At 36.7% G+C, this 57,671-nt stretch carries 52 protein-coding genes and 1 riboswitch (2 of these 53 cut by a window edge); of the genes, 39 read left to right on the top strand and 13 right to left on the bottom strand.

What is annotated here, in order from left to right; all coding sequences use genetic code 11:
* On the bottom strand, positions 1-1,187 hold the 5' portion of the coding sequence (locus A6J74_RS12530) for an ABC transporter permease (RefSeq protein ID WP_000021402.1). Its footprint begins 13 nt before the window's first position; only the first 1,187 of its 1,200 coding nucleotides appear in the window; it begins with the start codon at positions 1,185-1,187; its stop codon lies off the left edge, out of view.
* A 60-nt stretch (positions 1,188-1,247) separates the two neighbouring features.
* A complete protein-coding gene (locus tag A6J74_RS12525; protein WP_001186296.1) occupies positions 1,248-2,672 on the bottom strand; it encodes an amino acid permease in 1,425 nt (474 codons plus the stop codon).
* 146 nt (positions 2,673-2,818) lie between these two features.
* Positions 2,819-3,000, bottom strand: a riboswitch (Lysine riboswitch).
* Positions 3,001-3,200: 200 nt separating this feature from the next.
* On the opposite strand from A6J74_RS12525, the gene racE reads away from it, so the two are divergent.
* Positions 3,201-4,028, top strand: coding sequence for a glutamate racemase (gene racE, locus A6J74_RS12520; protein WP_000109657.1), 828 nt, complete (start codon positions 3,201-3,203; stop codon positions 4,026-4,028).
* 40 nt (positions 4,029-4,068) lie between these two features.
* Here racE and gapN read toward each other — a convergent pair whose 3' ends face one another.
* Entirely contained in the window at positions 4,069-5,508 is a 1,440-nt protein-coding gene (gapN, locus tag A6J74_RS12515) for an NADP-dependent glyceraldehyde-3-phosphate dehydrogenase (RefSeq protein WP_000213647.1), read from the bottom strand.
* A gap of 645 nt (positions 5,509-6,153) precedes the next feature.
* Between gapN and A6J74_RS12500 the strand changes: the two genes are divergently transcribed.
* From A6J74_RS12500 to A6J74_RS12475, 5 genes are all read left to right on the top strand, one after another.
* A complete protein-coding gene (locus A6J74_RS12500) occupies positions 6,154-7,914 on the top strand; it encodes an ABC transporter ATP-binding protein (protein WP_000493208.1) in 1,761 nt (586 codons plus the stop codon).
* Positions 7,911-9,911, top strand: coding sequence for an ABC transporter ATP-binding protein (locus A6J74_RS12495; protein ID WP_000116604.1), 2,001 nt, complete (start codon positions 7,911-7,913; stop codon positions 9,909-9,911). Before A6J74_RS12500 ends, A6J74_RS12495 begins: the two co-directional genes overlap by 4 nt.
* A gap of 279 nt (positions 9,912-10,190) precedes the next feature.
* Positions 10,191-10,988, top strand: coding sequence for an amino acid ABC transporter substrate-binding protein (locus A6J74_RS12485; RefSeq protein ID WP_000732848.1), 798 nt, complete (start codon positions 10,191-10,193; stop codon positions 10,986-10,988).
* A complete protein-coding gene (locus A6J74_RS12480) occupies positions 10,975-11,673 on the top strand; it encodes an amino acid ABC transporter permease (RefSeq protein ID WP_000281495.1) in 699 nt (232 codons plus the stop codon). The genes A6J74_RS12485 and A6J74_RS12480 overlap by 14 nt, the downstream gene beginning before the upstream one ends.
* Before the next feature lie 28 nt (positions 11,674-11,701).
* Complete coding sequence (locus A6J74_RS12475) at positions 11,702-12,436, top strand: amino acid ABC transporter ATP-binding protein (protein WP_000623596.1); 735 nt, start codon at positions 11,702-11,704, stop codon at positions 12,434-12,436.
* A 50-nt stretch (positions 12,437-12,486) separates the two neighbouring features.
* Here the strand turns inward: A6J74_RS12475 and sasP are convergent, their stop codons facing one another.
* Positions 12,487-12,690, bottom strand: a complete 204-nt coding sequence (sasP, locus tag A6J74_RS12470; RefSeq protein WP_000013349.1) for a small acid-soluble spore protein, SasP family — start codon at positions 12,688-12,690, stop codon at positions 12,487-12,489.
* 521 nt (positions 12,691-13,211) lie between these two features.
* Here sasP and A6J74_RS12465 point away from each other — a divergent pair.
* On the top strand, positions 13,212-13,457 hold the full coding sequence (locus A6J74_RS12465) for a hypothetical protein (protein ID WP_000510453.1): 246 nt from the start codon (positions 13,212-13,214) through the stop codon (positions 13,455-13,457).
* Between the two features lie 16 nt (positions 13,458-13,473).
* Here A6J74_RS12465 and A6J74_RS12460 read toward each other — a convergent pair whose 3' ends face one another.
* Both A6J74_RS12460 and A6J74_RS12455 read right to left on the bottom strand, forming a co-directional pair.
* Complete coding sequence (locus A6J74_RS12460; RefSeq protein WP_000658084.1) at positions 13,474-14,934, bottom strand: YheC/YheD family endospore coat-associated protein; 1,461 nt, start codon at positions 14,932-14,934, stop codon at positions 13,474-13,476.
* A 20-nt stretch (positions 14,935-14,954) separates the two neighbouring features.
* Complete coding sequence (locus A6J74_RS12455; protein WP_000242732.1) at positions 14,955-16,007, bottom strand: YheC/YheD family endospore coat-associated protein; 1,053 nt, start codon at positions 16,005-16,007, stop codon at positions 14,955-14,957.
* Positions 16,008-16,132: 125 nt separating this feature from the next.
* Between A6J74_RS12455 and A6J74_RS12450 the strand changes: the two genes are divergently transcribed.
* From A6J74_RS12450 to alsD, 4 genes are all read left to right on the top strand, one after another.
* Entirely contained in the window at positions 16,133-17,278 is a 1,146-nt protein-coding gene (locus tag A6J74_RS12450) for a DUF445 domain-containing protein (protein ID WP_000636639.1), read from the top strand.
* A 143-nt stretch (positions 17,279-17,421) separates the two neighbouring features.
* Positions 17,422-17,775, top strand: coding sequence for a YlbF/YmcA family competence regulator (locus A6J74_RS12445; RefSeq protein WP_000164615.1), 354 nt, complete (start codon positions 17,422-17,424; stop codon positions 17,773-17,775).
* A gap of 251 nt (positions 17,776-18,026) precedes the next feature.
* Complete coding sequence (gene alsS / locus A6J74_RS12440; protein ID WP_000103539.1) at positions 18,027-19,715, top strand: acetolactate synthase AlsS; 1,689 nt, start codon at positions 18,027-18,029, stop codon at positions 19,713-19,715.
* A gap of 16 nt (positions 19,716-19,731) precedes the next feature.
* Positions 19,732-20,490, top strand: coding sequence for an alpha-acetolactate decarboxylase (alsD, locus tag A6J74_RS12435; RefSeq protein WP_000215029.1), 759 nt, complete (start codon positions 19,732-19,734; stop codon positions 20,488-20,490).
* 179 nt (positions 20,491-20,669) lie between these two features.
* On the opposite strand, the gene A6J74_RS12425 is transcribed toward alsD, so the two are convergent.
* On the bottom strand, positions 20,670-21,287 hold the full coding sequence (locus A6J74_RS12425) for a DNA-3-methyladenine glycosylase (RefSeq protein ID WP_001148788.1): 618 nt from the start codon (positions 21,285-21,287) through the stop codon (positions 20,670-20,672).
* Positions 21,288-21,421: 134 nt separating this feature from the next.
* Between A6J74_RS12425 and A6J74_RS12420 the strand changes: the two genes are divergently transcribed.
* The 4 genes from A6J74_RS12420 to A6J74_RS12405 all read left to right on the top strand — a co-directional run bounded on the left by A6J74_RS12420 (position 21,422) and on the right by A6J74_RS12405 (position 30,726).
* Positions 21,422-22,294 carry a Cof-type HAD-IIB family hydrolase gene (locus A6J74_RS12420; RefSeq protein ID WP_000640432.1) on the top strand — a complete coding sequence of 291 codons (873 nt, stop codon included), beginning with the start codon at positions 21,422-21,424 and terminating at the stop codon, positions 22,292-22,294.
* A gap of 393 nt (positions 22,295-22,687) precedes the next feature.
* Entirely contained in the window at positions 22,688-27,154 is a 4,467-nt protein-coding gene (locus A6J74_RS12415; protein ID WP_105299442.1) for a SpaA isopeptide-forming pilin-related protein, read from the top strand.
* 141 nt (positions 27,155-27,295) lie between these two features.
* Entirely contained in the window at positions 27,296-28,786 is a 1,491-nt protein-coding gene (locus A6J74_RS12410) for a coproporphyrinogen III oxidase (RefSeq protein WP_002047350.1), read from the top strand.
* A gap of 383 nt (positions 28,787-29,169) precedes the next feature.
* Positions 29,170-30,726, top strand: coding sequence for a fatty acid--CoA ligase (locus A6J74_RS12405; protein WP_000281987.1), 1,557 nt, complete (start codon positions 29,170-29,172; stop codon positions 30,724-30,726).
* 35 nt (positions 30,727-30,761) lie between these two features.
* On the opposite strand, the gene A6J74_RS12400 is transcribed toward A6J74_RS12405, so the two are convergent.
* A complete protein-coding gene (locus A6J74_RS12400) occupies positions 30,762-31,226 on the bottom strand; it encodes a hypothetical protein (protein ID WP_000955010.1) in 465 nt (154 codons plus the stop codon).
* Positions 31,227-31,413: 187 nt separating this feature from the next.
* Here A6J74_RS12400 and A6J74_RS12395 point away from each other — a divergent pair, with 187 nt between their 5' ends.
* Complete coding sequence (locus A6J74_RS12395; RefSeq protein WP_000486660.1) at positions 31,414-32,883, top strand: SulP family inorganic anion transporter; 1,470 nt, start codon at positions 31,414-31,416, stop codon at positions 32,881-32,883.
* A gap of 115 nt (positions 32,884-32,998) precedes the next feature.
* On the opposite strand, the gene A6J74_RS12390 is transcribed toward A6J74_RS12395, so the two are convergent.
* On the bottom strand, positions 32,999-34,357 hold the full coding sequence (locus A6J74_RS12390; protein WP_000247544.1) for an O-antigen ligase family protein: 1,359 nt from the start codon (positions 34,355-34,357) through the stop codon (positions 32,999-33,001).
* A 420-nt stretch (positions 34,358-34,777) separates the two neighbouring features.
* Here A6J74_RS12390 and A6J74_RS12385 point away from each other — a divergent pair, with 420 nt between their 5' ends.
* From A6J74_RS12385 to A6J74_RS12375, 3 genes are all read left to right on the top strand, one after another.
* On the top strand, positions 34,778-35,566 hold the full coding sequence (locus tag A6J74_RS12385; RefSeq protein WP_000454188.1) for an enoyl-CoA hydratase: 789 nt from the start codon (positions 34,778-34,780) through the stop codon (positions 35,564-35,566).
* 132 nt (positions 35,567-35,698) lie between these two features.
* Positions 35,699-36,010 carry a hypothetical protein gene (locus tag A6J74_RS12380; protein ID WP_000720137.1) on the top strand — a complete coding sequence of 104 codons (312 nt, stop codon included), beginning with the start codon at positions 35,699-35,701 and terminating at the stop codon, positions 36,008-36,010.
* Positions 36,011-36,188: 178 nt separating this feature from the next.
* The gene (locus A6J74_RS12375) at positions 36,189-36,515 is read left to right on the top strand and encodes a nucleoside triphosphate pyrophosphohydrolase (protein ID WP_000109205.1); all 327 of its coding nucleotides are present in this window, start codon (positions 36,189-36,191) and stop codon (positions 36,513-36,515) included.
* Between the two features lie 21 nt (positions 36,516-36,536).
* Here the strand turns inward: A6J74_RS12375 and A6J74_RS12370 are convergent, their stop codons facing one another.
* On the bottom strand, positions 36,537-36,719 hold the full coding sequence (locus A6J74_RS12370; protein ID WP_001027089.1) for a hypothetical protein: 183 nt from the start codon (positions 36,717-36,719) through the stop codon (positions 36,537-36,539).
* A 127-nt stretch (positions 36,720-36,846) separates the two neighbouring features.
* Between A6J74_RS12370 and A6J74_RS12365 the strand changes: the two genes are divergently transcribed.
* The 3 genes from A6J74_RS12365 (at position 36,847) to A6J74_RS12355 (ending at position 39,873) form a co-directional block, all read left to right on the top strand.
* On the top strand, positions 36,847-37,896 hold the full coding sequence (locus A6J74_RS12365) for a M42 family metallopeptidase (protein ID WP_000930089.1): 1,050 nt from the start codon (positions 36,847-36,849) through the stop codon (positions 37,894-37,896).
* Positions 37,897-37,965: 69 nt separating this feature from the next.
* Complete coding sequence (locus tag A6J74_RS12360; RefSeq protein WP_000735163.1) at positions 37,966-38,679, top strand: hypothetical protein; 714 nt, start codon at positions 37,966-37,968, stop codon at positions 38,677-38,679.
* A gap of 240 nt (positions 38,680-38,919) precedes the next feature.
* Positions 38,920-39,873: a TRM11 family SAM-dependent methyltransferase gene (locus A6J74_RS12355; protein ID WP_000064982.1), complete on the top strand. Its 954-nt coding sequence runs from the start codon at positions 38,920-38,922 to the stop codon at positions 39,871-39,873.
* Positions 39,874-39,998: 125 nt separating this feature from the next.
* On the opposite strand, the gene A6J74_RS12350 is transcribed toward A6J74_RS12355, so the two are convergent.
* Positions 39,999-40,229 (bottom strand): YflJ family protein, encoded by a 231-nt coding sequence (locus tag A6J74_RS12350; RefSeq protein WP_100064179.1) that lies wholly within the window; start codon positions 40,227-40,229, stop codon positions 39,999-40,001.
* A gap of 225 nt (positions 40,230-40,454) precedes the next feature.
* Between A6J74_RS12350 and A6J74_RS12345 the strand changes: the two genes are divergently transcribed.
* The 14 genes from A6J74_RS12345 (at position 40,455) to A6J74_RS12275 (ending at position 55,057) form a co-directional block, all read left to right on the top strand.
* Positions 40,455-40,808, top strand: a complete 354-nt coding sequence (locus A6J74_RS12345) for a DUF3870 domain-containing protein (protein WP_001225458.1) — start codon at positions 40,455-40,457, stop codon at positions 40,806-40,808.
* Between the two features lie 503 nt (positions 40,809-41,311).
* A complete protein-coding gene (gene glaH, locus A6J74_RS12340) occupies positions 41,312-42,250 on the top strand; it encodes a glutarate dioxygenase GlaH (RefSeq protein WP_000022843.1) in 939 nt (312 codons plus the stop codon).
* A 211-nt stretch (positions 42,251-42,461) separates the two neighbouring features.
* Positions 42,462-43,664, top strand: coding sequence for an L-2-hydroxyglutarate oxidase (gene lhgO / locus A6J74_RS12335; RefSeq protein WP_000271847.1), 1,203 nt, complete (start codon positions 42,462-42,464; stop codon positions 43,662-43,664).
* Positions 43,665-43,981: 317 nt separating this feature from the next.
* Positions 43,982-45,034: a proline racemase family protein gene (locus tag A6J74_RS12325; protein ID WP_002038054.1), complete on the top strand. Its 1,053-nt coding sequence runs from the start codon at positions 43,982-43,984 to the stop codon at positions 45,032-45,034.
* 19 nt (positions 45,035-45,053) lie between these two features.
* On the top strand, positions 45,054-46,031 hold the full coding sequence (locus tag A6J74_RS12320; RefSeq protein ID WP_000960300.1) for an ornithine cyclodeaminase family protein: 978 nt from the start codon (positions 45,054-45,056) through the stop codon (positions 46,029-46,031).
* A 184-nt stretch (positions 46,032-46,215) separates the two neighbouring features.
* Positions 46,216-47,805, top strand: a complete 1,590-nt coding sequence (locus tag A6J74_RS12315) for an ABC transporter substrate-binding protein (protein ID WP_000823569.1) — start codon at positions 46,216-46,218, stop codon at positions 47,803-47,805.
* Positions 47,806-47,983: 178 nt separating this feature from the next.
* The gene (locus tag A6J74_RS12310) at positions 47,984-48,934 is read left to right on the top strand and encodes an ABC transporter permease (protein WP_000278775.1); all 951 of its coding nucleotides are present in this window, start codon (positions 47,984-47,986) and stop codon (positions 48,932-48,934) included.
* A gap of 6 nt (positions 48,935-48,940) precedes the next feature.
* Positions 48,941-49,792 (top strand): ABC transporter permease, encoded by an 852-nt coding sequence (locus tag A6J74_RS12305; RefSeq protein WP_001065314.1) that lies wholly within the window; start codon positions 48,941-48,943, stop codon positions 49,790-49,792.
* A 26-nt stretch (positions 49,793-49,818) separates the two neighbouring features.
* Positions 49,819-50,811, top strand: coding sequence for an ABC transporter ATP-binding protein (locus A6J74_RS12300; protein ID WP_001291157.1), 993 nt, complete (start codon positions 49,819-49,821; stop codon positions 50,809-50,811).
* The gene (locus tag A6J74_RS12295; protein WP_000544139.1) at positions 50,804-51,775 is read left to right on the top strand and encodes an ABC transporter ATP-binding protein; all 972 of its coding nucleotides are present in this window, start codon (positions 50,804-50,806) and stop codon (positions 51,773-51,775) included. Before A6J74_RS12300 ends, A6J74_RS12295 begins: the two co-directional genes overlap by 8 nt.
* A gap of 597 nt (positions 51,776-52,372) precedes the next feature.
* Positions 52,373-52,993, top strand: coding sequence for a DsbA family protein (locus A6J74_RS12290; protein WP_000448627.1), 621 nt, complete (start codon positions 52,373-52,375; stop codon positions 52,991-52,993).
* A 173-nt stretch (positions 52,994-53,166) separates the two neighbouring features.
* A complete protein-coding gene (locus A6J74_RS12285; RefSeq protein ID WP_000477264.1) occupies positions 53,167-53,988 on the top strand; it encodes an MBL fold metallo-hydrolase in 822 nt (273 codons plus the stop codon).
* Between the two features lie 4 nt (positions 53,989-53,992).
* Positions 53,993-54,385 (top strand): nuclear transport factor 2 family protein, encoded by a 393-nt coding sequence (locus A6J74_RS12280; RefSeq protein WP_001046366.1) that lies wholly within the window; start codon positions 53,993-53,995, stop codon positions 54,383-54,385.
* A gap of 147 nt (positions 54,386-54,532) precedes the next feature.
* Positions 54,533-55,057, top strand: coding sequence for a nuclear transport factor 2 family protein (locus A6J74_RS12275; protein WP_000764195.1), 525 nt, complete (start codon positions 54,533-54,535; stop codon positions 55,055-55,057).
* Positions 55,058-55,424: 367 nt separating this feature from the next.
* Here A6J74_RS12275 and A6J74_RS12270 read toward each other — a convergent pair whose 3' ends face one another.
* Entirely contained in the window at positions 55,425-55,658 is a 234-nt protein-coding gene (locus A6J74_RS12270) for a Phr family secreted Rap phosphatase inhibitor (RefSeq protein WP_000733022.1), read from the bottom strand.
* Positions 55,658-56,773, bottom strand: coding sequence for a response regulator aspartate phosphatase (locus tag A6J74_RS12265; protein WP_000558427.1), 1,116 nt, complete (start codon positions 56,771-56,773; stop codon positions 55,658-55,660). The genes A6J74_RS12270 and A6J74_RS12265 overlap by 1 nt, the downstream gene beginning before the upstream one ends.
* Before the next feature lie 136 nt (positions 56,774-56,909).
* Between A6J74_RS12265 and A6J74_RS12260 the strand changes: the two genes are divergently transcribed.
* From A6J74_RS12260 to A6J74_RS12250, 3 genes are all read left to right on the top strand, one after another.
* Positions 56,910-57,068, top strand: coding sequence for an HNH/endonuclease VII fold putative polymorphic toxin (locus A6J74_RS12260; RefSeq protein WP_044810302.1), 159 nt, complete (start codon positions 56,910-56,912; stop codon positions 57,066-57,068).
* A gap of 11 nt (positions 57,069-57,079) precedes the next feature.
* A complete protein-coding gene (locus tag A6J74_RS12255) occupies positions 57,080-57,469 on the top strand; it encodes an immunity 50 family protein (protein WP_000566926.1) in 390 nt (129 codons plus the stop codon).
* Between the two features lie 80 nt (positions 57,470-57,549).
* On the top strand, positions 57,550-57,671 hold the start of the coding sequence (locus A6J74_RS12250) for a hypothetical protein (protein WP_370115430.1). 406 nt of this gene lie beyond the right edge of the window; only the first 122 of its 528 coding nucleotides appear in the window; the start codon lies at positions 57,550-57,552; its stop codon lies beyond the right edge, outside the window.

The raw sequence follows: 57,671 nt of genomic DNA, 5'->3' as shown, positions 1-57,671 counted from the left end.
ACACGTTGCTTCGTTTTTGGTACAATAATAAATTTAATCCAGATTACCCCGATTATCATAATAATCAAGGTATGTAGTAATTGACCTGTAGCAATGAGTATAACACTCGAAAATACAATGAGTTGAATGCTTAGTAATATAAAGATTAAGCGAAGAAATTGATTCATTCGTTTTTCAGTATCAATCGGATACAATGCTACAATAATATTTCCCAAAAAATATTTCCAGAGGGAACGAAGCTGCATAGAAATCATATATAGGACGATATATGCGATAGCGCCTTTTACGTATGTGTTTGGTATAAAATATAAGGCGAAGGCACCAATCAGCCCTAAGCGAATATATATACCGAAATAATCATTCCCGCGTAAAAATGCTAGTGTATGTAAATAGAAGAAAGTTGCTCGTTTTTTATGTAATAAAGGTTCAATCCAATTTGTAAGCCATTTTCTTTTGTTTACTTGCTTATTAAGTTGCGGAACATCAGTAAAGATGCTAGCAAATTGATAAAAGCGAACATCCATTTTTTCTTCTTGCTCGATTATGTAATCCCACGGTATTCGTTTTGTAGGCTGTTTTTTCGTATATAGAAGTAGGAAAGCAAGTAGTAAGAGCAATCCGCCTAATATGAGAACATGTGCCGAGTAAAATAGCATGTAAATGATTAGGACGTTACAAGCAATACGAATAATGAACCATATGTTTTTTTCATGGCTATCACGCCACATCCAATATATGTACAGGTTCCAAGCTTTCGTAATCATTAAAACGATAAAGATTGTACATAAGAACGGTACAGTTAATTGTAATGATTGCATAGCCAGCGGAACGAGAATAAGGAACGTAAATAATAATGGGAAAATCTGAATGATGTAATTATATAGAAGAGATTTTTTAAAATAAGATGTTAGTTTCTCTTCTAATGCAAGCAAATAGACAGCATCAGGTTTTTGAATAAAGGTGCGAATGGGACATCTCATTATAATAAATGTAAGAACGGTCGTTATGAGTATGAGAGATATTCCTTTAGAAGGAGATGCTTTTAGAAACTGAGCATAATAATATGCGCCAACGCATGAAATAAAGATAAAGCTATATAATAAACCGTTAATCATACGTGCAAAGTATGTAATGATATTTTGCATATGTTGTTGGAAGCGACTGCTCCATAGTGATTCAATTGACATGTTTTTCACCTCTTTGTTCTATTATATATGTTTTACAAAAGAAAAAACGAGCAAATTGCGTTATGCAACTTGCCCGTTTTTCTTTTCGTTATTTTTTTTCTGATCACGATTCATTAATGGATAGAAAGCAAATCCAATTACGAATAAACCAATTCCGAGAAGGAACGTTTTTATATCGGATGCACCGGTTTTTATAACCCATAGTGCGTAGCAAAGTGCGATCACTGCGACTATACCATCTGTAATTCTTGCCCGCATTTCATTTTTATACGTTTCACCAGTTGCGACTAATTTTAACTGGAAGATCGGTGAAACGAGATATGGAATGAGGTAGGCCAGTGTTGATACGGTAATAACGAATGTATAAGCTTCCGCAATAGTTCCTGATAATGTTGAGAATAAGAATACTTGCGACATAATGTTTGTTAATCGTAATGAGTAAATTGGACTTCCTTTTTTATTTGTTTTTGTGAAGAAGGAAGGGAAGAAACCTTCTTTTGCTGCTTGATACGGTACTTCTGAGCTTAATAAAATCCAGCCTAAGATAGAACCGAATAGGGAAGTAAGAGCAAGTAATGCCATCAGTTTCCCGCCGCCATGACCCATTGCAGCATTTAGTGCATCTGCTAACGGACGTTCAGAAGCTTGTAATGTATCAACGTGAAGGACACCCATTGTTAAAATTGTAATTCCTAAGTAAATTGCAACTGTAATAAGTAATCCCGCAACTGTTGCCCGTTTTACCGTTTTTGGAGAAACAGCCCGGTTTGATAAAAGAACGGCTGATTCAATTCCGATAAACGCCCAAAGCGTTGTAAGAGCGGCTAAATTTACTTGTGAAAGAAGACCATGTGATACACCTGATTTATCGATCATCGGTGTGTACCATTGTCCAAACTTAGAAGCTTCGAATGCAAATAACGTAACGACGATAAATAAAAGGAATCCAGTCACTTTCGTTGTTGTTGCTAAGAAGTTTAGCTTTCCAGCTCCGCTTACACCATTAGTTAATATAATATGAGTTCCCCAAAGTAAGATGGAACAAATCGTAAATGTAATTAGTTTTCCGACTTCTATGTTAAACGAACCGATTGAAAATAGTAGTCGTGTATCTTTCATAATTGGGAAGAAGAGTGATAAATATCCCGCGAAAGATGTAATAATAGCAACGTTACTTGCCCAGTTTGCAACCCAATATCCCCATACCATACTGAAACCAGCCATTTTTTTCTTTTTTGGTGTTGAGAATAAAGCATATGCATGACTTTGTGGTCCTGTCGTTAAATCAGGACGACGAATTGCTAAATTACCGAAAACAAGAGCTAGCATTAAAACACCAAACCCTGTTGTTAACCAAGCTAAAGTGACACCGAGTGGGCTTGCTGTTTGTGCCAATGTACTTGGCACCATGAAAATCCCAGCGCCAACCATATTACCGACAACGAAAGCTGTTAGTACCCAAAAGCCCCATTTTTTTTGTTGCATAGAAAATACCTCCAAAGTTAGTATAACCAAGTCAAGCGAGGAGATATGTATGTCTTCCGATTAGAGAAGAGAAGTCCCAAACAAAACAAAAAAAGCACGTAATCTGCCGCTACATGCTTTCTATCTTATAAGAAACCCACGACATACCTCTCGATAGCTCTCCACAAACGAAACGTTTGTGACAGTTCTGCACTTATTAAATGCAGACCCAGCAAGTGTGCATGGTGGACACGACTTACTTCGGCAATCATTCCTTTCCCATTTCTTCATCAATGCCACTACATCTCCTGAAATGATACTCTTAATGACTGCAACCTCTACCTCACCGAGATACGAATGAGGATTTAAATATTAAATTAACGTATTTAAGAGTAACAAATGTATTTTTATACGTCAATGGATATAGTAATAATCAGATTATAGAGAAGAGTTTGTGATTAAAAGAGAGAGGGATTATTATGTAATATTGAATTTTCATAATATAATAAATGTTATTGACGCTAGAAGATTGAGAAGGGGATGAAGTATATGTCTGTATGTCATAAACATTCAGTAATAGGTGTGCTAGATTCGGGAGTTGGGGGATTAACAGTTGCGAGTGAAATTATAAGACAATTGCCTAAAGAGAGCATTTATTATATTGGTGATAATGAGCGTTGTCCGTATGGGCCAAGAAGTGTAGAAGAGGTACAATCTTTCGTATTTGAAATGGTTGAGTTCCTCAAACAGTTTCCGTTAAAAGCGCTAGTGGTAGCATGTAATACTGCTGCAGCTGCTGCATTGACTGCGCTGCAAGAAGCACTGTCTATTCCGGTTATTGGCGTTATACATCCGGGAGCAAGAGCGGCAATTAAAGTGACAAAGAAAGGGGAAATCGGAGTAATTGGAACTGTAGGTACGATACAGTCTAATATGTACGAAAAAGCATTACACGAGCTTGATACATATTTGGAAGTGCATAGTCACGCGTGCCCGACTTTAGCTACAGTTGTAGAAAATCAATTAGAAGATACAGCATATGTAACGCAGCAAGTGAAACAAGCTTTACTGCCATTAACGAAAGAAGATATAGATACGTTAATTCTTGGGTGTACGCATTATCCACTTTTAGAGTCCTATATAAAAAAGGAACTAGGAGAAGATGTAACGATTATTAGTTCTGCAGAAGAAACAGCGATAGAATTAAGCACAATTTTACAGCACAAAGGAATCCTGTCTGACAATTTGAATCCGAAGCATCGATTTTTTACAACAGGCTCTGTTTTATCATTTGAACATATTGCTGAGCGTTGGCTAGGATATGAAATTTCTGTAGAATGTGTGAATTTACCTATGGAAAAACAACTCGTGAAATAAAAAGAAGCTGATCTAAAACTAGATCAGCTTCTATATAAGATTAAACTAAGTTCAATACAGTTACTTTTTCACGTGTCATAGACTCAAGGCTCTTACGAATACCTTGTGCGCCCATACCTGAACCTTTTACACCGATGAATGGGAAGTGATCAGGTCCGCGCTCTGTGCGTCCGTTAATTTGAACAGAACCAGTTTCGATTTTGTTAGCAATTGCAAATGCTTTGTTAATGTCTTTTGTGAAGACACTTGCTTGTAAGCCGAACTCTGATTTGTTAGCAATTTCAATTGCTTGCTCATCTGAAGAAACGCGGATGATTGGAAGGATTGGGCCGAATGGCTCTTCCCAAGCAACTTTCATTTCTTCTGTTACGTGGTCGATTAATGTTGGGTAAATTAAGTTACGCTCACGTTTGTTACCGATAACGATTGTTGCACCTTTTTCAACAGCATCGTCAACTAAACCTTGAACGAAGTCAGCAGATTTATCGTCAATTAATGGAACGATTGTGCTGTCTTGTTCTGGAGATCCAACTGATAGTTCAGCTACTTGCGCTTTTACTAAGTCAACAAGCTCGTCTGCTACGTTTTCGTGTACAAGTACACGTTTAATAGCTGTACAACGTTGACCAGAGTAAGAGAATGCACCGCTTACGATATGGTTTGCAGCATCTTGTAAGTCAGCATCTTCACGAACGATACCAGGGTCTTTCCCACCAAGTTCTAATACAAGTGGAATCATTGCAGCTTTTTTCGCTAAATGTTTACCTGTGTTTGTACCACCTGTGAACGATACCATATTGATACCTTCGTGTTCTACTAAGTAGTCACCAATTACAGAACCGCGTCCTGTAGCTACGTTTACAAGACCTTTTGGAAGGCCAGCTTTATGAAGTGCTTCCACCATTTTAATACCGCTAATTGCACCTTGAGTTGCTGGTTTGAAAATAACAGCGTTACCCATAATTAATGCTGGTGCAAGTTTTGCAGCAGATAAGTTTACTGGGTAGTTAAACGGTGCGATTGCTAATACAACACCAAGTGGTGCGCGTTGGATAATCGCAAGTTTTGATTTTGTTCCGCCAGGGAAGCTATCGCCCATCATGCTTTCTCCGTGCATATGTAAAGCTTCTTCAATTGTGTAACGAATGAAGTCAGCTGTACGAACAACTTCTTTCTTCGCATCTTTATATCCTTTACCGACTTCTTTCATAATAATATCGGCAATTTCATCTTGCATATTTACGAGCTCATCAGCCCATTTATATAAATATTTTGCGCGATCTTGTAGAGAAGCTTCAGCCCATGATTTTTGAGCTTCTTTTGCAGATGCAATTGCTTCATCTACTTCTCCGCGAGTAATTGCTTGTACTTGACCAATTACTTCGTGTAAGTATGGAGATGGAATGTCGATTGTTTGTCCTGAAGAGCTTTCTCTCCATTCTCCGTTTAAATAAAATTTGTACGTATTGCTAGTTGTCATGATTAGTCCTCCTAAAATAGCAACTTGTAAGAGTGAGTATAAGGTGATTGTAGGGGGTTTGATAATATTTTTCAAATGAAATGTTTGTGAAAACGATTTCTTATTCTTTTTTTATTTTGTATGCCCTTTCTTACAGAAGATTCCCTTATTTCTAACTTATTTATCGTGTTATGAACCATTCTTCATTTTTTTGTGATAAAAGACTATCTTACTCTATAACGAAAAAAACAATTGACAGAATACTCAATATAGTTGTAAGATAATAAATGGAAAATAAATGAAAGGGGTGTGCGTAATGATTGTAATCGTAAATGTAATGGGCTTAGCTCTGTTAAATAACAGAAAACATTCATATCATTACGCAACCCGTACGGATATATAGGGCATTTTTGTCTTATAAAAAGCGTACGTTGCGTATATCGTAACGTACGCTTTTATGCATTCTTGTGCATATCGTCAAGCGACGGTATGCTTTTTTTTGTCCAATTTGCTTGTTTCCATACTTTGTATGGTTACTATAAAACTGAAATTTGGAAGGTGGAAAAATGTGATGAGATTGTATGGGTTACGAAATGTAAATGTGATTGGTTTGGATAGCGGATAAAGAAATGAGAGTGAAACGAAAACGAGAAGGGAGAGGTTACATTGTTTTCAGTATTACTAAAGTTAAGATGGTTTTTTAAAGAGCATTGGAAGAGATATAGTATCGCAATTGGTGCGCTTTTAATTGTAAATATAGTTGAAGTTATTCCCCCAAAAGTACTAGGGGTTACGATTGATAATATAAAAACAGGAACGTTAACGAATGCAGCAATTATGGAGTCTATTCTTATTTTAATAGGAGTTACGATAGTTGGATATGGCCTTACTTTTGTTTGGCAGCATCAATTATTTGGAGGTGCGTTCGTACTTGAGAAGACGATGCGCTCGAAATTTATGGGGCATTTACTCAAGATGACACCGACGTTTTATCAAAAAAATCGTACTGGCGATTTAATGGCGAGAGCAACAAACGATTTAAAAGCAATCGCTATGACAGCTGGTTTCGGTATATTAACGCTTGTAGATTCTAGTTTATATATGCTTACAATCGTTTTTATGATGGGATTTACAATAAGTTGGGAGCTTACATTAGCGGCCCTTATACCGCTGCCAATTATGGCATATGCGATGAATATATATGGAAAGAAATTGCATGAAAGGTTTACAGTTGCGCAAGATGCGTTCGGTGATATGAATGATAAAGTACTTGAATCAATTGCTGGCGTGCGGGTGATTCGTGCATACGTACAAGAGAACGCAGATCAGGAAAGATTTCATCATTTAGGAGATGACGTCTACGAAAAAAATATGAAGGTAGCAAGAATCGATGCGTTATTCCAACCAACTGTGAAAATGCTTGTCGGACTTAGTTATTTAATTGGTTTAGTGTATGGTGCATACCTTGTATTTCAATCAAAGGTGACACTTGGTGAGCTCGTTTCCTTTAACGTGTATTTAGGGATGATGATTTGGCCGATGTTTGCAATTGGCGAATTAATTAATGTTATGCAAAGAGGAAATGCTTCGTTAGATCGTGTGAATGAAACGTTAGCATATGAACCGGATGTAAAGAATCCGAAAAATCCAAAGCTTGTACACGAGCCTGATTATATTCAGTTTGATGAAGTTTCTTTTTCCTATCCTTCATCATCTGAAGAAAATTTAAAAAAGGTTTCTTTTACATTAAAACAAGGAGAAACGCTAGGGGTTGTCGGAAAAACAGGAAGCGGAAAAACGACGCTTGTACGTCAGCTTCTTCGTCAATATCCGCTTGGAGAAGGGGATATTGCAGTTTCTGATGTGACATTAGATAAAATGACGAGTGATAATGTACTCGGGTGGATTGGATATGTACCTCAGGAGCACATTTTATTCTCAAAAACAGCGAGGGAAAATATTTTATTCGGAAACAGGGAAGCGACTGAAGAAGAGCTCGAGAAAGCCATTGAAATTGCTGCGTTTACAAAAGACTTAGAGTTTTTACCAGAAGGATTAGAAACGCTCGTTGGAGAGAAAGGTGTTTCGTTATCAGGAGGGCAAAAGCAAAGGATTTCGATTGCGAGAGCGGTTATTCAAAATCCAGAAATATTAATTTTGGACGATTCGTTATCAGCTGTCGATGCTCGTACGGAAGCGGCGATCATTGAAAATATAAGAACGGAAAGAAGCGGAAAGACGACGATTATTACGACGCACCGTTTATCTGCCGTACAACATGCAGATTGGATTCTCGTTATGGATGACGGCGAAGTTATGGAAGAAGGCACGCATGACCAGTTACTTCGAAACGGAGGCTGGTATGCTGAGCAGTTTGAAAGACAACAAGGTGAAAATGAGAGTGCGGATAGTGGGGTGAAAATATGAGTGTTTCAAAACGATTGTTTCAATATGCGATGAAAGTAAAAGGGACGATTTTTGCAGCGATGGCGATGTTATTTATTTTCGTTATCGCTGAGCTTGCCGGTCCGTTCGTCGCTAAAACGATGATTGACGATCATATCGTCGCGATAGAAAAATCTTGGTATGAGACAGAAAAGAGTGAAGATGCTGTTTCATATAATGGCGCCTATTATAAGCGAAGTGATCGCTTTGAACAAGGTGAGAAAAAAGGAAAAGAAGTACGCGTGATGCAAGTCGGTTTTCAATATTACTTTGTACCAAATAAAGTAAATATTGAAGGGTCACGTTCTGTGAAAGGGGATATGATTACCATTCAAAATGGTAAGGCGGTGCAAGTGTATAAAGCGAAAGCATTAACGAAGGAAGAAGTGTTTGCGTTTTATAAGCCAGAAATAAACCCCCTACTATTACTTGGTGGAGGCTATTTTGCTCTATTAGTAATTGTGTCATTATTTGCATATGGAAAGCAGTTTTTTTTACAGAAGGCAGCAAACAAAATTATTCAAATTATGAGGGAAGACGTCTTCTCTCATATTCAAACGTTACCGATCAGGTACTTTGATCATTTACCAGCAGGGAAAATCGTTTCGCGTGTAACGAATGATACAGAGGCGATTCGGGATTTATACGTAACAGTGCTTGCGACATTCGTCTCTAGTATCATTTATATTATCGGGATATTTGCAGCGCTATTTTTACTCGATGTGAAACTTGCGTCGTTCTGTTTATTAATTATCCCGATTTTAATTGTTTGGGCGATTTTATATAGAAAGTATGCATCTGTATACAATCATAAAATGCGTTCACGTTTATCCGATATTAACGGTACAGTGAATGAATCGATTCAAGGGATGCCAATTATTCAAACGTTCCGTCAAGAACGTGAAACGAAAAAAGAGTTTGAAGAATTAAATGGCGATTATTTTAAGTATCAAAATAAAATTTTAAATTTAAATGCAGCAACTTCGCATAACTTAGTGTCTGTATTACGAAATATCGCTTTCACAGGTGTGATTTGGTATTTTGGGGGAGCTTCATTAAGTGCTTCAGGCATCATTTCTCTAGGGATACTGTATGCGTTTGTCGATTATTTAACGAGATTGTTCTCACCAATTACAAATATGGTAAATCAGCTTGCTAACTTAGAACAATCGCGCGTTGCGTCAGAGCGTGTCTTCGAATTGCTAGAGGAAAAGGGAGAGGCAGTGGAAGAAGAGCGCATGCCTCGCTTGCAAGGAAATGTGAAGTTTGATAATGTTTCGTTTTCTTATAATGGAAAAGATGAAGTGCTAAAAAATATTTCTTTTGAAGCGAAACAAGGCGAGACAGTAGCACTTGTCGGTCATACTGGATCAGGAAAAAGTTCCATTATGAATGTACTCTTTCAATTTTATGAGTTTGAAAAAGGAAAGCTTACGATTGACGGTCACGATGTAAAAGAAATGCCGAAACAAGCAACTCGTGAGCATATGGGAATCGTATTACAAGATCCGTTTTTATTTAGCGGGACGGTCGCTTCCAATGTAAGCTTAGAGAACGAAAAAATTTCAAAAGATCGCATCGTAAAAGCATTACGTGATGTGGGTGCGGAAAGGTTTGCGAACAATATAAACGAAGAAATTACGGAGAAAGGAAGTACACTTTCAACCGGAGAACGTCAGCTTATATCGTTTGCTAGAGCACTCGCTTTTGATCCAGCCATTTTAATTTTAGATGAAGCAACATCTAGTATTGATACAGAGACAGAGGCAATGATTCAACAAGCGCTAGAAGTTGTGAAAAAAGGGAGAACGACGTTTATTATCGCTCACCGTCTTTCAACGATTAAAAGTGCGGATCAAATTATTGTACTCGATAGAGGAACAATCTTAGAAAAAGGTTCTCATGATGAATTAATGAAAAAGCGTGGGCGTTATTATGATATGTACAAAACGCAAATGGAAGGGAATCAGAGCGCTTAATGCGGGGAAGAACTTGCGATTGTCGCAAGTTCTTTTTTGTTGGCAAAATGTCGGCGATAAAGGTACATAATAATAAGTATTATTTTACCTTTCCTACAATTAATGCTATATTAAAAAATGTTACTTATTTTTTGTATGTAGCGTTATTTTTCCATTTTGTTTGATTATGAAGAAAAAGGATAAACTAAATAAGAACATTTTCATTGAAAAATTGTTCAAGATTGCATACAATCAATATAGTTTTTAAATTCCTATCAGAATACTTGGAGGATTACCATCATGAAAAAATTATTTTCAGTGCTTGCAGTAACTACATTAGCGATCGGGATTGTAGCCGGCTGCGGTAAAGAAGAGAAAAAAGATACAGCTAGTCAAGACGCATTACAAAAGATTAAACAAAGCGGTGAACTTGTAATTGGTACAGAAGGTACATACCCACCATTTACGTTCCACGATTCAAGCAATAAATTAACTGGATTTGACGTTGAATTAGCAGAAGAAGTTGCAAAACGTTTAGGTGTAAAACCTGTATTTAAAGAAACACAATGGGATAGCTTACTTGCTGGTTTAGATGCGAAGCGTTTCGATATGGTTGCGAACGAAGTTGGTATTCGTGAAGATCGTCAAAAGAAATATGATTTCTCTAAACCATACGTTTCATCTTCAGCAGTATTAGTTATTGCAAAAGATAAAGATAAACCTGCTACATTTGCTGATGTAAAAGGGTTAAAAGCAGCGCAATCTTTAACAAGTAACTATGCAGATATTGCTAAGAAAAATGGTGCGGAAATTACTAACGTAGAAGGCTTTAGCCAAGCGGCAGAATTATTAAACACTGGCCGTGTTGATTTCACAATTAATGATAAGTTATCAGTATTAAACTACTTAGAAACGAAAAAAGATGCAAAAATTAAAATTGTAGATACAGAAAAAGAAGCTTCACAAAGTGGATTCTTATTCCGTAAAGGTAGCGATAAGCTTGTACAAGAAGTAGATAAAGCGTTAGAAGATATGAAAAAAGACGGTACGTACGACAAAATAGCGAAAAAATGGTTCGGTGAAAATGTATCTAAGTAGTGCATTGGTTTCAGATCGATTGTCTACTTGGATAGATATTATGCAGTCTTCCTTCATGCCTATGCTGAAGGAAGCTGTCTTTACGACAATTCCATTAACGCTTATTACATTCATTATCGGAATTATACTGGCGACGTTAACAGCGCTCGCGCGTATTTCAGGTAGTCGTATTTTACAATGGATTGCTCGTATCTATGTATCTATCATTCGCGGAACGCCACTTCTTGTACAGTTATTTATTATTTTCTATGGTCTTCCAACTCTTAATATTGAAGTTGAGCCATATACAGCAGCAGTTATTGGATTTTCATTAAATGTTGGTGCGTATGCATCTGAAATTATTCGTGCTTCTATCCTTTCAATTCCGAAAGGACAGTGGGAAGCAGCTTATACAATTGGGATGACATATCCACAAGCATTAAAACGTGTTATTTTACCGCAAGCAACGCGCGTATCAATTCCGCCACTTTCGAATACATTTATTAGCTTAGTGAAGGATACTTCATTAGCATCGTTAATTTTAGTAACAGAAATGTTCCGAAAAGCGCAGGAAATTGCGGCAATGAACTATGAGTTTTTAATTGTTTATTTTGAAGCAGGTCTTATTTATTGGGTTATTTGTTTCTTATTATCAATCGTACAACAGATGTTAGAAAAGCGTTCAGAACGCTACACATTAAAATAATCCTTTTACAAAAGGAGTTTTTGTTTTTATGATTTCAATTCAGCACTTACAAAAAAGTTTCGGAGATAATACCGTACTAAAGCATATAGATTTATCAGTTGAGAAGGGCGAGGTTGTTGTTATTATCGGACCTTCTGGATCTGGTAAAACGACGTTTCTACGTTGCCTAAACGTTCTAGAAACACCGAACGCTGGTAGCATTCGTATCGGCAATAAAGAGCTTGATTTCGCTCAAAAAGTATCGAAGAAAGATATTGTAAATCTTCGTACACAAACAGGAATGGTGTTCCAACATCATAACTTATTCCCGCATTTAACAGCCATTCAAAATGTAATGGAAGGGCTCGTTACAGTGAAAAAGATGGGGAAAGAAGAAGCGAAGAAAAAAGCAAACTACTTCCTTGAAAAAGTTGGTTTAGCAGATAAAGTGGATTTATATCCGTTCCAATTATCAGGTGGACAACAACAGCGCGTTGGAATTGCTCGCGCGCTTGCGATGGAACCGGAAGTGTTACTATTTGATGAACCGACGTCAGCACTTGATCCTGAACTCGTTCAAGAAGTTCTAAAGGTAATGAAAGAACTTGCTAAAGAAGGCATGACGATGGTTATTGTAACGCATGAGATGCGTTTTGCTCATCAAATTGCGAATCGTGTTATTTTCATGGATGGCGGTGTCGTTGTCGAACAAGGTACACCAGAGGATGTATTTACAAATCCAAAAGAAGAACGCACGAAGAAATTTTTACAAATGCTTCAATAATTAAGAAAGGTCTCAAGGCATATGCCTTGAGACCTTTTTGCCATATATATTTATTTTTGGAATCCGCCAAGGCTTTGCTCAGCCATTGCAACTAGACGTTTTGTGATTTCTCCACCAACAGAACCGTTAGCACGAGCCGTAGAATCTGCTCCTAATTGTACACCAAATTCTTGAGCGATTTCGTACTTCATTTGATCGATTGCAGCTGTTGCTCCTGGTACTACTAATTGATTGTAAGAACTTTGGTTTGCCATAGGAATATATCCTCCTTAGAGTTATAAAAATTTTTTTGGTTGGACTAGCTGGATTTGAACCAGATATTATCGCCCCGTTTGGCGCTAATCCATCGGTAATTAAGTTTGTACTCATAGTATGGATGTTACCTAGAAAGATATACAAAATAATAATTTGTAAATTTTGTCAAAAAAACGTAGTGATTTCGTAAATTATGAAATAAGAGTAATCGTTGTATTTTTAAGAAAGAAGGCTAAACTAAGAGCGATATTAAATATGGTGTTCTCTTTGAACCCTACTATGTTAGGGCTAATAATTAGCTTTTTATTGATGGTTTATGAAAGTGAGATACATTACAATTGCAGCTTAGTAATATAAAAACTAAAAAGGCATTAACTTCTCATTTCTGGTTTAACTAGGGATGGGGCATGGAAAGGGAAAGAAAGGAACTGACCGTATCTACTCATGGCTAGATGCTTTCTGCAACCTAAAAAGAAAGAACTTTAAATGATGTTAAACGATAATGTATGGAGGAATCATGATGGGGATTTGCCCGCTTTGCAACGCATTCGAATCACAAACCTATTCTTGTCAAAATTGCCAAGGTATACTCCAAGATTATGGGAAAACTGTAGATTACATAGACGATTATAGTGCGTATATGGATCAGGAATTATTAAGTGAGGTAGATGGATTAACACATAATCATTCACAAGAATATTGCAATCATATTTTTTATTGCGGAGTATGTAACGTGGAAACTGAGGTTGTAGTAAAACTTGTGTAAATAGAAAACTTCCACCTTATGAATGAGGTGGAAGTTTTTGTTTTCGTATTTGTGAGTGAATCATAGGAGAAGGGATATGTTCGGTGTTTGATGAAGTCCCTAATTTCATTTGGGACATTTTTTCTTTTGCATCGCGCAAAGAATGTTCAGTTAAGTAGATAGCATATTCGTAAAATAATTGGCGCGTCAGTTCACTTTGTTCTTTTAACTTTTCATCTTGGAATACAGTTCGCCCAGGTTTTGAGTTTGCTTCAAATAGCCACGGATTTTCCTTTGTGTCTAAACCGATATCAAAACCGATTTCTCCAATGTTCCCAGTTACTTGCCCATCGAGCGCGTAACTTATTTGCAAGGCTGTTTGTTTTAATTTATTTTCAATTTGAACTTGTTTCGTTGAATCTGGAAAAAGTTCTTGTAGTAATTTTGTATCACCACCGCTATTTACATGTGTTGTTAAGCTACCTTTGCCAGCAATTTTGGCGACGATGGCACTGACGACCCAATTACCGAAATGGTTTTTATTTGTATGAATGCGAAAATCAACAGGTTGCCCGTCGAAGCGAAGTAAAGAAATACCTTGCTGTACGATAAACTTCTTTAAATCATGTCCTTTTAATACGTGGTTCAGAAGTGTTTCTAATGATTGATACTTTCTTAGTTTATTCTCTTCATTTTCGCGATAACGACAGTAGTAGCAATTCTCTGTTTGAGAATAAAATAGTTGATGAATATTTCTTCCGAAGCTACCGTGTATCGGTTTCATGTAAATTGATTTATATGTGCCAAGAAACCGTTCTACTTGTTCGAAGTGCTGAAATGTCTCTGTGTTTGGTAATAAAGGCACAATTGAATCGTCCTTCATGAGAAGTTGATGAACGTCCCATTTATTAAAAAATCCTGGGTTAAACCATGGAATGTTATAGTCATGTTCTAATTTCTTTTTTGCTCTAACGATTGGTTTATAATTTTCTGCTTTACGATTTGGTAGTCGATCGTAAATGACATTTGGCAAAGGAACTTTTTTCTTTAGCCATTTTCCTTCTTGAAAGAAATACCCATCAATCGTTTCTTCTTCCCAGTTTATATGTTGAACGCCAAAAACGAATACGAACGGTCGTAATGTAAATGGTGGTGTTAGTAACTCACTGAGAGATGTGGAACGGTTTCCTAAAGGAATAGGTGAGTCATCGTTAAAACCAGTTGTGAAAATACCGACTAATGGTCCGAAAATAATTGTTTCATTTTGTGTAAAGGCATGAATGGTAGTGGAATGAGGGAGTAAAAGTTTTTCTGCAATTCGTTTTCCAATCATAATTTCACGAGTAAAGGAATAATGAATTTTTACCTCTTCACTTGCAACATGGCGTCTGCCGAAGGAAAGGGATGTAATAGGTGGTGTAATAGAAAAAATGTAAGGTAAAGTAATACTATTTGGATGCTCATCTGAAATGTTTAATGTATATATGTGCTCTTTCAAAATGGGATTCCCTCCTTTCGTTATGGTGTAAAGCGGCTAAATTTTAGTGGTCCGTGAAAGATCTTTTCAGCTAACGAATCATTATGATGAATGTAACGTTCGTAAGGGGGAATCGTGTTGACATACATAAGCCAAATCGCCCCTTTTTGATCCATAATTGTGGAAAGTTCTAGTTCGAATAAAGAAGAATAAGATTGATCTAATGTTTGAAACACTTCATTTATAATGTCGTGTAAAGCGTCTTGTAATAGTTGCACACCGGTATTAGATAGTACATATTTAATTTTTGATAATGAATGCAGCGAGGAATCATCCGTTACGGAAAGTAAAAATTGGTTCGGAAATGAGCTTTTTTGTATAAATTGACCGATAACGTTCCATTTTTGTTCTTTATTTTTTTGCAAAATGGTTCGAATGTGGAGTGGATACGTTAGTTGATTCGGTGGTTGTAGCATCGTATGGGTGATATAACGTGTTGATTGTATGTTAGATGTGTACCAAGATATAAACTCATCTGTCCGTTTGATTGGAGTAGAATTATGATATGCGTCATGTATTGTATCGATATGAAACGTTTTATTTTTATAAGCGATCCGGTACAGACTTTCATTGGAATGTGTATGAGTAGGACGTATAATAATATCTTTTGTTTTTAATAAAAGTTTGAAAATGTTTTGTATCGTTGCTATTTCAAATTTTGGTATATAAGGAGATAATTTTTTATTAGTAAGAAATAAATCATGTAGTTCGCTTAAGTCAATAAGTGTGTTATTTAAAAAGGTAGTGGAAGGACGGTTGTGTAATGAATGAATAATTGATTTAGCTTTTTCAAAGTCTGTATCCTCGTTAAAAGAAGAACGATCGTATATATAAGAAGGAATAGGGAATGTTTGCTCTTTCCATTTTCCTGTATCTGTATCATAAATAAGACCAGAAACAAGGTCTGTTTTAGGATCAATACAAAATGGTGTAAACTGGGCAACGACATTATGATAAAGCCGAGCGCGTTTGGCGATTTCGGTGTAATAAGTTTGCTCATAATGAGGCCGGGAAGTTAAAATACCGAGAACCAACGAAATCACTCCTTTACTAACAAAGTGTTGGCATAATAGGCGAAGCTATATATTGCAAATACTTTTTTATACCATTATACTTTTGTCCGTATGATGATATGCTATAGTTTTGGAGAAGCGAAAGGTTGATTGTAATGAATATATGGTTGAATATGTTAACGACGACAGGGCTCGGAGCGATTATTGGAGGATATACGAACCACTTAGCGATAAAAATGTTATTTCGTCCCCATCGTCCTATTTATATTGGAAAGTTTCAATTGCCATTTACACCTGGATTAATTCCGAAGCGACGTGATGAGCTTGCTGTTCAATTAGGGAAAATGGTAGTCGAGCATTTGTTAACGCCAGAAGGAATCGGAAAAAAGCTAACAAATGAAGAGTTTCAAAAAAGTTTAATTCGCTGGGTGCAAGTGGAAGTGGATAAAGTCATTACGAATGAACAATCACTGCGACATATGTTAGAAAAATGGAATATAGCACATGTAGAAGAAGAGGCGACCGGGAAAATCGAGCATGTGATTACAGAAAAAGTTCAGGAATTTTTAGCGGAGTACTATACATATACATGGGAACAAGCTCTACCTCATTCTGTACATGAAAAAATAGAGAATGCAATTCCAAATGTCTCGGCTTTTATTTTAGAGCGAGGAATTGAATTTTTTGAAAGTGAAGAAGGGAAAGCGCGCCTTTCAAAAATGATTGATGATTTCTTTGCTTCTCGTGGAACATTACTTAACTTAGTCGGGATGTTTCTAGGGAATGTAAGTGTAGTGGATCGTGTGCAGCCAGAAGTGATTAAATTTTTAGGTCAAGATGGTACGGAAAAGCTTTTAACTAATGTACTGCAAAAAGAGTGGGAAAAGTTAAAGGGAAGAGATGTAAAAGAATTAGAAACGTTTGTAGAAAAAGAAATGATTGTAAGCTCCATATTGTCTGTAGTTAAAGTTGAGGAAACAGTGAGTAAGTTTTTAAACCAATCGGTACAGCAAGTGTGTGCGCCAGTTCGAGAAACAATCATTGAAAAAGTGGTTCCAAGCGCAGTAACGAAAGGCTTGAAGTGGGGGACAGAAAATGTAGAGACCATACTAAATAATCTACATCTTGCGGAAATTGTCCAGCAAGAAGTGTCTACATTTTCAACAGAGAGGCTAGAAGATTTAGTTCTGTCCATTACAAAAAATGAGCTGAAAATGATTACGTATTTAGGTGCCTTATTAGGCGGAATGATTGGACTCGTGCAAGGGTTGTTACTGTTGTTCCTTAGGTAGTAAAGATAAGTACATAGAAATAAGAGTGAAATTTCTTCACATCTCTTGCATAGTTTGATATGGTAAGAAGAGGTGCGTATGTAAATGCACTTAAAAGGCAGTGTGAGCGAAAAGCGCTAGCCTTCTAAAGGAGGAAAAATAAAATGACAAAAAACATTCATGATGTAGCATATGAATTACAAAAAGCAATCGCTGAAAACGAAGACTTCAAAACTTTAAAAGAGAGCTATGCGGCAGTACAAGGAGATGCAGCTTCAAAGAACTTATTTGAAGAGTTCCGTACGATGCAACTTAGCCTACAACAAAAAATGATGCAAGGCCAAGAAATCACTGAAGAAGACAACCAACAAGCACAAGAAGTTGTAGCTCGCATTCAACAAGATGCTAAAATTACAAAATTAATGGAAACTGAGCAACGCCTAAACGTTGTAATCGGTGACGTTAACAAAATTATCATGAAGCCACTTGAAGAATTATATAGCGCGCAACAAGCGTAATAGTGGAAGACGCTCCTTTATGGGGCGTCTTTTTTGTTTAGGGAATTAAGTTTAAAAGTAAATGTTATTTTAAAAAACAAATTAATTGTAAGCGTATTCTTTAAGGGTTGTCAAAATACTGTCAAATTCATATTGTTGGAAAAATAATGCATTTGTAATATAATGATACATGATACTTCACCACGTTAATTAACTAGGTGAAATTAAAATCTTTATTACACACATTATGAAATAAAGGGATGATTAGTTTGATGAGTACAGGTGTAAAAGCAAACGACGTGAAGACAAAAACAAAAGGAGCAGATCTTGTTGTTGATTGTTTAATTAAACAAGGTGTTACACATGTTTTCGGTATTCCAGGAGCGAAGATTGACTCTGTATTTGATGTATTGCAAGAAAGAGGACCAGAGTTAATCGTTTGTCGTCATGAACAAAACGCAGCATTTATGGCAGCTGCTATTGGTAGATTAACAGGGAAACCGGGTGTGTGTCTTGTGACTTCAGGACCAGGGACATCAAATTTAGCGACAGGTCTTGTTACTGCGAATGCGGAGAGTGATCCCGTTGTTGCTTTAGCTGGTGCAGTTCCACGTACGGATCGATTAAAACGTACCCATCAATCTATGGATAATGCTGCACTATTCGAACCAATCACAAAATATAGCGTAGAAGTAGAGCATCCGGATAACGTACCAGAAGCACTATCAAATGCATTTCGAAGTGCTACCTCCACAAATCCGGGAGCAACTTTAGTAAGTCTTCCGCAAGATGTTATGACTGCGGAAACGACTGTAGAGTCTATCGGTGCGCTTTCTAAGCCACAGCTTGGAATCGCTCCCACATATGATATTACATATGTGGTAGAAAAAATAAAATCAGCGAAATTACCAGTTATTTTACTCGGTATGAGAGCGAGCACAAATGAAGTGACGAAAGCTGTTCGTGAATTAATTGCTGATACAGAACTTCCTGTCGTTGAAACGTATCAAGCAGCTGGTGCAATTTCACGTGAGTTAGAAGATCATTTCTTCGGCCGCGTTGGATTATTCCGTAATCAACCAGGTGATATTTTACTAGAAGAAGCGGATCTCGTTATTTCTATCGGTTATGATCCAATTGAGTACGATCCGAAATTTTGGAATAAACTTGGGGACAGAACGATCATTCATCTTGATGACCATCAAGCAGATATCGATCATGATTACCAACCAGAGCGTGAATTAATTGGCGATATCGCTTTAACTGTAAATAGCATTGCAGAAAAATTACCGAAACTTGTATTAAGCACGGAATCAGAAGCAGTGTTAGAACGATTACGCGCGAAGTTATCAGAGCAAGCAGAAGTTCCAAACCGCGCTTCTGAAGGTGTTACGCATCCGCTTCAAGTCATTCGCACACTTCGTTCTTTAATTAGTGACGATACAACTGTTACGTGTGACATCGGTTCCCATTCTATTTGGATGGCGAGATGTTTCCGTTCTTATGAACCACGTAGACTATTATTTAGTAACGGTATGCAAACGTTAGGTGTTGCACTACCTTGGGCAATTGCCGCTACTTTAGTTGAACCGGGAAAAAAAGTTGTTTCCGTGTCAGGTGATGGTGGTTTCTTATTCTCTTCGATGGAGTTAGAAACAGCGGTACGTTTAAATGCACCAGTTGTACATCTCGTTTGGAGAGACGGTACATATGATATGGTTGCGTTCCAACAAATGATGAAATACGGTAGAACATCAGCTACAGAATTTGGCGATGTTGATCTTGTGAAATATGCAGAAAGTTTCGGGGCGTTAGGTCTTCGTGTTAACACGCCTGATGAATTAGAAGGGGTATTAAAAGAAGCATTAGCAGCAGATGGTCCTGTCATTATTGATATTCCAATTGACTATCGTGACAACATTAAATTAAGCGAAAAATTATTACCAAACCAATTAAACTAATGGAGGCAGATTTGAGATGACTGTTGCGCAATTAATTGATATTGATGCAAAAAAAACGAAAACGAGTAATGAAGTATATCAAACATCTACAATGCTTGCGCTATTAGATGGTATATATGATGGTGTGATTAGCTTTGAGGAACTAAAAGAACATGGTGATTTTGGCATCGGCACATTTGATCAATTAGATGGTGAAATGATTGCATTTGATAATGAATTTTATCATTTACGTTCAGACGGTTCAGCAGAAAAAGTAGAGCCAGAAGAAACAACGCCATTTGCGACTGTAACGTTTTTTGAAAAAGAAATGAGTTATACGGTAGAGCGTCCGATGAATCGTGAAGAAGTTGAAGCGTTATTACATGAATTAATGCCGAGTAAAAACTTATTCTACGCTATTCGAATGGACGGTACGTTCCGTGAAGTAAGGACGAGAACTGTTCCAAGACAAGAAAAACCGTATACACCGCTCGTTGAAGTGACGAAATCACAACCAATCTTTTCGTTTAAAAATACAGAAGGTACACTAGCTGGATTTTGGACACCAGATTACGCGCAAGGCATTGGTGTAGCTGGGTTCCACTTACATTACATTGATGATGAAATTCGCGGGGGCGGACATGTTTTCGACTATGTTATAGAAAACTGTACGATCCAAATTTGTCAAAAAGCTCATATGCATTTAGCACTTCCAGAAACAGCTGACTTTATGGCGGCTGAATTATCAAGAGAAAACTTAGAAAATGATATTGCGACTGCGGAAGGTGCAGAGTAAGAGGGAAAGACTGTTCCATTTTGGAACAGTCTTCTTTTATTCGTAATGTTATTATTTGTCGATAAATCGATATTTCTTGTCGAACCGTTGATATATTGTAAGTTACGATAGATATATTCGAAAAATCGTTGATATATTGTAAGTTACGATAGATATATTTGAAAAATCGTTGATATCGCTTATTTCTTTGAAACAAACCGATGCCCCTCATAATAAAACCGCCACGGATAATGCACAGCTTCTTCTGCATAGTCGATATTAATACGAGGTCCTGCTGTTATTTTATATTGTGATGACATATGTTCTTCTTCTGGAACGAGTTCAATATGTAACGTATCACTTTGTAATGATACGCCGCGTTCTTCTAAAGTAATTCCGAGTGCACGGCATAGTTTGCCAGGACCGTTTGTTAAATTTTTGTACTGTGCTTTCGTAATGTCTGTTTTGTTGTAGCGCGCTAGTTTTATTTCTTCAATCCCATCTACAGGTTCAAGCGCTCGAATGAGAACGCCTTGCGGGGTGCCAACTGGCGCTGTAATGACGTTAAAACAATGATACATACCGTAAATTAAATATACGTAAGCATGCCCCGGTGCGCCAAACATGACCTCTGTACGATCCGTTCGTCTGCCGCCATAACTATGTGCGGCCTTATCATCTGGGCCTTTATATGCTTCTACTTCCACAATGATGCCGCTTCGTTTTATTCCGTCTACAATATGAACGAGTTTTTGGCCGAGTAATTTCTTTGCGACTTCTAACGTGTCGCCTTCGTAAAAAGAAGGTGGTGCCTGCATTGTACTATCTCCTTTACTGAGTGTATATGTATATAGTAAACCAAATTTTCAGTAGTAATTCTAACTCGTTCTATTTGCTACATTTATTTCATAAATTATGGATAGAGTACAACAGCGAAGAGGGGGAGTGCGACATGATTTATCGCTTACTAGCTCTTAATATAGATGGGACACTACTATACAATAACGGAAAAATCGCAAAAGGATTACGAGAAACAATTGAATTTGTGAAAAGAAAAGATGTATACGTTACATTATTTACGAGCCGTAATTTTCAATCCGCTCATAAAGTAGCAAAGGCGTTAAAATTAGATTCTATATTAGTGACACACGGTGGTGCTTTCGTTTCAGCAACGTTAGATAAGCCTTACGTTCAAAGAAGATTATCTGAAGAGAAGACTTTTAACATTGTGCAAGTGTTAGAGCACTTTGATTGTAATGTACGCATTTCTCATGAGCGGTTTTCAATCGGAAACCGGGAGAGAAATACACCAAACTTAATTGCGCGTACTGTATTATCAAGCGCAGATCCGTTATTTTATCCAGTTCAATTTGTAGATTCGTTAGGCGATGCGCTTCGTGATCATCCGGTAGCGGCACCAAAAATTGATGTTGTTTTCCATAGTAAAGGTGAAAAGGAAAGAGGGCTAATTACGCTAAGAAAAGCATTCCAAGATATAGAGTATGTTGAATGTGACGCAAAACGAATAGAAATTTTGCCGCAAAATGTATCAAAGTTACGCGGATTACAGTTGCTTGGAGAGCATTTAAATATTTCGCTAAATGAAATGGTTGCGATTGGGGATAGCATGGAAGATTTAGAGGTCATTGAAAACGTTGGACTCGGGGTAGCGATGGGGAATGCGCCTGTAGAGTTAAAGCAAGCGGCAGATTGGATTACACGTTCAAATAGTGAGAACGGTGTAGAGTATATGATTAAAGAGCATTTCCGTAAGCAATTCCCACTTCCGTTTTTGAAAAACCATAAAAATACACCGAAACGATGAAAGAAAAACGTAGCTTTGTGGCTACGTTTTTTTGTTGAACTTACTAAAAGGAATGAAAGCGTTTTAGGTTGTGAATTGTGTATGAAATCTATACAATTCACTTGAATCCTTTAGAAAACTAATGTAAAGTGGATGATGTTCCCAAAATAGTTACACCACATGAAATATTCTTCAGATAAATTTTATTGGGCTCCCGTATGTAAAACATTTCCGCATGATAGTGTAGTTCACGTATTATTTCAAAAATGAATTGTAGTAATTTTATTAATTAGTTGTAGCGTTTCTTTGTTTTATTTAAATGGATTATTTTAAGTTAATGTGAGTAAGATCTGGCACATATGAAATGTGTTTCTTTTTATGATTTTAGGAAGTTTAAAAGGGGGAATGAATTTCTTGAGGAAATCATTTAATCAAAAAATTAAAAAGTTAAGTAGTAGTTTAATAGTTGTATTACTAATATGTATGAATTTTTTAATCCATTTACCATTTAAAGCAGAGGCAGCTACAACAGAATTAAAAGGTTTAGGTGATGTATCTTATTACAACGCCATCATTTTTGGAGATCATAGTGCAACGAGTGCGGATATTGAAGGTGCGATGGCTGTTCAGAAAAATATGAACGCATCAAGTTATACAGTCGTAGCGGCTGCAACTGGAGCAAATAACTTAGCTGGAGCAACTTGGGTAGATGAAGGATATCCATCATTATTACTAGGCGGTCAATTTACGAAAGCGGGAGCAGGACAAGTAATTATTCAAGATGGAACAGTGGCCATGACAAAAGACGGTGACCCAGATGGCGCAATGAAAACGTCATATGACCGTATCTCTTATAAAGAGCAAGCGGAGATTGATGCTAAGTTTAAAGAATTTAGAAAAGACGTTGATGGTGTAATCGGGGATGCGGGCCAATTACACACTGATAAGCCAACACTTAATATGAGCTTTGGAATCGGTGAAGATGTAAACAACCCTAATATTTATGTCTCTTCAGGCCAAACGGGAAAGAAAACATTTGATGTAAAAGACGTTTATCTTCCAAATGTAGAGAATAAAGACTTCATTGTTATTTATTCAGATGCAGAAGAAGTGAGTTTTGGTGGCGGTGCAATTTTGTATGATACAAGAAATACTGGGATGGCAACAGACTTAATTAATACATCTCAAGCATACGACCCTAATTCATCTTTTACTGAGTTAGCTAGTAAGGTAATTTGGGTGTTTCCTAATGCTACAAAGATAACAACTAAAGGTTATGGTGTAGTAGGTAGTGTGTTTGCACCTAATGCAGTTGTAGAGACAAAAGGTGGTTCTATTAATGGACAAGCCTATGTTGGAGGATTACACCAAAGAGATGGATTTGAGGTTCATAACTTTAAATTTAACTGGCCAAAGTGGAATAAGCCAGCAGCTGAAAAAGGAAATTTACAAATTAAAAAAGTTGATGAAAACGATGAAAACATTGTTTTAAAAGACGCAAAATTTGATGTTATAGACAAAGATAATACTGTTGTGGCTACTGTTACAACAAACGAAAAGGGTATTGCGGAAGTAAAAGATTTACCACTTGGTGATTATTTTGTAAAAGAAATTAGTGCACCAGAAGGATATATAAAAGTTGATACACCAGTAAAAGTAACAATTGATAGTACAAACGTAATTGAACTTGTTATGAAGAATACGAAAAAAGTTGAAAATGGCCAATTTAAATTGTTGAAAAAAGATAATGAATCTGGTCAACTTCTACCAGGTGCAAAATTTGATGTTATCGATAAAGATGGGAAAGTTGTCGAAACAATTATTACAGACAGTAAAGGTGAAGCTTTATCAAAACAACTTCCAGTTGGAACATATACATTAAAAGAGGTAGAAGCCCCGAAAGGATATGAACTATCATCTAGTTCAGTTCCTGTAAATGTAGAGGCTAATAAAGTAATTACTGTAGATGTGTTGAATAAAAAAATCCCTGAAAAAGTAACAGGTCAATTCGAAATCGTGAAAGTAGATGCAAATGATAAAGAGAAACTATTATCAGGCGCAGAATTTGAAGTGTATAAAGATGGCAAGAAAGTAGATACGTTACGAACAGATAAAACAGGTAAAGTGATTTCTCAGAAATTAGAACCAGGGAAGTACACATTAAAAGAAACGAAAGCACCACAAGGATATAAGTTGTTAAAAGAAGAAATTGAAGTCGTTGTGGAAGCAAATAAAGTAGTACAAGTACAAGTGGAAAACGCGAAAGAACTGGGAAGCTTACAAATAATCAAAAAGGATGCAGAGAGTGGAAAAGTTCTAGCAGGCGCAGAATTTATACTGAAAAACGAAAGTGGTCAAGTAGTTGGAGAAACGAAAACAACAGATAAAGATGGCGTAGTGAAGTTCGAAAACGTAGTGCCAGGAAAATACACGTTAGAGGAAACGAAAGCGCCAGAAAGTTATAAAGCGCTGGAAGTGACAGTAGAAGTCAACATCGTAGCAAATGAAGTAGTAAAACAAGAAGTTACGAATGAAAAAGTAACAGGTCAATTCGAAATTGTGAAAGTAGATGCGAATGATAAAACGAAAGTATTATCAGGTGCAGAATTCGAAGTGTATAAAGATGGTGAAAAGGTAGCGGAACTGAAAACAGATGAGAGTGGAAAAGTGATGTCACCGAAATTACCATTAGGTGAATACACAGTGAAAGAGACGAAAGCACCAACGGGCTATAAACTTTCTAATAAAGAATGGAAAGTAACAATTCAAAACGAGAAAGAAGTAGTAAAAATAGAGGCAGAAAACGAAAAAATCTTAGGTTCTCTACAAATTATTAAAATGGATGATAAAGATCAAACGAAACGTTTAGCAGGCGCACAATTTACATTGAAAGATGTGAAAGGAAATGTTGTAAAAGAAGGAATTACAACAGATGAGTCTGGAATTGTAAAAGTAGACGGACTAGTGCCGGGGGAATATACGTTAGAAGAAACAAAAGCGCCAGAAGGTTATGAGTTAACAAAACAAGTAATTCATGTAACAGTTGACGGTGAAAAAGTTATTGATGTCAAAGTAACGAATAGTAAGAGCCTTGGTCAATTTGAAATTGTAAAAGTGGATGCAAATGATAAAGAGAAACTATTATCAGACGCAGAATTCGAAGTGTATAAAGACGGTAAAAAAGTAGAGACATTACGAACAGATAAAACAGGTAAAGTAATCTCTCAGAAATTAGAACCAGGGAAGTACACATTAAAAGAGACGAAAGCACCACAAGGATATAAGTTGTTAAAAGAAGAAATTGAAGTCGTTGTAGAAGCAAACAAAGTAGTACAAGTACAAGTAGAAAATGCGAAAGAACTAGGAAGCTTACAAGTAATCAAAAAGGATGCAGAGAGTGGAAAAGTTCTAGCAGGCGCAGAATTTATACTGAAAAACGAAAGTGGTCAAGTAGTTGGAGAAATGAAAACAACAGATAAAGATGGTGTTGTGAAATTCGAAAACGTAGTGCCAGGAAAATACACGTTAGAGGAAACGAAAGCGCCAGAAGGTTATAAAGCGCTAGAAGTGACAGTAGAAGTAAACATCGTAGCGAATGAAGTAGTAAAACAAGAAGTGACGAACGAAAAAGTAACAGGTCAATTCGAAATCGTAAAAGTAGATGCGAATGATAAAGCGAAAGTATTATCAGACGCAGAATTCGAAGTGTATAAAGATGGTAAAAAAGTAGAGACATTACGAACAGATAAAACAGGTAAAGTAATCTCTCAGAAATTAGAACCAGGGAAGTACACATTAAAAGAGACGAAAGCACCACAAGGATATAAGTTGTTAAAAGAAGAAATTGAAGTCGTTGTAGAAGCAAATAAAGTAGTACAAGTACAAGTGGAAAACGCGAAAGAACTAGGAAGCTTACAAGTAATCAAAAAGGATGCAGAGAGTGGAAAAGTTCTAGCAGGCGCAGAATTTATACTGAAAAACGAAAGTGGTCAAGTAGTTGGAGAAATGAAAACAACAGATAAAGATGGTGTTGTGAAATTCGAAAACGTAGTGCCAGGAAAATACACGTTAGAGGAAACGAAAGCGCCAGAAGGTTATAAGGCGCTGGAAGTGACAGTAGAAGTAAACATCGTAGCAAATGAATTAGTAAAACAAGAAGTATTGAATGAAAAAGTGAAAGAAAAAATAACAGGTCAAGTAGAAATTACAAAGGTAGATGCGAATGATACAAATAAAATATTAGCAGGCGCAGTTTTTGAAATTTTGAAAGACGGAACGAAAATAGACAAATTAACAACAGATAAAAATGGTAAAGCAATTTCCAAGAAACTTGAACCAGGAGATTACATTTTAAAAGAAGTACAGGCTCCAGAAGGATACACTTTATCTAATAAGGAAGTTAAGTTTACGATTTCTAATCAAAAAATTGAAGTTATAAAACTTCAAATTACAAATCAAAAAGAGCCAGGTGGAGGAACAGAAACACCAGGTGGAGGAACAGAAACACCAGGTGGAGGAACAGAAACACCAGGTGGAGGAACAGAAACACCAGGTGGAGGAACAGAAACACCAGGTGGAGGAACAGAAACACCAGGTGGAGGAACAGAAACACCAGGTGGAGGAACAGAAACACCAGGTGGAGGAACAGAAACACCAGGTGGAGGAACAGAAACACCAGGTGGAGGAACAGAAACACCAGGTGGAGGAACAGAAACACCAGGTGAAGGAACAGAGAAGCCTAACTTACCCGAAAAAGGGGAAGGTTCTTCTAATAATCAACAACTTCCAGCCACAGGACATGATATGAACTATCTCCCATTCGTTGGTTTTGTTCTTGTGTTATTAGGAATACGTTTAAGATTTATGACTAAAAATAGTTAATAGATGTATAAAAGGCATAAGAGAAATGTTATCTCTTATGCCTTTAAGTTATTAATAGAAGGAATAAGGTAAAACCTTCTGTATTGACCTGCAAACGCCCTTCAAGTAAACTAAAGAGAGTTTGCAAATGAAAAGGTGATAATGTTGTTAATTTCAATTAAAACGTTACAAGATGATCGTTTTTTACGTCCGCTACAAAATATTGGCGGCTTATTTTTTGAAGATAGTACGATTGGATTTGAACAAGAGGAAGCAAATCTTATCGTTGATATACACATTGAAGAGAATGTGAAAGCATCTGCTCGTTTAACAGATGTTGCTACTGGAAATGTGTATGAAGAAACGTTCGCAAAAGATTTATCTGCTTTCACAGATGAGAAAGAGCGTATGAAGCAAGTGAAGCACGTTGTTTCTTATGTATATCTTTCTGTTCTTCAGCAGTTAACTGGTCTTGAACAAAGCTGGGGCATTTTAACAGGAGTTCGTCCGACAAAACTTCTTCATAAAATGCTTCAAAATGGTATGTCAAAAGAAGAAGCGCATCAAGAGCTTCGTGAAAGCTATTTAATTCATGAAGAGAAAATTGAACTTCTTCAGCGTATTGTGGATTGCCAATTAGCGGTAGTTCCGGATTTATACCGTTTGAAAGAGGAAGTAAGTATTTATATCGGTATTCCATTCTGCCCAACAAAATGTGCATATTGTACATTCCCGGCTTATGCAATTAACGGACGCCAAGGCTCTGTTGATTCATTCTTAGGTGGTTTACATTATGAAGTTCGTGAAATTGGTAAGTTTTTAAAAGAAAAAGGTGTAACAGTTACGACGATTTATTACGGCGGCGGTACACCGACAAGTATTACAGCAGAAGAGATGGATATGCTGTATGAAGAAATGTATGAAGCGTTCCCAGATGTGAAAAATGTGCGTGAAGTAACAGTTGAGGCAGGTCGCCCTGATACAATTACGCCAGCTAAGCTAGAAGTGTTAAATAAATGGAATATTGACCGTATTAGTATTAATCCGCAGTCATACCATCAAGAGACATTAAAAGCAATTGGGCGTCATCATACTGTAGAAGAAACAATTGAGAAGTATCACTTAGCTCGTGAAATGGGAATGAACAATATTAATATGGACTTAATTATTGGTCTTCCTGGTGAAGGGCTAGATATCTTCAAGCACACGTTAGATGAGACAGAAAAGTTAATGCCAGAATCGTTAACAGTTCATACGTTATCATTTAAACGTGCTTCTGAAATGACGCAAAACAAACGTAAATATAAAGTAGCTGGTCGCGAAGAAATTACAGCGATGATGCACGAAGCAGAAGAGTGGACGCAAAAGCATAATTACGTACCATATTACCTATATCGTCAAAAGAATATTTTAGGTAACTTAGAGAACGTTGGTTATGCAATGCCTACGCAAGAAAGTATTTACAACATTGTCATAATGGAAGAAGTACAATCGATTATCGGGCTTGGCTGTGGTGCTTCAAGTAAGTTTGTTCATCCGAAGACGGGCGCAATTACGCATTTCGCGAATCCGAAAGATCCAAAATCATATAACGATGGCTTTGTAAAATATACAGAAGATAAACTGAAAATTTTAGAAGAGCTGTTTGTTTAAGCATAAGAGGACTGTTCCGATTTGGAACAGTCTCTTTTTTATCCGGCTATTTGCGGGGGGAAGGCTGCCTGTAAAAACCCGATTAAAGTTTCGTTTTATTTTGTCAGTTTTTGTCGGTAAGTCGATATATTCAAAAAATCGCTGATATATATTGAGTTGCGGTCGATATATTTTAAAAATCGCTGATATATTTCAAGTTGCGGTCGATATATTCAAAAAAACGCCGATATAATTTTATTTACTGAGAAGTGAATAAAAACATACCTCCATTTGTAAAACTATGTCGATAATAATCAGAAAAATTAGTCAATTTTATAGAGGACAATGTCTACTTATAGACGAAATGATAGATTTATGAAAGAGAAAAGGGGGAAATTGTTGGCATGTACATGACGATAGGGAGAATTTTTGATTTATCTGTTGGTAAGTATCCGAATAAAGAGGCGTTAGTGGAACCAGAAAAAAATATTCGCTGGACGTATAAACAGTGGGATGAACAAATAAATAAAACGGCGCACGCTCTATTAGAAGAGGGAGTAAGAAAGGGAGATTGTGTATCTGTTTACTTATATAACTGTCGTGAATTTGTAAACGTTTACTTAGCTTGTGCAAAAATTGGTGCAATCTTTAATCCAATTAATTTCCGCTTAAAAGCGAAAGAAGTATCTTATATTCTTCAGGACGCATCCTCGAAAGTAGTTGTCTTTGAAAAAGCAGTTGAGTCAACTGTTGCTATGATTGAAAGGGATTTTCCAAATACATCCTTTTGGTATGTAGAAGACGATAAACCTTCCTATGCAAGCTCCTACCATGAAAAAGTAAATGCAGCATCTTCTGAGAAAGTAGATATCGAAATTGATGAAATGGATTATTGCTCTATGCTTTATACGAGCGGTACGACAGGGCATCCGAAAGGCGTATTGCATCGTCATCGTGAAATGACTGAGCATAGTATGATTTGTACGTATTTCTTAAAATATAACAGGGATAGTGTCGGGCTTGTAGTAGCACCTTTATATCATTGTGGTGAGTTGAATGCTGGGATTATACCGCGCATTCAAGTTGGCGGAAAGAATGTTATTTTGCATCACTTTGATACTGAAACAGTATTACATACGATTCAAGAAGAGAAGATTACAACGTTCTTTGCAGCACCGACGATGTGGAATATGTTGCTGCAAAAAGATTTATCCCAATATGATTTAACTTCGATGAAAATTGGTATATATGGCGGAGCAGCAATGGCACCGGCTTTAGTGAAGGAATGTAAAGAACGTCTTTATATTGATCTCGTCCAAATATACGGAATGACAGAAATGGGGCCAGTTGTTGCGTTTCTCGTGGAAGAGGATCAAATTACGAAAGCTGGTTCAGCAGGGACGCCATGTTTTAGCCATGAAATTCGTATTGTAAAGCCGAACGAAGATGCACCTGCAGAGCCAGATGATGTATTACCTCCTTATGAAGTGGGAGAAATTATTTTGCGCGGTCCGACTATGATGGCTGGCTATCATAATCGTGAAGAAGCAAACACAAAATCGCTGTATAAAGGATGGTATCATTCAGGTGACTTAGGTTACTTTGATAAAGACGGCTATTTATTCGTTGCAGATCGCGTGGATGATATGGTAATTAGCGGTGGTGTAAATATTTATCCTCGTGAAATTGAAGATTACCTCCATAGTCACCCTGGTATATTAGATGTTGCAGTGCTTGGTGAACCTGATGAATTATGGGGAGAACGTGTTGTAGCCGTTATTGTAAAGAAAGATGAAACAATCACAGAAGCTGATTTAGAAAAGTATTGTAAAGAAAGTGATGAATTAGCAGATTATAAACGCCCACGTCATTATTTATTTGTGGATGAACTTCCTCGTAATGCGAGTGGGAAACTGCAGAAATTTGTGTTGAGAGAGTCGTTAAAAGGTACGAAAAAATAATAAAAATGCCTTTCCAATTTGGAAAGGCATTTTTATTATTTACGTGAAAAACCTTCTTCATCAAGGTATTCCGCTGCTTCTGGATAAGAGTTGAATGTACCGTCTAAGTTTACGCCAGCATAAACGTTCCACATGTCATCCTCTGATATAAGAGTAAGAATATGACCATCTTCGTTATGCCATTCTTCTTCTTTCGCAGGTTCTGCAGGGATTACTACTTCTTCTTGTGATAATAGTTCAATTGATTGCTCAATTACTGAACGTAATTCTTCCGCTGAAAATTCACGGATGTTAATCATACCTTTATCGTCCGTTTTGTAACCTTTAATACCGCTTGCATATACAAATCCGTTTCCATTTGGGTGTAAATGATATACAACGTTCTTTTTATCTAAACGACTTTCTTCAAAGTGAAAGTTTACGCGTTTTAATGATACGTTCTTTCTTTCTAATTCAGGGAAAGATTCAATGATCGATAATTTTTCTTCAAAAGTTAGCATAGTGCCTCCAAGTATATAGTAAAAGATTTAATTTGTTCATTATAGCATAGTTGCAATTGTTTCCAAAGGTAAGGGGGAAACTTTTCATTGAATACGTTTACTTCACGAGACTGTAAAAAGTACGCTAACGAATAAATCTTTTTAGGTGTACAATGGAACGTGGACTTTATATGAAGGTGGTTATTTTATGTTTCAAAAAATTGCAAAGGAATGTTTAGCAGGATTTACGGTTGCGATTGTTGCGTTGCCACTTGCCATTGCGTTTGGTATTGCGGCAACGGGAACGTCTGAAGGAGCACTGGTCGGATTGTATGGTGCCATTTTTGCAGGTTTATTCGCAGCGTTATTTGGTGGTACACCTGGTCAGGTTACTGGGCCAACTGGACCGATTACGGTTATCGCGACAGGAGTTATTGCGACGCACGGGTTAGAGGCGAGTTTTATAGCATTTATGATGGCGGGACTTTTTCAAATTTTATTCGGGGTATGTAAGCTAGGCTCTTACGTTCGATATATTCCGTATCCTGTCGTTTCAGGATTTATGAACGGTATTGCATTGATTATTATTTTAGGTGAAATAAAACACGTGCAAAATAGTTTTCTGCTCGTAGTATTAACGATCATTGTAATGATTGTTTCTGGAAAATGGATTAAGGCCATTCCATCTAGTTTAGTTGCGTTAGTCGGTGTGACTGCGTTGTTGCCTTTATTTTCTTCATTGTTAGAAGGGCTTACAGTGAAGGTACCGATTATCGGAAATCTTTCACTAAATAAAGTAATTGAAAAGATTGGAACGATTCCAGAAGCGATGCCTACGCTTCATATTCCATCTTTAAGTGGAACAGGATTAGCAGAACTTATTTTACCAGCGCTTAGTATTGCTTTATTAGGTTCGATTGACTCTTTATTAACGTCAGTCGTAATGGATAATGTGACAGGTACACGTCATAAAAGTAATAAAGAACTTGTCGGACAAGGTATCGGTAATATGATGAGCGGATTGTTCGGCGGATTAGCAGGTGCAGGGGCGACTGTACGATCTATCGTTAATATAAGAAGTGGCGGTAAAACGGCGCTTTCGGCAAGTATGCATAGTGTTATATTGTTTATTTTCATTATGGGACTCGGTTCAGTCGTACAATACATTCCACTTGCTGTATTATCAGGTATTTTAATTTTAACGGGTATTGGAATGTTCGATTGGGAAAGCATGAAGAAAATGCATGTAGCGCCAAAAGGTGATGTTATTGTTATGCTCGTAACGATGATCGTTACAGTGAAGTTTGATTTAATGATCGCTGTTGCATTCGGGATTATTCTTTCCTTCATCCTATACATTGTGAAATGTAAAGAACGTAAAACTTCGATTGTAAAAGAAAGAGAAGCAACGTATACGATTCAAGGACCGCTCTCTTTCTTATCAGTAGATCGTATTTTTACTACTTTACAAGATGTGAAGTCACCGATTGTTTTACGTATGAAAGATGTGCGCTATATGGATGTGTCAGGAGCGATGGCATTATTAAATTTTGTTGAGCAGTCAAATAAAGCTGGAGCGAGTGTAACGCTTGAACAAGTACATCCAAGTATTGAAAAAACAATTGTAGTAATGGCGAACGACGAACAGAAAGAGAAATTGAAGTTTTTAGGTGTTTAGACGGTATAATAAAAATATCGCAAAAGAAAATTTAGAGTATGTAAAACACGAATGAAATAAAAAGAAGGTGCTCGAAAATCCAGTATAACGGACTTTTCAGAGTACCTTCTTTTTGTTATTCAATTCCCAAGTCAACAATCATATAAGCAAGTATAACAACGAAGAAAATACTTACGGCTGGTGCTGTTAATACGTGACCAGACATAAAGCCGATGCCGAGCGATAAGACGAGTGTGTTAGCTAGTAGCATATGTTTTACATTTAATAGTTTCTTGAAGTTAGTGATGATGCGAATGAATATTTTAATACCGAAATAAAGAAGCGGCAGCAAATACATAAGGAATCCAACAATGCCGAACGCAAAGAATAGGTCGTAGAAATCCATTTCGACTAATTTAGGTGTAGTTGTATAGTTACCAGCGTAGCCCATTCCAAATAGTTTTTGAGATAGTGGTGCGTCTTTATAGTATTGTTTGTATACGTTTAAAAACTTGTCACGATCACTGTAAATTAAACTCTTCATTTCAGAGTCTGTTAGTTCACCCTGCTCACGTTCTTCTTTCGTTACCTCTCCTTCTTGTACTGGATTTTTATATTTATATATTTGTAAATGGATGCTCATGTTTTTGGCGATAGGAGTATATGGTGTAAGTATGAGTATACCTCCTAATACGATAGCAACAACAATTGTATTTACAAGATATGTGAATCCTTTTCCTTCTTTTTTACGATGAATAATATATTCAATGAATAAGAAAAAAAGAGCGATACCAAGTGTAATAACAATGGCACCATAGCCTACTTTCGTTCCAATCATAATGCTTGCATACATCGCAAGTACAGTTGGAATCCAGTAATAGATTTTCGAGAAAGAAGTTGTTTTATGAATTGAGTACAAGACAACGATGGGGAACGTAATGGCGAAAATGGAACTTAACTCATTTCCAGCAAAGAACCATCCCCTTGAACCGATCTTTGAGTTCGGATAACTTGGGAAATCTGTACTAGTCAACATTGCCACAATAATTGAGATACTCAAAATTAACGTTGCATATAAGAAATAGATAATGATTTTATGAAACGCATATTCGTTATTTTTTAACTCTTTAAGAGCAATAATATACCCAAACAGTAGTACCATTGGATATACACTTTTTAAAATGAATTTCACTTCTTCTCCGAAAGAAACTGGAGATTTGACCATTAAATTATTAACAAGGCCGATTGTGAGTACAGTTCCAAGTAAGCATAAGTAGAGAATGTATTTTTTCGCACCTTGTTGTTTGTGATGAAGAAGTAGATACCCTGATGCAAGAAGCATAAAGGCGAAACGGACTACGATTCCGACTGTTGCGCTCATGTGTAATACATAGATTGAAAAAGATGTTAGTAAATCTAAAATTGGTTGAAACACAATGAATAGCAGTAGGAAATGTGGGAAGTAGTTATCCGTCTGTTTCAACTTATTAACCATATGTTCCTCCATTTCTTCATTCTTTTATTTCAGCACCCGAGTGAGGGGATAAATACCTTTTTATCCGGCTATTTACCGCGCAGTAAAACTCCCACCTCAAAATTCAGCTGGAGCAAAGAAGTTAGGTGGAAGCCCTGCGGACCGTAAAAGCCTTCACTTTATAGTAAGGCGAATGAATTTCAATATTTGTTTTTAAGCAGTACATGCAAGAAGACATTATTTCATTGTAATGATAGATAGATGAAAGGTATGGATAAAACGACTTTGATTGCTATATTTTTTAACGAAATGGTATGTTTTATACAGGATATATACAAATTGCGAGATTATTAGACAGAAAATTAAGAAAAAAGAAGGATTTTTTACCTGTTTTCTATAATTATATAAGTATAATCTTTATGTAGAAAAGAGGGGTATATGATGGAAGTAACGAGTAAAACAGAATCTGTGGTTGTGAAATATGAAGGAAGCGTAGCAACGGTGATGGTCAATCGCCCAGAAGTGTTAAATGCATTAGATGAGCCAACGTTAAAAGAGCTATTACAAAAGTTGAAAGAAGTAGCGGAGAGTTCTGCGCATATTGTTGTGCTATGCGGGAACGGCCGTGGTTTTTCTGCGGGTGGGGATATTAAATCGATGCTTTCAAGTAATGATGAAAGCAAGTTTGACGGTATTATGAATACCATTTCTGAAGTCGTTGTAACTTTATATACGATGCCGAAGCTTGTGATTAGTGCAATTCATGGACCAACTGCTGGTCTTGGATTAAGTATTGCATTAACTGCTGATTATGTGATGGCAGATATATCGTCAGTTATTGCGATGAACTTTATTGGAATCGCTTTAATTCCAGATGGTGGCGGTCATTTCTTCCTACAAAAGCGCGTCGGTGAAAATATGACGAAGCAAATTATTTGGGAAGGCAAGAAATTATCAGCAACAGAAGCGTTAGATATCGGCTTAATTGATGAAGTAATCAGCGAGGACTTCCAAACAGCTGTGAAACAAAAAATTAATGAATGGTTACAAAAACCGGTTAAGGCGATGATTCAAACGAAGCAAATTTTATGTGAAGTCAATCGCTCTAATTTAGAACAGACGCTGCAGCTTGAAAAACGCGGTCAATATGCGATGAGACAAACAGCTGACCATAAAGAAGGCATTGCTGCGTTTTTAGAAAAACGTCTACCAGCATTTAAAGGGGAATAAAGTAAAACTTTAATTAGTGAGGGATTTTGCTCACTTCCTACTGATTATTAGCCCGTTAATTCGGGATAAAAGGGAGAAAGTGCTAACACATTTTAGTATAATTGTGTTAGCACTTTTTTTTAGGAGTCATACATGAAAAAAATTATAGGTATTACCGGTATAATTTTGTTTGTATATTATGCTTTGCACAGTACACCATCTATGGCTGTACGAACTGCATTATTTTTTGAAGGGCATCCAAGTGTTGCGTTTTCTGGCGGGGTGACGAAAGAAAAAGATGTGAAAAAAGAAGCGATTCCAGATGAGTACCAAACTTTATATGGTAATGAAGAAGAAAAATCAGAGCACTATTTCTTCCCGCATGTAAGGGCACACGGATCAGGAATTGATATGTTAAGTGCGTGTGTGAAAAAAGAGTGGTTTTTCTATAAAGTGAAACTTTAATCAGTGGGGGTTTTGTTCATCCCCCACTGATTATTAGTTGAACCAATCGGGCGTTTACGGGCAGTTGATCTCCCACCTAACTTCTTTGCCCCATCTGAATTTTGAGGTGGGAGTTTTACTGCCCGTTAATGCGGGATAAAGCAGAGCTCGGGTGTTATTGAACATAGGAGGATGAATGATGTCAACTTATAACAAGTTAGTAAGAGACCATGTTCCAGAGAAAATATTAATGTCTGGAAAAACATATACAGCACAAAAATTAACAGGCCAAGCATACATACAAGCTTTAGCGAAAATTGGAACGGAAGAAGTTCGTGAATTTGCTTCTATGAAAGAGCGTGAACATGCGTTAGATTCTCTTGCGGATGCACTGGAAGTGATTATGTCATTAGCGCGTGCAGAAGGAGCAACAATTGAAGACGTAGAACGCCTTCGTAAGCAAAAAAAAGAAGAGCACGGTGGATTTGAAAGAGGGATTTATTTATTAGATGTTTCAGAAGAATAGTTTTATAGGAAAAGCATAGCGTTACTCACTAACGCTATGCTTTTTTGCTGCAATGAAGCTAATAATGAAGAAGATAGCCGTTAATCCCCAGCCGATTGTAATAGAAGTAGTAGTAGTATGAACGGCATAAGAAACTTGTAAACAAAGTAATGATGCTAAAAACCAAATGAGTGCAATGTGTATATATTTTTTTGATATATTCATATTTTGTAGCTCCTTTTTACATACTAAAGAGAATTTTACTATAATTTAGAAAATTAGACCATATAAGTAGAGGTTTCATAGCAAATTTTGTATACTGAATAATAGAGAAAATGAGGAGGAAACGACAATGGCACATCATACGAAAGAAACGATGGAACTCATTAAGGAGCTTGTCTCTATTCCGAGTCCATCTGGAAATACGGCGAAAATTATTAATTTCATTGAAAACTATGTGAGTGAGTGGAACGTAGAGACGAAGCGTAATAATAAAGGCGCTCTTATTTTAACGGTAAAAGGGAAAAATGATGATCAACATCGTTTATTAACTGCTCATGTTGATACGTTAGGTGCGATGGTAAAAGAAATTAAATCTGACGGTCGTCTTCGTTTATCTATGATTGGCGGATTTCGCTGGAACTCTGTAGAAGGGGAATATTGCGAAATTGAAACGTCAAGCGGTAAGGCGTATACAGGAACGATTTTAATGCATCAAACATCTGTACACGTATATAAAGATGCAGGTGAAGCGAAACGCGATGAGAAAAATATTGAGGTTCGTATTGATGAGCGTGTCTTTTCAGCTGATGAAGTACGTGAATTAGGAATTGAAGTAGGAGACTTCGTTTCATTCGATCCGCGTGTTCAAATTACAGACAGTGGATACATAAAATCACGTCATTTAGATGATAAAGTAAGCGTAGCAATTCTATTAAAATTAATTAAAAGATTGCAAGATGAAAATGTAACATTACCATATACGACGCATTTCTTAATTTCTAATAATGAAGAGATTGGATACGGTGGAAACTCTAACATTCCAGAAGAAACTGTAGAATATTTAGCAGTTGATATGGGAGCGTTAGGTGATGGACAAACATCTGATGAATATACAGTATCTATTTGCGCAAAAGATTCTAGTGGTCCATACCATTATGCATTACGTAAACATTTAGTTGAACTTGCGAAAGCGAACAATATTGAATATAAAGTAGATATTTACCCGTACTACGGATCTGACGCATCAGCTGCGATTCGCGCTGGATTTGATGTGAAACATGCATTAATTGGAGCCGGTATTGATTCTTCTCACGCTTTTGAACGTACGCATGAGAGTTCCATTGCACATACAGAATCATTAGTATATGCGTATGTAATGTCTAATTTAATTGAAGACTAATTTCATAGAAAATAAAGTGGGCTGATTAAAAATATTATTTTTAATCAGCTTTTCATTTAGGGGGGCAAGATGAAGAAATTATTGATGGGGAGTATCGTTGTAAGTTTAGTGTTAAGTGGATGTGCTCAAGAAGGTTCAGATGAAAAAGTAGTGACGAAGGTAGAGGATACCCAGGGGAATAAAAAAGAGAGTAGAAAAATACAAGGGTCACAAATAAATCCACAAGTGCAAAGTCGCTACACTGTTTTAATGAATTCTACTGAGGGAGAAGCGTATACTTTGCATGTTTTTTCGAATAATGAACAACATGAAGCGCAAAAAGAACCTTGGGTTGGTGCACAAGAAGGGGATCAAATATATAAAGGTGAATATCAGCTTGCCTTACAATCTACAAGCGCGATATTATATTTGCAAGAGGCGAAAATTGGAGAGTTTGTATTTAATACGTCTAGAAAAAATGGATTTGTAAGTAAAGGTACACCAGATTTTTTCGTAGCACTGCAACGTGAGTCTTCTAATTTTTCAACAGTGAAAGCTTTTTACATTCATAGAGGGAAAGTGCTCGAAGTGAAAATCGATGAAGATGATTTTGGTATTACAGGAACTTGTTTTAAAGCTTTAGATAAAGGGAAGTTTCTTATTGGGAATTATGATAATGGAGAAGGAATGTGGTATTTTTCGACTTTCCAAACCGATCTTGAAACGGGAAAAGCGAAACGGGTTGATCAGAAAAAGCTTCCTTTGGAGGAAGGGAATGTATATGTTAAGGACAATTTCAAATGATACATTAGGAGAAGCAACTTATGGTAGTATGCTAGATTACTAGGAAGAACAAGCTCAGAATGTATCTTCTTTTTGTTATTAAAAATAAAGAGATTGCCAATAGGCAGTCTCTTTTATTTGCGAAAGGATTTAGAAAGGTTTCTCTTTATTTCCGGCATATGATATCATTTAATTTTATATACAAAAATATTCGAGTAATTGTGATCATAACAATTTTAAACGATAAAGGATGATAATAGATTGAGTAATCATAGTAAAACACCTGCATGTATATATACGTATGCGTTTCGCGAAGAGGAGCGTGCTTTATGTTACTTGGAAATGCGCTCGTTCTTTGGGATGGAGTCTCACGTTAATATTTTGAAAAGTGAAGTCAAGATTGCTCCGAGTAGAAGTCCGTTTATTAAAGAGCGCGTTGAGGTTATGTATGAAGGGGACGACTTAGAAAGCATTTTAGAACAAGTGGAACAAATTGATTTAGCAGGAGCGACATTCAAAGTTATCTTCGTTAAAATCAATGATCTTGGTAAAGAAAATAAAATTGAATATGGGGAAAGACGCCTTATTGAACGAGACCTCGGTATGCATATTGAAGGAGAAGCAGACGTTCGTAATCCAGAGCGCGTATTCGGGATTGTTCCTCTTGGAGGACGTTGGTACTTCGGGCACTATGTAGAAAGTGATCCAGTTTGGTATCATCACATAAAAAAACCGCATAGCTATTCGACATCACTGAGCACACGTGTTGCTAGAGCTGTCGCAAATATCGCTGTACCAAACCCAGATGGAGTACGAGCAATTGACCCGTGCTGTGGCATTGGAACAGTAGTGGTAGAAGCACTTTCTATGGGGATTAACATCGTTGGTAGAGATATAAATCCACTTGTAGTTCTTGGAACGAGAAAAAACATCGCACATTTCGGGTTTGAAGGAACAGTAACAAAAGGCCCAATTGAAGAAATTACTGAGAACTACGACGTCGCAATTATCGATATGCCATACGACCTATTTACGCACGCAACACCAGAAGATCAACTCTCGATTCTTTCAAGTGCGCGCCGTATCGCAAAAAAAGTAGTCGTTGTCACGATGGAAACAATGGACGACATGATTCATGAAGCGGGATTTGAAATTACAGACCGCTGTATCACAAGAAAAGGATCATTTTCTAGACAAATTCTTGTTTGTGAATAAGAAAAAAGGTCACCCGTTAGGGTGGCCTTTTTGGTTTGTATGAATGTGTGATTGGTTGGTGGAATGGGGAGATGATTTGTCGATAAGTCGATATACTATGTTGAACCGCTAATATATTTCGAGAATCAATCGATATTAGATTGCTCTTCTTTCGTTTTCTCTTGTTGTGCGATTAATAAATTGCGCAATACGTGTCCGCGGTAACTTTCTAGTTTTCGTCCTTCATGATAGCGGACACCTAACTTTTTAAGTTCAGCTACGTACCAGCCTTTTGTTCCGTAATACATGAGACCACTTCCTTTTTTCTTTTGAACAGTATATGTTGTGGGGATTTGGAACTTTCTTATCAAATTAATATTGAATATTCAGTTTATTTACATTATGATTAATTTAGTATCGGATGGCAGTGAGTAGCCTCGCTGTAAGCCCGGATTTATATTTGAAAATGAAGAGAGTAACTTCTTTCCACTTGAGCTTCTTTAGCAGGAGTACGAGCTAGAAGGATAAGGGGAGTAAATAAAATTCAATGCAGCTGTATACGATGCTTTTCTGGCTTTTAACATAGTAACGGAGGGTGAAATATGCGCAAAGGAACTTTTTTCATGGCTGGACATTCGAGACTTCCGAAAGGGATGGCGGTTCGCAGTATGTACGAAACGTTAACAATTACAATTGAAGCAGATCATAAATATCATGTCATTATTGAAGCGTCATGTACGCTTGCAACAGAGCACGGGAGAGGCTTCGTCGCCCAAATTTTAAGAGGACATAGTTTACGAGATGGTATTGAAGAAATTGTGCAAGATATTACAGATCATTATCAAGGAAAAGCGCAAAATGCTATCGTCAGTGCGGTCAAAGATTTGCATCGCCAATATGTAAGTTATTTAAATGATGAAAAGCCTGTGGAAGAGTACGAGGAAACAAATTTATAATCAATGTCTAGTTTATAACGATAAATGAGAGCCAGTTGTATTTCCTTTAAAGAGATGCGACTGGCTTATTTTATTTGGGAGTAAGTAAGATGAATACGTGAAAAGAAATTCAAGTTGTAAAACAAGAAGCGAAAAAAGGGGATTTATAAAATGTGTAAAGTATGTCGAGGAAATAATAAAAAACGAATTGACAGTTAGAATATTTAGAATTATTATTTAATTAATAAGGTCCATTCGAGAAATTAGCCTTCTCTAAATTCGATCTTGTTTTCCTGTTTACACATGTTTTCATATGAACTGTCTATTATTATTGTACTTTAAGAGATTAAAGACACTCGTAATGATAAGCCAGTTGTACGTTTCTACGATTTTCTGTCGTGGTGCGTATGACTGGCTTTTTGCTGTTAGGGCAGTAAGACCAAATCTCGGCATAAGAAGATAAGGATAACTGTCTGTAAAAAGCGTCAATACGTTCTTCATATTTCATTTAGGGAGGAATTGAAATGTCGATTATTACAGAACAAAGTACGAAGATGAAGTTTGCAAAAAAATATGAGGGTTATGAAATTATTCCTCATCCGGAGCATAAACGTTTATATCATATTATGTTAAATCAGCAATTGCTTAAGCAGTTTTTTGAAGAGGTAAAAGAGCATTCAGAGCAGTCATTACAATACATTCCGTATTTACGGTTTAATCTTGCTGATGGAATGAGAAAGATTTTTGGGCAATCATTTATGGATAACATTCGCGGCATTATTCATGACCGTGAAACGGGCGGATTTACAATTGGGGTGCAAGGTGAAACGGCAGATCCAGCAGATTACGTGAAATTTGCAACAGCAATAACACATTTAATTGGGGCACCAAACTTCGATGCAATGACAGGAACGTATTATGCAAGATTTAATGTGAAAGATACGGATAGTAGTGATTCTTACCTTCGTCAAGCGTACCGATTGTTTACACTTCATACGGACGGTACATTCGTTGATGAACCGACAGATTGGCTTCTTATGATGAAAATGGAAGAGCAAAATGCAGTAGGAGGAGAATCTCGTTTACTACATTTAGACGATTGGGAAGATCTTCAAAAATTTAGAAACCATTCACTCGCATCTGTTAAAATTACGTATAAAGCACCACCAAGTAAAAATGCGCAAGAAATCGTCTATCGTGAAACGTTTTTTGATATAAATAACGCACCATGTATTTGCTTTATTGATCAGTTCGCTTATCCAGATAATATGGAACAAGCAAACTATTTGAAAGACTTATCCTATTCAGTTGAAAACTCACAGGCAACACATGCATTAAAATTACCAGTTGGTGACTTAGTTCTTTTAAACAATTTATTTTGGATGCACGGAAGAGCTGCATTTGAGAAGAATAAAGATTTATATAGAGAACTCATGCGTCAGCGCGGTTGTTTTTCTAAATAATATGTACGGCAGGTCTTTTGAATAGACCTGCCTTTTATCCCGCTATTTGCCGGGCAGTAAAACTCCCACCTTAAAATTCGGCTGAAGCAAAGAAGTTAGGTGGAAGATTAACTGCCTGTAAACGCCCGATTGGTGAAGACTAATAATCAGTGGGGATGGACGAAACCCCACTGATTAAAGTTTCACTTTATACGATTAAGGGGGAATTAGAGTGTATGACTTTATAATTATTGGCGGAGGAATTGTTGGTCTATCAACTGGAATGGCTTTAACGAAAAAATTCCCTCGTGCGAAAGTCGCGATCATTGAAAAAGAAAAGGAACTTGCACACCATCAAACTGGACATAATAGCGGAGTAATTCATTCTGGCATTTATTATAAACCAGGGAGTTATAAAGCGAAGTTTGCCAAAGAAGGAAATGCAGCTATGGTTCAATTTTGTAAAGAAAATGACATCGCTTATGACATGTGCGGAAAAGTAATTGTCGCTACAGAAAGAGAAGAACTTCCCCTTTTACATAACTTATATGAGAGAGGCTTACAAAACGATTTACACATTTCAAAAATAGATAAGGAAGAATTAGCTGAAATTGAACCTCATGTAAAGGGACTAGGGGCCATCCGTGTTCCTTCTTGCGGGATTGCTGATTATAAAGGAGTCAGTTATGCGTTTGCTCGCTTAATTCAAGAAAGCGGCGGTGAAGTACACTTAGGAACAACCGCAGAGCGTATTACTGAGAAAAAAGATGCTGTAACAATTGAGACAAACAAAGGCACATTTAAAACGAAATTTCTCATTAACTGCGCTGGCTTGCATAGTGATCGCATTGCGAAAAAGACAGGTATATTAACTGATATGAAAATTGTTCCGTTTCGTGGTGAATATTACGAACTTGTCCCAGAAAAACGCCATCTTGTAAAACATTTAATTTATCCAGTTCCAAACCCAGAATTCCCGTTTTTAGGTGTTCATTTTACAAGAATGATAAACGGAGACGTACATGCAGGACCAAACGCAGTAGTAAGCTTCAAGCGCGAAGGTTATACGAAAACGGACTTTAATATGAAAGACTTCATGGAAACAATGACATACACAGGCTTTTGGAAAATGGCGATGCCAAATATGAAAGAAGGCATAAAAGAGATGGTGCGCTCATTTAGTAAACAATCATTTTTAAAAAGCTTACAGCGCCTCATACCAGAACTAACAGAGAAAGATATCGTGCCAACACATGCAGGGGTAAGGGCACAAGCTATTTTATCAAACGGAAATATGGTTGATGACTTTTGCATTATTCCTGGCATCAATTCTCTACATATTTGTAATGCACCATCTCCAGCTGCAACGGCAAGTATAAAGATTGGTGAGGAAATTGCTAAGCAAGTGCCGGATTTGGTGGCGGTGAGGGTTTGATGGATCCCCCAGGGTTTTCGGGGTTTTTTTTTGTTTTGAGGTTTGGTGAGTGTGGGGCTAAATTGGAGGCTAATAGTCACCAACTGTTTACTGTATAAAAAAGTAGACAGTAGTGTATGTTTTTTTGAAAAATGTATACAGATTTATTCCGCTATTCGCCGGGCAGTAAGACCCTCGCCTCAAAATTCAGCGAAAGCAAAGAAATTAGGTGGGGATCGGGCTGCACGTAAAAGCCCGATTGGTGTGGGCTAATAATCAGTCGGGGATGGACAAACTCCCTACTGATTAAAGTTTCACTTTATACTCTATCCGTTGGCATGATACTTGCAATGAAAATAGTATTAATATATAGGGGAGAGATAGAAATGAAGGTTAGCAAAATATACACAACTATTGATGCGCACGTAGCTGGGGAACCGCTTCGAATTATTACGGGCGGCGTGCCAGAGATAAAGGGAGAAACGCAACTAGAAAGACGCGCATACTGTATGGAACATTTGGATCACCTTCGTGAAATTCTTATGTATGAACCGAGAGGGCATCACGGGATGTATGGTTGTATCGTTACACCGCCTGCAAGTGCTCACGCTGATTTTGGTGTTTTGTTTATGCACAATGAAGGCTGGAGTACGATGTGCGGCCACGGCATTATTGCTGTTATTACAGTAGGAATTGAAACAGGTATGTTTGAAGTGACTGGTGAAAAGCAAAAATTCATTATTGATAGCCCTGCCGGGGAAGTTATTGCGTACGCAAAGTTTAACGGGAGTGAAGTAGAGTCAGTATCATTTGAAAATGTTCCTTCGTTTGTATATAAAAAAGACGTTCCTATCAAAATAGATAACTATGAATTTCAAGTAGATATCGCGTTTGGTGGAGCCTTTTATGCTGTAGTGGATAGTAAAGAATTTGGTTTGAAAGTCGATTTCAAAGACTTACCTGCTATTCAAACGTGGGGCGGAAAAATTAAACATGATATTGAAAGTCAAATGGAAGTAAAACATCCATTGGAAGAAGGTTTAAAAGGAATATACGGTGTTATTTTCTCAGATGAACCGAAAGAAAAAGATGCTACTTTACGAAATGTGACAATCTTTGCTGACGGGCAAGTAGATCGTTCTCCTTGCGGCACAGGAACTTCTGCGAGACTCGCAACTCTTTTTGAAAAAGGTGCCTTACAAAAGGGAGAAACTTTTATCCACGAATGTATCACAGATGGTCATTTTGTGGGAGAAGTATTATCTGTAACAGAGGTAGCTCAATATGAAGCAATCGTTCCGAAAGTAACCGGGCAGGCATTTATTACAGGATTTCATCAGTTTGTATTAGATCCGAGAGATGATTTGAATCGGGGATTTTTGTTAGGATAGAAGGAGGAGGTGGAAAGATATGCTAGTCATAAGCGCAAACGAACAAAGAAACTTAGTAAATATGAACGAAGTCATTGCATACGCGGCGCTTGCTTTACAAGAATTTTCCGCAGAAAGAACGATCACACCAATACGTACTTCATTACCATTTGCAAGCGAACAAAATACGGCATTAATTATGCCTTCAGTAGCGGAAGGACTTGAGGCACTCGGCTTAAAAGTAGTAACAGTCGCCCCGCAGAACAAAAAGATAGGAAAGAAAACGATAAACGGGATTGTAATGCTATCAGACTTTCAAACGGGAGAACCACTCGCACTTTTAGAAGGATCGTACTTAACGATGATCCGAACAGGTGCCTTATCAGGAGTAGCAACAAAACATTTAGCTCGTCATAACGCAAAAACTTTATGTATTATTGGAACCGGTGAACAGGCGAAAGGAATTGCAGAAGCAGTATTAGCGGTTAGAAATATCGAAAAGGTCATTTTATACAATCGAACGGAAGAAAAAGCGTATGCATTCGTGCAACATATACAAACGACATTCGGCAAACCTGCTTACGTTTATAGAAATCCAAATGAAGCGATAAGCGAAGCAGACATCATTGTCACAACAACAAATGCATCTACACCAGTCTTCTCAGAAAAACTACAAAAAGGTGTCCACATAAACGCCGTCGGTTCATTCAGACCGAGCATGCAAGAACTACCATCTCACGCCATCGCGAACGCAAACAAAGTAGTAGTCGAATCAAAAGAAGCAGCATTAGAAGAAACGGGCGATCTTCAAGTGCCAATAAAAGAAGGTTTATTTAAAGCTAGCGACATACACGCCGAACTTGGTCAAATTATAAGCGGTGAAAAAGCTGGTAGAGAGAATGAGGAAGAGATTACTATTTTCAAATCAGTTGGCTTGGCCGTAGTAGATATTATCGTTGCGAAGTATTTGTATGAGAAAGCGGTGGAGCGTGGGATAGGGAATAGGATTGAATTTTGAGGCTGCCTTTTGGTGGTCTTTTTTTGTGGGAGGTATTTGTTTCTATTAATAGATTTCAAACTTTCTACCTTTGCGAAAAAGTTTGACAATACATACTGGTAGTGGTAATTTAAAACTTATAAGAAAACTCGGGATTAATTCCGAGTTTTCTTATGGGTATAAACAGTTCGAGGGGGGCCGAAAGATGAAACGGAAGTTATTTGCATTACCATTTGTCCTAATACTATTTATTGCATTAGCGGCTTGTTCTGGGGAAAAAGATTCTTCGAAGCAAGCGGGCACTAGTAAGTCAGGGAATCCGAAAGATGGAGGGGCGTTAACGATTGGTGTTAGCGATAATCCAGATACGATGAATCCGCTTTATGCGAACGATCGTGTGTCATTAACTGTGCAGCAAGCTTTATATGCGCCGCTATATCACATGGAAGACGGTAAGAAAAAGTTTGTTCTTGCTGAGAGCTTTACGCCTTCAGAAGATCAATTAACGTGGACGTTGAAATTAAAAGATAATTTAAAATGGCATGATGGTAAGAAAATTACATCAGACGATATAGCATTTACATTCCAATCTATTTTAGATGAGAAGCAAAATAGCTCAAGTCGTGAAAACTTTATTTTTAAAGGAAAACCGCTTGAGGTGAAAAAAGTAGATGAGTTAACGACTCAATTTGTTTTACCGCAAGTAAGTGCATCTTTCGAAGGTGTAATGAATGATTTCTTCCCAATTCCGAAACATGTATTTGAAGGGGAAGCAGATTTAGCGAAGAGTACGAAAAACTTACAGCCTGTTGGATCAGGTCCGTTTAAGTTTAAAGAGTATAAATCAGATGAGTACGTTGCATTAGATCGATTCGATGATTATGTAGGTGGTAAAGCTAAATTAGACTCTATCGTATACCGCGTTGTAAAAGACCGTAATACAGCAAATGTTTCACTGCAAAATGGTCAAATCAACATGAAGATGATTGAGCCGCAAGACTTTAAGAAATTAGATAGCACTGGGAACTTCTCAATGGTGACATTCCCTGAAGGTAGATTATTCTACTTATCTTATAACATGAATACAGATTTGATGAAGAAAAAAGAAGTACGCCAAGCAATTGCGCATGCGTTAGATAAAAAAGAAATGATTAACTCAGCATTCGTTTCAGGTGAATTTGCAGAACCAGCAAATTCAATCTTAACGCCAGACGCTATGTATTATGCGAAAGATATTAAAGACTATACGTATGATAAAAAAGAAGCGAAAGATTTATTAGCAAAAGCTGGCGTGAAAGATAAAGAAAAAGTAAGAGTTATGTATGTAACGAATAATAAAATTATGGAAAGCTTAGCGTTATATACACAACAAAAATTACAAGAAGTTGGCTTACAAGTTGAACTAAATGCATTAGATGCTAGTGCGGCAAGCGAAAAAGGCTTAGATAAAGAGAATAAAGAATATGACATTACATTTGGTGGTTACATTATGGGACCTGAGCCAGATTCATATAAGAGCTTATTCTTAAGTAATGCAGAATACAATTATGCACGTTATAAAAATGCTGACTTCGATAAGCTATGGGAAGAAGCTGCAGTTGAAACTGATAAAACAAAACGCGCAGAGCTATACCATAAAATTCAAGAGACAGCTAGAGAAGACGTACCTTATCTACCAATCGCTTATCCGAAAGCAGTTATTGCAGTAGATAAAAAGTTTGATGGATTAAAAGAAGCGAAAGCAATTCCTGTCACAATGTTTGAAGATCTATCTAAGATTTATGAAGTGAAATAAGAAACAGTAAAGAAGCTGGTGGAAATCAGCTTCTTTATCCCGCTTTAACGGGCAGTAAGACTCCCGCTTCAAAACTCGATGAATGCGAGGAAGTAGGGCGGGAGTCGTCGGATTGTCCGTTAAAGCCTAATTGGTGCAGGCTGATTAAAGTTTAGCTTTATCCTGAGGGGGGAAGTTTGTGTATAAAGTAATTGCAAAGAGGCTTTTAAATGCAATTCCACTTTTATTTGTTATTTCTATTATTTCTTTTCTATTAATAAAATTAGCGCCAGGGGATCCGGTTCGAAACTTTGTCACGCCGAATATGAGTCCAATTGACGTGGAGCGTATTCGCAAAAGTTTAGGACTAGATCAACCCATTTACGTGCAGTATTTTTTATGGTTGAAAAACATTTTAACAGGAAACTTTGGTTACTCACTTCAAAACCATCGTCCTGTTTTAGACCTTATCGTAGAAAGGTTACCTGCAACAATTGGGTTAATGGGATCATCTTTACTCGTCTCATTCGTAATCGCAATACCACTTGGATTATTTACAGGTGTGAAAAAGAATTCATACTTTGACCGCATTATAAACTTTATTTCATACGTTGGTATTTCTATGCCGGTTTTCTGGTTTGCACTACTATTAGTCTACTTATTCTCTTTAAAATTGAACCTACTTCCGAGTATGGGTATGCGCACCGTAGGTAAAGATTCTGTCTGGGATATTGTGCAACACGGCATTTTACCTTGCATGGTGCTAGCGTTCCAAAACGTATCTGTTTATATGAGATATATTCGTTCAAGTACGATTCAGCAATTAGAAGAAGAATATGTACAAATTCAATATGCGTACGGCGCTTCAAAGAAAACAGTGTTATTTAATCACGTACTTCGAAATGTATTAATACCGATCATTACAATTTTCGGATTATCGATTCCAAGTTTAGTAGGCGGAGCGTTTATTACGGAAACAGTATTCTCATGGCCAGGACTTGGTTCACTGGGGGTAAATGCTATTTTTAGATTTGATTATCCGATTATCATGGCAATTACATTACTATCATCATTCATGTTAATTCTCGGTAACTTAATTGCTGATATTTTATATGGCGTAGTAGATCCGCGCATTCGCATGAGGGGGTGATTTGGAATGAATAATAGGAGATTTCAAACGATAAAAAGTAGTTTTACAAAAAATAAGTTTGTAGTAATGGGAGTTATTATACTTTCGGTTTTAACGATCGCATCAATTTTTGCATTCGTATCGCCATACGATCCTAGTAAAATGTCGATTCCAGATCGTTTACAAGAACCGAGTTTAAGTCATCCTTTCGGAACGGATGATTATGGAAGGGATTACTTAACGAGGGCGTTATATGGCGGACGCGTTTCACTTGCGGTCGGTTTCCTTGCGATGGTTGTTTCTATTACAATCGGCACTGCAGTTGGAACAATTAGCGGATATTTTGGCGGAAAGTTAGACAACTTTTTAATGCGAGTTGTTGAAGTACTTATGTCAATTCCATCATTCTTTTTAATGCTACTATTAAATGCGTATTTAAAACCAGGAATTACGACGTTAGTTCTTATTATTGGATTACTAACGTGGATGGACACTGCGCGTATCGTAAGGGCAGAAACGTTATCTGTAAAAGAGCGAGAGTACGTTTTATACGCAAAAGTATCAGGACAAAAATCACTCATGATAATTGTAAGACATATCATTCCTAACATTTTATCAACCATTATAATCGCCGCGACATTAACTATTGCGACATCGATTTTAATGGAATCATCACTTAGCTTCTTAGGATTAGGTATTAGAGAACCAGATTCTTCTTGGGGCAGCATGCTAAACAATGCGCAAGGATATATTGGTGAAGCTTGGTATTTAACACTCTTCCCAGGATTTCTTATCCTTTTAACGGTACTTAGTTTTAACGTAATTGGTGAAGCGCTTAAGAAAGCTTTCGCGCCAAAAGGAGCTGGACATGAAAACTAACGTGTTAAGTGAAAGGAGTGAGAAACGTGTCTGAAAAACTACTAGAAGTGAAAAATTTAAAGACTTCTTTTTTCATAGAAAGTGGCGAAGTTGAAGCAGTTCGCGGCGTTACATTCCGCTTAAATAAAGGAGAAGTAGTCGGTATCGTTGGGGAGTCTGGAAGCGGAAAGAGTGTAATGGCAAAGTCCGTTATGTCTCTCGTTACGTCGCCAGGGAAAGTGAAAGAAGGAGAGATTCTTTTTCATAATGAAAACATCCTTTCTAAATCTGAAAAAGAATTGCGTTCTATTCGAGGAAATCAAATTTCACTTATCTCTCAAGATCCAATGTCGGCGCTAAATCCAGTCGTGAAAATTGGGAAGCAAATGACGGAAGTAATTATACGACATCAAAAAGTGAAAAAGAAAGAAGCAGAGCAGATCGCGATCAACTTGTTAAAACAAGTCGGTCTTTCTTCACCAGAAGAAAGGGTAAAACAATATCCGCATGAACTAAGCGGCGGTATGAAGCAGCGAGTTATGATCGCAATGGCGATGTCTTGTAATCCAGACCTTCTCATTGCGGACGAACCGACGACAGCACTTGATGTAACGATACAAGCACAAATACTAGATTTAATGAAAAACTTAAAAAACGAAACGAACATGGCGTTACTTCTTATTACGCATGACTTAGGAATAGTCGCACAAAACTGTACACGCGTTATCGTTATGTATGGCGGACTTATTATGGAAGAAGGACCTGTACTTGATATTTTCCAATCGCCGAATCATCCATATACGAAAGGGCTATTAAACTCTCTGCCCAAAATAGCGAACGGCTTAAAAGAAAGACTCGCTCCGATTCAAGGTGTAACACCAAACTTATTAAACCCACCACAAGGTTGCCCGTTCGCAGAGCGTTGCCCGCATGCGATGGACATTTGTGAAAAAGAACGTCCACCATATTTTGAAATCGGAAACGAAAGACGTTCCATGTGCTGGCTAAACGATAGGGCGGTAGGTGATTTTCATGCATGAAGAAAACTTAATTGAAGTTCGGAACTTAAAAAAGTATTTTCCTATTAAAAAAGGACTATTCGGCAGAAAAACAGAGCAATTAAAAGCAGTCGATGACTTAAGCTTCACTATTAAAAAGGGTGAAACATTCGGGTTAGTAGGAGAATCTGGATGCGGAAAATCAACGACAGGAAGAAGTATCATTCGCTTACACGATGTCACTTCAGGTAACGTTTTATTTGATGGAAAAGATATCGCAAGTTTAAAGGAAAGTGAACTAAAAGAATATCGAAAACGAATGCAAATCATTTTCCAAGATCCATACGCATCATTAAACCCGGCAATGAATGTATTCCAAATTATTAGCGAACCGATGAACATTCACGGTTCTTACACAGCCGAAGAAAGAAAAGAAATCATTCTAGACCTACTCAAAAAAGTTGGCCTAAAAGAAGAACACCTATATCGCTACCCGCACGAATTTAGCGGAGGCCAAAGACAACGAATTAGCATCGCGCGCGCACTATCTGTAAAACCGGACTTCATCCTATGTGACGAACCAATCTCAGCACTCGACGTCTCAGTCCAAGCACAAGTCGTAAACATGCTGCAAGACATCCAAGAAGAAACAGGCGTCACATACTTATTCATCGCACATGACCTATCTATGGTAAGACACATATCAGACCGAATCGGAGTCATGTACTTAGGAAACATAGTAGAAATTGCCGACAGCGAAGACCTATACACAAAACCGGCACATCCATACACACAAGCACTACTCTCATCCATGCCAGAACCAGACCCAAAAAACGCAGGAAAAGAACGAATCATTCTGCAAGGTGAAGTTCCAAGCCCGCTCAACTCACCATCCGGCTGCAAATTCAGAACGCGCTGCAAATTCGCCACTGAAAAATGCGCACAGGAAGTACCGAAAATGGTTGAGATTGCGAAAGGGCATCAGGTGGCTTGTCATTTGTTTTAGAGTGTGGAAAGCATCGGGGGGACCTGGTGCTTTTTTCTCTGTAGTGGGATTGGTTGGTAGTTTAGGAGGTAGTGCGCGCGAAATTTGTCGGTAAATCGATATGTTGTGTCGAAACGTTGATATATTCGGAGTTACGATCGATATAATTGAATAATCGTTGATATATTTTTGTAAAGAGTGGGATTGGTTGTAGATTAATGTAGAAATTTAATGTTTTCGGAAAAAAGAATTGACTTCTATATTAGTTGTAACTAAAATAGTTACATAAAGATGTAATCAATTTAGTTACAACTAATAGCTGCTAAAAATATGATTTATATATTTAATTAAGGATGGTGGTCCATACGTTGCCACCCGGTGTAGAAAGTTACTAACACATTCAAATCAATGCATATTCCAAGCTTTAGTATTTTCTGTTACGGGGCAATAAGGTGCAACGTTATCTTTTGTTAAAAACCTTGGTGGATCTTTCTTTGGAAATATTAGTTTTGGGGAAATATAGTAAGGTATCTAAAAAAGAACAAGGTATAAAAAGATGTACTTATATAAACCAAAAATTTAGTTGAGCTGGATAATAAAAAAAGGTAGGAGATTTAAATGGAGACGAAACAAGATAATCTTATTTACGTATGGGATGCATATTGTGGATGGTGCTATGGTTTTTCAGAAAGTATTAAAGGATTTTACAAAAACCACACTGAAGTGCCATTAACGGTTTTATGTGGAGGGTTATTTTTAGATAATTTACCAATGAAAAACTTCTCATATATAGAAGAAGGAAATAAAAGAATTAATCAACTTACAGGTGCTGAATTTGGTCCTTCATATCAAAAATTGGTGGAGGAAGGGACTTTTAAAATGAATTCGAAAGATGCTGCAATTGGTTTTTCAGCTTTACGCTCATTAGCGCCAGACCGTGTATTAGAATTCACTTCGGCTATGCAAAAAGCGTTTTATTATGAGGGCCGAAGTCTGAGTGATCCGGAAACATATCGCAAGATTGCAATCGAGCATGGTTTGGACCTTGAACAAGTATTAGAACGTTTAAACGCTCAAGAAACAATAATAGATGTCCAAAATGATTTCAATAAAGTTCGACAGCTTGGTGTTAATAGCTACCCTTCATTACTTTTACAAAAGGATAATCAAATTATTCCTATTGGTGGTGGCGTAATGACGCCGGATAAAATTGAAGCGCGTTTTAAAAATTTATGTTAAGAAAATTTAGGCTATAGTAGCAAACATGTTATCTTAGGCCACCTGACATTCATCTCCGGAATATTCGCCAGTACTATTACACTTTCAGATAAATGGGAGTGGGAGATTTTATCGGAACAAGATAAAAATATGATAATTAGTTAATGACTTTAACAAAAGGAGAATAACATACTATGTTTAAAACAATCGATACAAATCAAAAAGATGTGAAATTAACGGTGTTTAGTTCGGACGAAAAAAGCTTTATGGTCACAGCAACATTAGTTGAGAAAGCAGGACATGCATTTTTAATAAACTCAAAATTTACTCAATCTGATTCGAAAGAAATTGTTGAGTATCTGAAAAAAAACGACTTATCTTTAGATAAAATCTTTATTACTCATGGGGATCCTGATTACTACTTTGGATTAGAAAGCATTAAAGCTGCTTACCCAGAAGCTATAGCGTATGCTACAGAGTCTACTGTTGAACATATTGTTCATTCTGTCTTAGGGAAATTAAAAGTTTGGAAAGATGCCCTTGGAGAAAATGCACCAAGTAACGTGGTATTACCTCAAGTGTTTAAAGAAAAAACGATTAATTTTCAGGGGTTAACATTTGAACTAGTAGGCTTAGATTATTACAGAACTAGCTTATTTAATAAAGAGCTGAAAGTATTAATTGGTGGTATTGATGTATTTAACGAAATACATGTATTCTTAGCGGATACTAGCTCAAAAGCGGCGATGGAGGCGTGGATTGAGAACTTGAAAGTGTTACAAGCATTAAATGCTGACATAATTGTACCTAGCCATGGATCAATTGAAAAATCCCTAAATAATCAAGCACTTACTGCGACAATGGATTATCTAAGAACTGCGGTTCAAGCTTCTGAGGAAAGCGGAACTTCAAAAGATTTTGTGGCAAAACTTGAAGCAGCATATCCAGGCTATGCAAATAAAGGTGTATTAGAATTAAGTGCAAAAGTTGTAACAAAAGAAATGCCTTGGGGGTAATGATATGAATAAATATCAAAAACTATTACATGAAACGTATGTGTTAACTGGCGAAGGGAAATTGGATGCGTTCAAAACGTATTTAAGTGAAAATGTATCTTGGACAGAAGCTGCTGGGTTTCCATATGCAGGTACTTATATAGGTCCAGATGAAGTAGTGAAAAACGTACATGAACGTCTTGGCACAGAATGGGATGACTATAGCGCTAAAGATGAAATTTATACTTTTAATAACAATACTGTTATCGTGTATGGAAAATATAGTGGAACATATAAAGCTACAGGGAAGTCATTTGTAGCAGATTTTTGTCACCTTTATGAGTTTGATGAGAAAGATAAGGTTAAGAAGTTTATTCAAATTGTGGACAGTGCAACTGTTAATGAGGTATTGAGTTAGAGTTAATCGCTTCTGATATGCCTTTTATAGGGGGGAGGATAAATGAAATTCCTAACATTACCCCTGACATTACATTTTGGGGAAGGTTTCTCCTTCTTCAAACTTTTTATAGAAGAAAACTTATTTAAGTAGAAGAGGTAGATATATATGAAATTAGAGAAAAATTTAATCATAACAATTATTTCTGTATTTATTTTAGGAGTAGTTTCGACTTTGGTATATCAAGCTTCCACCGGTAATAACACAGGGAACTCAATAAAGAGCGAGAATGTTGCTTCTGTATCAAAAGAAGTGAAAGAAAATGAAAAGAATAAAAATATGGTAGTTGATTTCTATAATGAAGTTTTTAACAAACATAATATCGATATTATCCCTAAATATGTTAGCGAAGATTATAAGCAACATAATCCTTTTGTTGCTGATGGACGAAAAGCCTTCATGGATTTCTTTAAGGAGAATTTTGTTAAAAATCCTAATTCCTCTGCAGAGATTAAACGTGTAGTAGCTGAAGGGGATACAGTTGCTCTTCATGTACATTCTCGTACTAATTCTCAAGATAAGGGAGTTGCTATAGTGGATATATTTCGTATCAAGGATGGAAAGATTGTCGAACACTGGGATGTAATTCAAGAGATTCCAAGTGAAGCAGCTAATGATAATACGATGTTTTAGATAGAAGATATATCTAATAATTGTTTAATTGATAGTGCTGCATAGAATTTAGAAATTTAGATAAGTAAAGGAGATGTCCTAGTACTATGCCTGGGACATCTCCTTTTTGTTTTAAAGAGATTTAATTTATTGTTATTTGTATTTTTTTATGTACTACTATTCGAGTACACATCATTTCAGGCGGTTTTCTTTTATCCCGCATTAACGGGCAGCCCGATTGGTAAGGGCTGATTAAAGTTTCACTTTATGCTTCTATATCTTTTCCCTCTTCTACACCAGCAAAAGCAAATTAGATAAAAATGTAGGGCTTAAGTAACTAAAATAAAGAAAAAGCCATACAAGTAGTATGACTTTCTTTGCGAAACAATTAAGCTTGTGGTGCAGGCGGTCTTCCATGATCGTAAGTAGGTGCACCGCCACCATTACCGTGACTATACGCTAAGTCAGGTCTTTGAGGTGACCAGCCTTCTCCATGTGTTGATTGTAATTTATTAACGTTCTCTATCTTTGCTGTTTGTTGTGTTTCAGGAATAGTACTTAATCCGAAAGACATAATACCTGTAGCAGCTAAACTCATTACCGTTAAACCAAGCTTTTTCATTACTTTAACGCCCCTTTAGCTAATAATTTTGTTCTTGCTTCAAGACCTAAACAGAAATAGTCACTAGATGTTTGGTACTCACACGCAGTATGTAATCTAGTTGCTAACAGTTCTGCATATTCTTCTACATAATCCCAAAGTGTTTCTCTTTTGAAATAGGAAATACCTGCAATAGTTACTCTTTTTAATTCTTCAATAGAAGCATTGTTATTTAGTGCTTTTAAAATGGTAAAGTGATGCGTGTATTCTTCATTCTCTAGGTTTAAACAAATTTTTAAACCTTTTTCAATTAGGTCAGAGGCAATATTTGTTTCACCTAACTTAGAATATTCTCTAGCTTGTAGGAAAATAGCTTTAAAATGATTAGGAATTTTCTCTGTTACTTCTGATAAGTGACGAATAGCTGATTCAGAAAGATTTTGACTTGAATATAACCAACCTAAATTGTGGCGGACTAATGAAATTAATGTTTCTTCGTTATTCTTGTTTAATAAGTTTAATGCAGAATTTAAATGTTCCTCGGCTTGTTCAAATTGTTTTAGAGATACACAACTCATTCCGATTGTATTTTCACAAGAAGCTACATTACTTTCATAACCTTGGTGTTTAGAGAAGATATCTTTTGAAGTAGTTGCATAACGAATAGCTAAAAGTGGTTCGTAGGTGTTATGGTAAAACAAAGCTAACTTAGATTGAAATTCAGCTTGTTCGATTTCATTGGAAACATATTTCAAAAGAGATTCAGCTTTTTCATAATGATTTTGTGCCTCATTATGGTCAGTGAGTATCATGAAATGTACCGCTTTATAAAAATGATAATAATAAGCTAAGAAACCATCGGTCGGAGTTTCAAAAGAATCAATTTTATCAAAACTACTTTTATTGATACTGAATCTATCGGTAAGTGTTTTAAAACGAAAATCTAATAGAGAGTAGTATAATAATAGGTTTTGGTCTTGTAGTTCTGCGTTTTCTTCAGTTTTTAAAATTTTAATATATTCATCAAGTTCTTGTTTTAAGTTTATTACTTTTGAAAGTTGTTGTTGTAGCATTAATTGATACCAGTCATTAAGTAACTTTGTAACCTTCTCATTCCTCTTCACTGGAACATGCATATGATCCCTTCCTTTTCTGAATAGTCTTACGTTAAATAATAGCAAGAATAGAATATAACGGAAATTGAAATTTGATATTTCTCAACATTTGTTTAACAATTTTATTTTCAGTTATATAACTAATCGTATTCATTAAATTATAATTCAAGATCATTCAGAGGGTCATAAGTTTGGAGAAGGTGGAATTGGAGATCAGTCACCGCATCATAATGTAAGACCTGAATACAATACACGAACAGGACAGGTAGATGGTATGGGGGATCATTATTATTTTGAGAAGAGAAATAAAAAATAGGGAGTATAAAAATGATTGATCAATTTAAATTTTTAAATCCACAAGCGCTAATTAGTATTTTGGGGAAAATACCAAAGTTTGAAGAATCAGAGTTATTAGATGTGCGTCTTAAAAGAGATGGTCCTACTTTAGTTATTCAATTGATGACAAAGGAAAATGTTGAAAACAAGCCAAAACGATGGAATAAGTGGTATGTAATTTATGTAGAGATATCTTTCTTTATTATTCATAATTTAACAATAAAAGGTTTAGGGACAGAAAATATAATTGATTATTTTGAAATAAATACGATAGAAGAAGGTTTATTAAAAATTAAGTGTAAGAATCAAATGTTAGTTGAATGCTCGTTTGAATGGGCAAAGGTAGAAGGGGTAACCCCACGTTTAATAGGATTACCATAATTTTGATGGGAAGTAGAGAGTTAATTTTTATAGTATTAATATTTTAATATTTAAATATTTTGGGGTTAAATAAGGAATGTATCAAGGACATTATCTTTTTCTTCTTTATTGATACCAATGTATTTCAGTGTACTTTGTGGGCAATATGGATTGTTATAAATCCTAGGAAGCGGCAATTACAATACACTCTATTTTGTGGGGT

It is taken from the genome of Bacillus sp. FDAARGOS_235 (genome assembly GCF_002073415.2).
Taxonomy (GTDB): domain Bacteria; phylum Bacillota; class Bacilli; order Bacillales; family Bacillaceae_G; genus Bacillus_A; species Bacillus_A toyonensis.
The sequence above is the reverse complement of the archived record's forward strand: the minus strand, read 5'-3'. Positions and strand labels throughout refer to the sequence as shown.

Coding starts and splice junctions, on each gene's coding strand:
- A6J74_RS12525 (WP_001186296.1), bottom strand. CDS start 2,672: ATGCAACAAAAAAAATGGGGCTTTTGGGTACTAACAGCTTTCGTTGTC.
- racE (WP_000109657.1), top strand. CDS start 3,201: ATGTCTGTATGTCATAAACATTCAGTAATAGGTGTGCTAGATTCGGGA.
- gapN (WP_000213647.1), bottom strand. CDS start 5,508: ATGACAACTAGCAATACGTACAAATTTTATTTAAACGGAGAATGGAGA.
- A6J74_RS12495 (WP_000116604.1), top strand. CDS start 7,911: ATGAGTGTTTCAAAACGATTGTTTCAATATGCGATGAAAGTAAAAGGG.
- A6J74_RS12485 (WP_000732848.1), top strand. CDS start 10,191: ATGAAAAAATTATTTTCAGTGCTTGCAGTAACTACATTAGCGATCGGG.
- A6J74_RS12480 (WP_000281495.1), top strand. CDS start 10,975: ATGTATCTAAGTAGTGCATTGGTTTCAGATCGATTGTCTACTTGGATA.
- A6J74_RS12475 (WP_000623596.1), top strand. CDS start 11,702: ATGATTTCAATTCAGCACTTACAAAAAAGTTTCGGAGATAATACCGTA.
- sasP (WP_000013349.1), bottom strand. CDS start 12,690: ATGGCAAACCAAAGTTCTTACAATCAATTAGTAGTACCAGGAGCAACA.
- A6J74_RS12465 (WP_000510453.1), top strand. CDS start 13,212: ATGGGGATTTGCCCGCTTTGCAACGCATTCGAATCACAAACCTATTCT.
- A6J74_RS12445 (WP_000164615.1), top strand. CDS start 17,422: ATGACAAAAAACATTCATGATGTAGCATATGAATTACAAAAAGCAATC.
- alsS (WP_000103539.1), top strand. CDS start 18,027: ATGAGTACAGGTGTAAAAGCAAACGACGTGAAGACAAAAACAAAAGGA.
- alsD (WP_000215029.1), top strand. CDS start 19,732: ATGACTGTTGCGCAATTAATTGATATTGATGCAAAAAAAACGAAAACG.
- A6J74_RS12425 (WP_001148788.1), bottom strand. CDS start 21,287: ATGCAGGCACCACCTTCTTTTTACGAAGGCGACACGTTAGAAGTCGCA.
- A6J74_RS12420 (WP_000640432.1), top strand. CDS start 21,422: ATGATTTATCGCTTACTAGCTCTTAATATAGATGGGACACTACTATAC.
- A6J74_RS12410 (WP_002047350.1), top strand. CDS start 27,296: ATGTTGTTAATTTCAATTAAAACGTTACAAGATGATCGTTTTTTACGT.
- A6J74_RS12405 (WP_000281987.1), top strand. CDS start 29,170: ATGTACATGACGATAGGGAGAATTTTTGATTTATCTGTTGGTAAGTAT.
- A6J74_RS12400 (WP_000955010.1), bottom strand. CDS start 31,226: ATGCTAACTTTTGAAGAAAAATTATCGATCATTGAATCTTTCCCTGAA.
- A6J74_RS12395 (WP_000486660.1), top strand. CDS start 31,414: ATGTTTCAAAAAATTGCAAAGGAATGTTTAGCAGGATTTACGGTTGCG.
- A6J74_RS12390 (WP_000247544.1), bottom strand. CDS start 34,357: ATGGTTAATAAGTTGAAACAGACGGATAACTACTTCCCACATTTCCTA.
- A6J74_RS12385 (WP_000454188.1), top strand. CDS start 34,778: ATGGAAGTAACGAGTAAAACAGAATCTGTGGTTGTGAAATATGAAGGA.
- A6J74_RS12380 (WP_000720137.1), top strand. CDS start 35,699: ATGAAAAAAATTATAGGTATTACCGGTATAATTTTGTTTGTATATTAT.
- A6J74_RS12375 (WP_000109205.1), top strand. CDS start 36,189: ATGTCAACTTATAACAAGTTAGTAAGAGACCATGTTCCAGAGAAAATA.
- A6J74_RS12370 (WP_001027089.1), bottom strand. CDS start 36,719: ATGAATATATCAAAAAAATATATACACATTGCACTCATTTGGTTTTTA.
- A6J74_RS12365 (WP_000930089.1), top strand. CDS start 36,847: ATGGCACATCATACGAAAGAAACGATGGAACTCATTAAGGAGCTTGTC.
- A6J74_RS12360 (WP_000735163.1), top strand. CDS start 37,966: ATGAAGAAATTATTGATGGGGAGTATCGTTGTAAGTTTAGTGTTAAGT.
- A6J74_RS12345 (WP_001225458.1), top strand. CDS start 40,455: ATGCGCAAAGGAACTTTTTTCATGGCTGGACATTCGAGACTTCCGAAA.
- glaH (WP_000022843.1), top strand. CDS start 41,312: ATGTCGATTATTACAGAACAAAGTACGAAGATGAAGTTTGCAAAAAAA.
- A6J74_RS12325 (WP_002038054.1), top strand. CDS start 43,982: ATGATACTTGCAATGAAAATAGTATTAATATATAGGGGAGAGATAGAA.
- A6J74_RS12320 (WP_000960300.1), top strand. CDS start 45,054: ATGCTAGTCATAAGCGCAAACGAACAAAGAAACTTAGTAAATATGAAC.
- A6J74_RS12315 (WP_000823569.1), top strand. CDS start 46,216: ATGAAACGGAAGTTATTTGCATTACCATTTGTCCTAATACTATTTATT.
- A6J74_RS12305 (WP_001065314.1), top strand. CDS start 48,941: ATGAATAATAGGAGATTTCAAACGATAAAAAGTAGTTTTACAAAAAAT.
- A6J74_RS12295 (WP_000544139.1), top strand. CDS start 50,804: ATGCATGAAGAAAACTTAATTGAAGTTCGGAACTTAAAAAAGTATTTT.
- A6J74_RS12290 (WP_000448627.1), top strand. CDS start 52,373: ATGGAGACGAAACAAGATAATCTTATTTACGTATGGGATGCATATTGT.
- A6J74_RS12285 (WP_000477264.1), top strand. CDS start 53,167: ATGTTTAAAACAATCGATACAAATCAAAAAGATGTGAAATTAACGGTG.
- A6J74_RS12280 (WP_001046366.1), top strand. CDS start 53,993: ATGAATAAATATCAAAAACTATTACATGAAACGTATGTGTTAACTGGC.
- A6J74_RS12275 (WP_000764195.1), top strand. CDS start 54,533: ATGAAATTAGAGAAAAATTTAATCATAACAATTATTTCTGTATTTATT.
- A6J74_RS12270 (WP_000733022.1), bottom strand. CDS start 55,658: ATGAAAAAGCTTGGTTTAACGGTAATGAGTTTAGCTGCTACAGGTATT.
- A6J74_RS12265 (WP_000558427.1), bottom strand. CDS start 56,773: ATGCATGTTCCAGTGAAGAGGAATGAGAAGGTTACAAAGTTACTTAAT.
- A6J74_RS12255 (WP_000566926.1), top strand. CDS start 57,080: ATGATTGATCAATTTAAATTTTTAAATCCACAAGCGCTAATTAGTATT.